Source organism: Pseudidiomarina donghaiensis, assembly GCF_900116895.1.
Classification (GTDB): domain Bacteria; phylum Pseudomonadota; class Gammaproteobacteria; order Enterobacterales; family Alteromonadaceae; genus Pseudidiomarina; species Pseudidiomarina donghaiensis.
Genome location: NZ_FPCF01000005.1, coordinates 115343 through 167076, shown reverse-complemented (window position 1 = coordinate 167076; position 51734 = coordinate 115343). Strand labels below are relative to the sequence as shown.

Annotated in this window: 52 protein-coding genes, 1 tRNA gene and 1 pseudogene (1 of these 54 cut by a window edge); 24 read left to right on the top strand and 30 right to left on the bottom strand. The window is 48.1% G+C overall.

Annotation, left to right across the window (positions count from 1 at the left end; all coding sequences use genetic code 11):
• The 5 genes and pseudogenes from BM334_RS12850 to BM334_RS09805 all read right to left on the bottom strand — a co-directional run.
• Positions 1-258, bottom strand: a pseudogene (locus BM334_RS12850) (hypothetical protein); the annotation flags it as partial.
• 152 nt (positions 259-410) lie between these two features.
• Complete coding sequence (locus BM334_RS09815) at positions 411-857, bottom strand: integrase core domain-containing protein (RefSeq protein WP_126801834.1); 447 nt, start codon at positions 855-857, stop codon at positions 411-413.
• 23 nt (positions 858-880) lie between these two features.
• Complete coding sequence (locus BM334_RS12640; protein ID WP_126801833.1) at positions 881-1210, bottom strand: hypothetical protein; 330 nt, start codon at positions 1208-1210, stop codon at positions 881-883.
• Between the two features lie 212 nt (positions 1211-1422).
• Positions 1423-3057 carry a chaperonin GroEL gene (gene groL / locus BM334_RS09810; protein ID WP_092841252.1) on the bottom strand — a complete coding sequence of 545 codons (1635 nt, stop codon included), beginning with the start codon at positions 3055-3057 and terminating at the stop codon, positions 1423-1425.
• A 12-nt stretch (positions 3058-3069) separates the two neighbouring features.
• Positions 3070-3363, bottom strand: a complete 294-nt coding sequence (locus BM334_RS09805) for a co-chaperone GroES (RefSeq protein WP_092841250.1) — start codon at positions 3361-3363, stop codon at positions 3070-3072.
• Between the two features lie 175 nt (positions 3364-3538).
• Between BM334_RS09805 and cutA the strand changes: the two genes are divergently transcribed.
• The 12 genes from cutA to BM334_RS09745 all read left to right on the top strand — a co-directional run bounded on the left by cutA (position 3539) and on the right by BM334_RS09745 (position 16088).
• Positions 3539-3862, top strand: a complete 324-nt coding sequence (cutA, locus tag BM334_RS09800; RefSeq protein ID WP_092841247.1) for a divalent-cation tolerance protein CutA — start codon at positions 3539-3541, stop codon at positions 3860-3862.
• The gene (locus tag BM334_RS09795) at positions 3859-5643 is read left to right on the top strand and encodes a protein-disulfide reductase DsbD (RefSeq protein ID WP_241970933.1); all 1785 of its coding nucleotides are present in this window, start codon (positions 3859-3861) and stop codon (positions 5641-5643) included. Before cutA ends, BM334_RS09795 begins: the two co-directional genes overlap by 4 nt.
• A 145-nt stretch (positions 5644-5788) precedes the next feature.
• A complete protein-coding gene (aroQ, locus tag BM334_RS09790; RefSeq protein ID WP_092841245.1) occupies positions 5789-6253 on the top strand; it encodes a type II 3-dehydroquinate dehydratase in 465 nt (154 codons plus the stop codon).
• A gap of 32 nt (positions 6254-6285) precedes the next feature.
• Positions 6286-6747: an acetyl-CoA carboxylase biotin carboxyl carrier protein gene (gene accB / locus BM334_RS09785; protein WP_092841244.1), complete on the top strand. Its 462-nt coding sequence runs from the start codon at positions 6286-6288 to the stop codon at positions 6745-6747.
• 23 nt (positions 6748-6770) lie between these two features.
• Positions 6771-8120, top strand: a complete 1350-nt coding sequence (accC, locus tag BM334_RS09780; RefSeq protein ID WP_092841242.1) for an acetyl-CoA carboxylase biotin carboxylase subunit — start codon at positions 6771-6773, stop codon at positions 8118-8120.
• A gap of 5 nt (positions 8121-8125) precedes the next feature.
• Positions 8126-9007, top strand: a complete 882-nt coding sequence (gene prmA / locus BM334_RS09775; RefSeq protein WP_092841240.1) for a 50S ribosomal protein L11 methyltransferase — start codon at positions 8126-8128, stop codon at positions 9005-9007.
• Positions 9008-9131: 124 nt separating this feature from the next.
• On the top strand, positions 9132-10097 hold the full coding sequence (gene dusB, locus BM334_RS09770) for a tRNA dihydrouridine synthase DusB (RefSeq protein WP_092841238.1): 966 nt from the start codon (positions 9132-9134) through the stop codon (positions 10095-10097).
• Between the two features lie 18 nt (positions 10098-10115).
• Complete coding sequence (fis, locus tag BM334_RS09765) at positions 10116-10409, top strand: DNA-binding transcriptional regulator Fis (protein ID WP_055438870.1); 294 nt, start codon at positions 10116-10118, stop codon at positions 10407-10409.
• Positions 10410-10476: 67 nt separating this feature from the next.
• Positions 10477-12045 carry a bifunctional phosphoribosylaminoimidazolecarboxamide formyltransferase/IMP cyclohydrolase gene (gene purH / locus BM334_RS09760; RefSeq protein ID WP_092841236.1) on the top strand — a complete coding sequence of 523 codons (1569 nt, stop codon included), beginning with the start codon at positions 10477-10479 and terminating at the stop codon, positions 12043-12045.
• 86 nt (positions 12046-12131) lie between these two features.
• The gene (locus tag BM334_RS09755; protein ID WP_092841234.1) at positions 12132-12983 is read left to right on the top strand and encodes a class I SAM-dependent methyltransferase; all 852 of its coding nucleotides are present in this window, start codon (positions 12132-12134) and stop codon (positions 12981-12983) included.
• An 11-nt stretch (positions 12984-12994) separates the two neighbouring features.
• The gene (gene purD, locus BM334_RS09750; protein WP_092841232.1) at positions 12995-14287 is read left to right on the top strand and encodes a phosphoribosylamine--glycine ligase; all 1293 of its coding nucleotides are present in this window, start codon (positions 12995-12997) and stop codon (positions 14285-14287) included.
• A gap of 79 nt (positions 14288-14366) precedes the next feature.
• Positions 14367-16088 (top strand): GGDEF domain-containing protein, encoded by a 1722-nt coding sequence (locus BM334_RS09745; protein ID WP_092841230.1) that lies wholly within the window; start codon positions 14367-14369, stop codon positions 16086-16088.
• Here the strand turns inward: BM334_RS09745 and BM334_RS09740 are convergent.
• The 4 genes from BM334_RS09740 to BM334_RS09725 form a co-directional block, all read right to left on the bottom strand.
• On the bottom strand, positions 16085-16453 hold the full coding sequence (locus tag BM334_RS09740) for a MaoP family protein (RefSeq protein WP_055438874.1): 369 nt from the start codon (positions 16451-16453) through the stop codon (positions 16085-16087). The two genes, BM334_RS09745 and BM334_RS09740, sit on opposite strands and share 4 nt — an antisense overlap.
• A 112-nt stretch (positions 16454-16565) precedes the next feature.
• On the bottom strand, positions 16566-18758 hold the full coding sequence (locus BM334_RS09735) for a TonB-dependent receptor (protein WP_092841228.1): 2193 nt from the start codon (positions 18756-18758) through the stop codon (positions 16566-16568).
• A gap of 2 nt (positions 18759-18760) precedes the next feature.
• A complete protein-coding gene (locus BM334_RS09730) occupies positions 18761-20845 on the bottom strand; it encodes a cytochrome D1 domain-containing protein (RefSeq protein WP_092841226.1) in 2085 nt (694 codons plus the stop codon).
• A gap of 140 nt (positions 20846-20985) precedes the next feature.
• Positions 20986-22272, bottom strand: coding sequence for an acetyl-CoA hydrolase/transferase family protein (locus BM334_RS09725; RefSeq protein WP_092841224.1), 1287 nt, complete (start codon positions 22270-22272; stop codon positions 20986-20988).
• Between the two features lie 60 nt (positions 22273-22332).
• Between BM334_RS09725 and BM334_RS09720 the strand changes: the two genes are divergently transcribed.
• Genes BM334_RS09720 through BM334_RS09710 form a run of 3 tightly spaced genes read left to right on the top strand, consistent with a single transcriptional unit; the run spans position 22333 to position 23755 of the window.
• Positions 22333-22704, top strand: a complete 372-nt coding sequence (locus BM334_RS09720; RefSeq protein ID WP_092841267.1) for a DUF423 domain-containing protein — start codon at positions 22333-22335, stop codon at positions 22702-22704.
• Positions 22704-23108, top strand: a complete 405-nt coding sequence (locus BM334_RS09715) for a hypothetical protein (protein ID WP_092841222.1) — start codon at positions 22704-22706, stop codon at positions 23106-23108. The genes BM334_RS09720 and BM334_RS09715 overlap by 1 nt, the downstream gene beginning before the upstream one ends.
• Positions 23102-23755, top strand: a complete 654-nt coding sequence (locus tag BM334_RS09710; protein WP_092841220.1) for a hypothetical protein — start codon at positions 23102-23104, stop codon at positions 23753-23755. The genes BM334_RS09715 and BM334_RS09710 overlap by 7 nt, the downstream gene beginning before the upstream one ends.
• Here BM334_RS09710 and arsJ read toward each other — a convergent pair.
• The 7 genes from arsJ to orn all read right to left on the bottom strand — a co-directional run bounded on the left by arsJ (position 23745) and on the right by orn (position 29156).
• Positions 23745-24956, bottom strand: a complete 1212-nt coding sequence (arsJ, locus tag BM334_RS09705; RefSeq protein WP_092841218.1) for an organoarsenical effux MFS transporter ArsJ — start codon at positions 24954-24956, stop codon at positions 23745-23747. The genes BM334_RS09710 and arsJ overlap by 11 nt on opposite strands.
• Positions 24950-25951 carry an ArsJ-associated glyceraldehyde-3-phosphate dehydrogenase gene (locus tag BM334_RS09700; protein WP_092841216.1) on the bottom strand — a complete coding sequence of 334 codons (1002 nt, stop codon included), beginning with the start codon at positions 25949-25951 and terminating at the stop codon, positions 24950-24952. Before BM334_RS09700 ends, arsJ begins: the two co-directional genes overlap by 7 nt.
• A complete protein-coding gene (locus BM334_RS09695; RefSeq protein ID WP_092841214.1) occupies positions 25941-26699 on the bottom strand; it encodes a metalloregulator ArsR/SmtB family transcription factor in 759 nt (252 codons plus the stop codon). The genes BM334_RS09700 and BM334_RS09695 overlap by 11 nt, the downstream gene beginning before the upstream one ends.
• A gap of 122 nt (positions 26700-26821) precedes the next feature.
• Positions 26822-26897, bottom strand: a tRNA-Gly gene (locus BM334_RS09690).
• A gap of 43 nt (positions 26898-26940) precedes the next feature.
• Positions 26941-27255 carry a hypothetical protein gene (locus BM334_RS09685; protein WP_092841212.1) on the bottom strand — a complete coding sequence of 105 codons (315 nt, stop codon included), beginning with the start codon at positions 27253-27255 and terminating at the stop codon, positions 26941-26943.
• Positions 27255-28571 carry a hypothetical protein gene (locus BM334_RS09680; RefSeq protein WP_092841210.1) on the bottom strand — a complete coding sequence of 439 codons (1317 nt, stop codon included), beginning with the start codon at positions 28569-28571 and terminating at the stop codon, positions 27255-27257. The genes BM334_RS09685 and BM334_RS09680 overlap by 1 nt, the downstream gene beginning before the upstream one ends.
• A 33-nt stretch (positions 28572-28604) precedes the next feature.
• Positions 28605-29156: an oligoribonuclease gene (gene orn, locus BM334_RS09675; RefSeq protein ID WP_092841208.1), complete on the bottom strand. Its 552-nt coding sequence runs from the start codon at positions 29154-29156 to the stop codon at positions 28605-28607.
• A 91-nt stretch (positions 29157-29247) separates the two neighbouring features.
• On the opposite strand from orn, the gene rsgA reads away from it, so the two are divergent.
• From rsgA to BM334_RS09660, 3 genes are read left to right on the top strand one after another with little or no spacing between them, the layout of a single operon-like run.
• Positions 29248-30306, top strand: coding sequence for a small ribosomal subunit biogenesis GTPase RsgA (gene rsgA / locus BM334_RS09670; RefSeq protein ID WP_092841206.1), 1059 nt, complete (start codon positions 29248-29250; stop codon positions 30304-30306).
• Positions 30303-31172 carry an archaetidylserine decarboxylase gene (gene asd / locus BM334_RS09665; RefSeq protein ID WP_092841204.1) on the top strand — a complete coding sequence of 290 codons (870 nt, stop codon included), beginning with the start codon at positions 30303-30305 and terminating at the stop codon, positions 31170-31172. Before rsgA ends, asd begins: the two co-directional genes overlap by 4 nt.
• Before the next feature lie 2 nt (positions 31173-31174).
• Complete coding sequence (locus tag BM334_RS09660) at positions 31175-31903, top strand: glycerophosphodiester phosphodiesterase (RefSeq protein ID WP_092841202.1); 729 nt, start codon at positions 31175-31177, stop codon at positions 31901-31903.
• Positions 31904-31916: 13 nt separating this feature from the next.
• On the opposite strand, the gene BM334_RS09655 is transcribed toward BM334_RS09660, so the two are convergent.
• The 4 genes from BM334_RS09655 to nudC form a co-directional block, all read right to left on the bottom strand.
• Positions 31917-35027, bottom strand: a complete 3111-nt coding sequence (locus tag BM334_RS09655; RefSeq protein WP_092841200.1) for an efflux RND transporter permease subunit — start codon at positions 35025-35027, stop codon at positions 31917-31919.
• Positions 35028-35030: 3 nt separating this feature from the next.
• A complete protein-coding gene (locus BM334_RS09650; RefSeq protein WP_092841198.1) occupies positions 35031-36089 on the bottom strand; it encodes an efflux RND transporter periplasmic adaptor subunit in 1059 nt (352 codons plus the stop codon).
• Between the two features lie 131 nt (positions 36090-36220).
• Complete coding sequence (hemE, locus tag BM334_RS09645; protein WP_092841196.1) at positions 36221-37285, bottom strand: uroporphyrinogen decarboxylase; 1065 nt, start codon at positions 37283-37285, stop codon at positions 36221-36223.
• A gap of 77 nt (positions 37286-37362) precedes the next feature.
• Complete coding sequence (gene nudC / locus BM334_RS09640; protein WP_092841194.1) at positions 37363-38190, bottom strand: NAD(+) diphosphatase; 828 nt, start codon at positions 38188-38190, stop codon at positions 37363-37365.
• Between the two features lie 88 nt (positions 38191-38278).
• On the opposite strand from nudC, the gene rsd reads away from it, so the two are divergent.
• Entirely contained in the window at positions 38279-38749 is a 471-nt protein-coding gene (gene rsd / locus BM334_RS09635; protein WP_092841192.1) for a sigma D regulator, read from the top strand.
• Between the two features lie 27 nt (positions 38750-38776).
• On the opposite strand, the gene BM334_RS09630 is transcribed toward rsd, so the two are convergent.
• A complete protein-coding gene (locus tag BM334_RS09630) occupies positions 38777-39556 on the bottom strand; it encodes an FKBP-type peptidyl-prolyl cis-trans isomerase (protein WP_092841190.1) in 780 nt (259 codons plus the stop codon).
• An 87-nt stretch (positions 39557-39643) separates the two neighbouring features.
• On the opposite strand from BM334_RS09630, the gene BM334_RS09625 reads away from it, so the two are divergent.
• Together BM334_RS09625 and BM334_RS09620 are read left to right on the top strand one after the other, a co-directional pair.
• Complete coding sequence (locus tag BM334_RS09625) at positions 39644-39877, top strand: SlyX family protein (protein WP_092841188.1); 234 nt, start codon at positions 39644-39646, stop codon at positions 39875-39877.
• A gap of 68 nt (positions 39878-39945) precedes the next feature.
• A complete protein-coding gene (locus tag BM334_RS09620) occupies positions 39946-40839 on the top strand; it encodes a phosphoribulokinase (protein ID WP_055438894.1) in 894 nt (297 codons plus the stop codon).
• On the opposite strand, the gene BM334_RS09615 is transcribed toward BM334_RS09620, so the two are convergent.
• From BM334_RS09615 to rpe, 8 genes are all read right to left on the bottom strand, one after another.
• Positions 40836-41678, bottom strand: coding sequence for a 23S rRNA (adenine(2030)-N(6))-methyltransferase RlmJ (locus tag BM334_RS09615; RefSeq protein ID WP_092841186.1), 843 nt, complete (start codon positions 41676-41678; stop codon positions 40836-40838). The two genes, BM334_RS09620 and BM334_RS09615, sit on opposite strands and share 4 nt — an antisense overlap.
• 11 nt (positions 41679-41689) lie before the next feature.
• Positions 41690-42091 (bottom strand): OsmC family protein, encoded by a 402-nt coding sequence (locus BM334_RS09610; RefSeq protein ID WP_092841265.1) that lies wholly within the window; start codon positions 42089-42091, stop codon positions 41690-41692.
• Between the two features lie 51 nt (positions 42092-42142).
• The gene (astD, locus tag BM334_RS09605; protein WP_092841184.1) at positions 42143-43612 is read right to left on the bottom strand and encodes a succinylglutamate-semialdehyde dehydrogenase; all 1470 of its coding nucleotides are present in this window, start codon (positions 43610-43612) and stop codon (positions 42143-42145) included.
• Positions 43612-44640, bottom strand: coding sequence for an arginine N-succinyltransferase (gene astA / locus BM334_RS09600; protein WP_092841182.1), 1029 nt, complete (start codon positions 44638-44640; stop codon positions 43612-43614). Before astA ends, astD begins: the two co-directional genes overlap by 1 nt.
• Before the next feature lie 44 nt (positions 44641-44684).
• On the bottom strand, positions 44685-45887 hold the full coding sequence (locus tag BM334_RS09595; RefSeq protein WP_092841264.1) for an aspartate aminotransferase family protein: 1203 nt from the start codon (positions 45885-45887) through the stop codon (positions 44685-44687).
• A gap of 190 nt (positions 45888-46077) precedes the next feature.
• Entirely contained in the window at positions 46078-46665 is a 588-nt protein-coding gene (locus BM334_RS09590) for an anthranilate synthase component II (RefSeq protein WP_092841180.1), read from the bottom strand.
• 3 nt (positions 46666-46668) lie between these two features.
• The gene (gene trpS / locus BM334_RS09585) at positions 46669-47673 is read right to left on the bottom strand and encodes a tryptophan--tRNA ligase (protein ID WP_092841177.1); all 1005 of its coding nucleotides are present in this window, start codon (positions 47671-47673) and stop codon (positions 46669-46671) included.
• A gap of 18 nt (positions 47674-47691) precedes the next feature.
• Positions 47692-48363 (bottom strand): ribulose-phosphate 3-epimerase, encoded by a 672-nt coding sequence (gene rpe, locus BM334_RS09580; protein ID WP_092841262.1) that lies wholly within the window; start codon positions 48361-48363, stop codon positions 47692-47694.
• Between the two features lie 160 nt (positions 48364-48523).
• Here rpe and BM334_RS09575 point away from each other — a divergent pair, with 160 nt between their 5' ends.
• The gene (locus BM334_RS09575; protein ID WP_092841175.1) at positions 48524-48826 is read left to right on the top strand and encodes a hypothetical protein; all 303 of its coding nucleotides are present in this window, start codon (positions 48524-48526) and stop codon (positions 48824-48826) included.
• 4 nt (positions 48827-48830) lie between these two features.
• Entirely contained in the window at positions 48831-49049 is a 219-nt protein-coding gene (locus BM334_RS09570; RefSeq protein ID WP_092841173.1) for a DUF2970 domain-containing protein, read from the top strand.
• Here BM334_RS09570 and prlC read toward each other — a convergent pair.
• The gene (gene prlC, locus BM334_RS09565) at positions 49027-51084 is read right to left on the bottom strand and encodes an oligopeptidase A (RefSeq protein WP_092841171.1); all 2058 of its coding nucleotides are present in this window, start codon (positions 51082-51084) and stop codon (positions 49027-49029) included. The genes BM334_RS09570 and prlC overlap by 23 nt on opposite strands.
• A gap of 177 nt (positions 51085-51261) precedes the next feature.
• Between prlC and BM334_RS09560 the strand changes: the two genes are divergently transcribed.
• Positions 51262-51734, top strand: partial view of a S9 family peptidase gene (locus BM334_RS09560; RefSeq protein ID WP_092841169.1) — the 5' portion only. Its footprint extends 1813 nt past the window's final position; only the first 473 of its 2286 coding nucleotides appear in the window; the start codon lies at positions 51262-51264; the stop codon falls past the right edge of the window.

Below are 51734 nucleotides of genomic sequence, written 5' to 3'. Positions count from 1 at the left end.
TGTTTTAGTGCCGCCAATAACCTTCTTATAGCGCTGCCCATTGGCAGCGTAAGCAAAGCTAACCGTGGTGCCACCAGCAACAATGTGGGTCGGCTTGTTCATAGCATTGTAGGCAATACTCTTGCCTGCGCCACTAATTAAGTTGCCGTTATTGTCGTAACTAAAATTTGCGCTGCCACCGCCAATAAGTGTCGCGCTAAGTAATGCGTTCGGCCCTGCATTACCGGTATTGCTCTTGCCGCTTACGCCGTAGCTCATACTACGCGCGTAATCACTTTTCTGCGTTAAGTTGCCAGTAGCATCGTAGCTGTACGAAATGGTTCCACCCGAGCTTAAACTACTGCTCGTTAAACGGTGTAAGTCATCGTATGTAAATACCCCATTTATAACACAGTCATCTCGTAGAGTATTTATGCCGCATTTCGGTACTCAAGTGGCGTCATGTCATTGAGTGAATCGTGCGGTCGTTCGTTGTTGTATAGCTCAATCCAGTCTTCGGTTATTTGCTTCACTTCGTTCAGGTTGTTGAAGATGTAGCAATCGAGTACATCATCACGATAAGTTCGGTTAAATCGTTCAATGTAGGCGTTTTGATATGGGCAACCGGGTTTAATGTAATCAATCATAATGTCATGTGCTTTTGCCCAATTTACAAACACTTCCGAGGTGAATTCGCTGCCATTATCAACCCGAATTTTCTCAGGGTAACCATGCCACTCAGCAAGTTGGTCAAGATAGCGTATGACGCGCAACGACGGCATGCTGGTCGCAATATCGATACCTAAAACTTCGCGATTAAAGTCATCAATGACATTAAATGTGCGAGACGAATAAGAAAACGCAACCGATGGTGTCATATTATTTCGTCCTGGCGGCAACGTTATTGGCAATTGATATGTTGCAGCACCACCAGATACACCGGGCTCACCCAACACCGCTCCCACCTCTGGATCAGCGACAAGCCATGCACTACACCATCGTATGCATCGGCAACAAGCCCACCTGATTGTGCCCAGGGCGCGATCAACTTTGGGGATATCTCAATTGGCTGAGTTGGTTCACAGTTTGAAGATGATTCTGATGTTCCCGACATGACAACCGGATCATTGCAATCCTCGGCTGTCTGCGCAAACGCTGAAAACGAAATAATGAACAGAAATACGAGTACGAACGCGCGCAAAAGCGGGGTACTTCCTTGTTGAGTTTGCATGAACGTCCGTGCTTTTATTGATTTGTTATAAAGCGTTTATAACAATTTGATAAATAAAAGCAACAAGATTTTTAGCCTTTGCTGTGTTCACAAATAAAAAGGGAGATGCCGAAACACCTCCCCTTTTCTGACTGTCTACATTGATGTCTACAATTGCGTCTACACCAATATCAACTAATTGTTTTTAAATGGATTTTATGATGCAACCGAAATTACATCATGCCGCCCATTCCGCCCATGCCACCCATATCTGGTGCAGCTGGTTCGTCTTTTGGAATTTCAGCAACCATAGCTTCAGTGGTAATCATCAATGCTGCCACTGATGCTGCAAATTGCAGTGCTGAACGCGTTACTTTGGTTGGATCCAAAATACCCATTTCTAGCATGTCGCCATAGGTATCGTTGCCTGCGTTGTAGCCATAGTTGCCTTCACCGTTTTTCACGTTGTTCGCGACTACTGATGCTTCGGCGCCAGCGTTCGTTGAGATTTGACGCAATGGTGCTTCCATAGCGCGCAATGCCAACTTGATACCGACGTTTTGGTCTTCGTTGTCGCCACGTAAGTCAGCTAATTTACTAGCTGCGCGAACCAAGGCAACACCACCACCAGGTACCACACCTTCTTCAACCGCCGCACGAGTTGCATGCAGGGCATCTTCAACGCGCGCTTTCTTCTCTTTCATTTCCATTTCAGTGGCTGCGCCCACTTTGATTACCGCAACACCGCCAGCTAATTTAGCTAAGCGCTCTTGCAGTTTTTCGCGGTCGTAGTCTGAAGTGGTTTCTTCAATTTGCTGGCGAATTTGGCTAACGCGACCTTCAATGGCTGCTGCATCGCCGCTACCATCAACAATGGTGGTGTTATCTTTGTTGATCACCACGCGTTTCGCAGTACCTAAGTCTTCTAGCTGCGCTTTTTCTAGCTCCATGCCAATCTCTTCTGAAATGACATTACCACCAGTTAATACAGCGATATCTTGCAACATGGCTTTACGACGGTCACCAAAACCAGGAGCTTTTACGGCTGCAACTTTTACGATACCGCGCATGTTGTTCACAACCAAAGTTGCTAAGGCTTCGCCTTCAACATCTTCCGCGATGATCAATAATGGCTTGCCTGATTTCGCAACACCTTCAAGTACCGGCAGTAATTCGCGAATGTTTGAGATTTTCTTATCAACCAACAAGATGAACGGGCTGTCTAATTCAACTGAGCCGTTTTCTTGATTGTTGATGAAGTATGGCGATAAGTAGCCGCGGTCAAACTGCATACCTTCAACCACTTCAAGCTCGTCTTGTAACGCTTGGCCTTCTTCAACGGTAATTACACCTTCTTGACCCACTTTGTCCATCGCTTGGGCAATGATTTCGCCAATAGTGGCGTCAGAGTTTGCTGAAATGGTACCAACTTGCGCAATCGCTTTTGAGTTGTTGCACGGCTGAGACAATTCTTTCAGCTCAGCAACAGCAGCGATAACTGCTTTATCAATACCACGTTTGAGGTCCATTGGGTTCATGCCCGCAGCAACTGCTTTTAGGCCTTCGTTAACGATAGCCTGCGCTAAAACGGTTGCAGTGGTGGTACCGTCACCCGCTTCATCGTTTGCTTTAGACGCGACTTCTTTTACCATTTGTGCGCCCATGTTCTCGAACTTGTCTTCAAGCTCGATTTCTTTGGCCACTGAAACACCGTCTTTGGTGATTAGTGGCGCGCCAAATGATTTTTCTAAAACAACGTTACGGCCTTTCGGGCCCAAAGTAACTTTCACTGCGTCAGCAAGAACGTTCACACCTTTAAGCATGCGCTGACGTGCATTGTTACCAAATTTTACTTCTTTAGCTGTCATGTTCGTTTCTCCTTAACCTTCGATGATCGCAAGAATGTCAGACTCACTCATGATCAGGTATTCTTCACCGTCGATCTTCTGAGTTTTCACACCGTAGCTTTCGTTGAATAGCACCGTGTCGCCCACTTTTACGTCTAACGCTTTCACGTCACCATTGTCCAAAATGCGACCATTGCCTACGGCAACAACCTCACCGCGAGTTGATTTTTCTGCTGCTGAACCAGTCAGCACAATACCACCGGCAGATTTGGTTTCTGCTTCCGAGCGCTTGATGATCACACGATCATGTAAAGGACGAAGTTTCATCGTTGATAACTCCTAAACCTAAGGTTGTGGTTAATAACACTGCCCCAGTGATGAGCCGGAGCTGTTAAAAAATGTATGTGCCCCTGTTTATGGGGGAGAAAAAATTGATATCAAGGTTTTCTGATAAATTTTTTTTGTTTTCGTATACTGAGCAAAACGTTACCAAGGTGAGCTTATGCAAACTGAATTTCGCTTAGTTCTTTGTAGCTGTCCGGACAAACACGTAGCAAAAGCAATTGCTGACAAAGTGTTGCGCGCACGACTGGCCGCTTGCGTGAATATCTCCGCTGCCAGTACGTCAATGTACTGGTGGGACGATCACATTCACGCTGAAGAAGAAGTGGTTATGCAAATAAAGACGACACAGCAAGCTGTCACCGCGTTATTTGATCTGATTCAAGCCGCGCATCCGTACGATGTGCCAGAATTAATTGCTTTGCCCATAACCGAAGGTTCGCGCGATTACCTAGCGTGGCTAGAACAGGTAACCAAACCATGATCAATAAGCTGTACCCTCTTCGTTATTTAATGGCGTATACCGTACTCTTTTTCGCGACATTGCTGTGTAGTACGCCGTCAGCACATGCTGTGCAAAGCCAATTTGAACTTCCCCAAAATGATGTGTTTGCGCAGCAGAACCAATTTCTGCCAGTGGACGAAGCGTTCAAATTTGAGTTTCAGCAAAAAGGCAATGAACTTACTTTGATGTGGGACATTGCTGACAGCTATTATATGTACCAGCATCGGTTTCAGGTTAAATCTGCGGTAAAGCTGGCCGAACAGCCAGAACTTCCGTCCGGCGAAGCGCACTTTGATGAATTTTTCGGCGAAACGACCGTCTATCGCGATTCGGTTCAAATTACCTACACGCTGCATTCAGCCACAACTGATCAAGAGTTTGTTATTTCGTATCAAGGCTGTGCCGATGCAGGCTTATGTTACCCGCCGACTGAAAAAACTGTCTATTTAACCGCTGTTCAGGGTGAAGGCGGTGAAGCAATTGACTTCGCCCAAGTGGCCGAAAATAGCCAGCAAAATACCTCCAGTTTTTTTGACACCATTAGTGAAAAGCCACTGTGGTTGGTGTTATTAATGTTTGTTGTACTTGGTATTGGTTTGGCCTTTACCCCGTGTGTGTTGCCTATGTATCCGATTATTTCGGCTATTATTATGGGTCAATCGAACAACGCCACCAAGCAACTGAGCACCCGCCGTGCCTTTACCCTCAGCCTAGCTTATGTACAAGGCATGGCCATAACCTATTCGCTACTGGGTATTGTGGTTGCTTTGGCGGGGCTACGCTATCAAGCCATGTTGCAACACCCGGTCATACTCATCACCTTAGCCGTTGTTTTTGTCGTGCTTTCATTAAGTATGTTTGGCGTATACACCCTGCAGCTGCCGCAGCGCTGGCAGAACTACTTTAACCAGTTAAGCCAATCACAGCGCGGTGGCGCGCATTCAAGCGTCTTTGTTATGGGTGCCGTTTCTGGGTTAATCGCTTCGCCTTGCACCACCGCACCATTATCAGGTGTTTTGTTATTCATTGCGCAGTCTGGCGACATTAGTATTGGCGGCGCCGTTTTATACGCGCTTAGTGTGGGCATGGGCCTACCTTTATTAGTGTTTGGCGTTACCGGTGGTAAATTGCTGCCAAAAGCCGGCGCGTGGATGAACACCATTAAGCGCCTTTTCGGCGTGGTATTGCTGGGCGTTGCGCTGGTGTTAGTGGAACGGCTTATTCCTTACGTTGTAGCCGACTGGTTGTGGGTGATATATATCGCTGCCAGCGTTGTCTATTTGGCCGCAAACGACTTGCGTGAATTATCAACCAAAGCGGCTGCGCGATTCACCGCCGCATGGATTGCCATCGGTGCTGTATTGATCGTCAGTTGGTGGCCGCAGCCACACCATAGTCTGCCATTTGAACAGGTTTCGAGTGTTGCAGAAATTGAGCAGGCGCTGCAACGTGCCGAACGCAATAACCAGCTGGTCATGCTTGACCTGTATGCCGATTGGTGTGTTGCCTGTAAAGACTTTGAGCGCAAAACCTTTGCCGACGAAACGGTACAGGCGGCAACCTCAGACATGCTGCTGCTACAAGCCGACGTGACGTTGAATTCACCTGAAAATAACGCAATTTTGCAGCGGTTTCAGGTTCTCGGCTTACCAAGTATTGTTTTCTTCGCGCAACAACAAGAGATAAGTCGCTCGCGTGTCACTGGGTTTATGCCGCCCGAAACTTTTACTGAACACATTAATGCGTTAAAAACACGTTAAAACTTGCTGCGATCGGCGGTGATAAGACCAGTATTTTGCTGCTTATCTGCATTTTTTCTCTATAATGCTGAAATAACGGTTGAACTAGAGGCCTATACTGGCCTCTAATATCAATACAATAACGTTCGCAGCAGATAGCAGCATTATGACGACAAATAACCAGAAAAAACACAGAGTTCTCTTGCTTAACGGGCCTAACCTGAATTTGCTAGGCACCCGTGAACCCGATGTGTATGGTCATGCCACGCTTGACCAAATTGAACATCACCTGCGTGAACAAGCCGAAGCCATAGGCATTACTTTGGATTGTCGTCAATCAAATGCCGAGCACCAACTTATTGATTGGGTGCACGAGGCACGTACAACTCACGTTGACTTCATTCTCATTAATCCGGGCGCATACACCCATACAAGTATTGCGTTACGCGACGCTTTGGCCGGTGTAGCTATTCCGTTTATTGAAATTCATCTTTCCAATATTCACGCTCGCGAAGCATTTCGCCAGCATTCCTATTTAGCAGATATCGCAACTGGTGTTATTTGTGGTTTTGGCGCGCAGGGCTACGACTTTGCGTTGCAAGCAGCCAAACAGCAACTTTCACAGTCATAACTTTCTAGACATTTATTGGGGTTAAAACAGGCATGGATATTCGTAAAATTAAAAAGCTTATTGAACTCGTCGAAGAGTCAGGCATTGCCGAATTAGAAATTACCGAAGGTGAAGAGTCAGTACGTATTCACCGCGGCGGCAGCCAAAGCGCGCCAATGCATTATCAATTACCGCCACAGCAGTATGCCCACGCACCAGCGCCGGCACCCGCAGCGCCAGCCGGTGCTCCAGCTGAAGCACCGGCGGCACCAGAATTTTCTGGTCACGTGGTTAAATCACCGATGGTGGGTACCTTCTATGCAGCTCCAGCTCCGGGCGCCGCTGATTTTGTGACCGTTGGCCAACAAGTTAAAGCAGGTGAAACCCTGTGTATTGTTGAAGCCATGAAGATGATGAACCAAATTGAAGCCGACAAAGGCGGCGTGGTGAAGCAAATTCTTGTTGAGAACGGCGAGCCGGTAGAGTTCGACCAGCCTCTGTTTGTCATCGAATAAGTATATCGATACAGGACATTGTCATGTTAGATAAGGTAGTGATAGCAAACCGAGGCGAGATTGCGTTGCGCGTACTGCGCGCATGTAAAGAACTCGGTATTAAAACTGTGGCGGTGCACTCAACCGTTGATCGTAACTTAAAGCACGTTTTACTAGCCGATGAGTCTATCTGTATTGGTAACGCGCCAGCCACTGACAGTTACTTAAACATTCCGCGCATAATTAGTGCTGCGGAAATCACTGACGCGGCCGCAATTCATCCAGGCTATGGCTTTTTAGCTGAGAACGCTGATTTTGCTGAGCAAGTTGAAAATTCCGGCTTTATTTTTGTCGGCCCTACGGCAGATGTTATTCGCTTAATGGGCGATAAAGTATCGGCCATTGAAGCCATGAAAAAAGCCGGTGTTCCTTGTGTGCCAGGTTCTGGCGGCCCATTAGGTGACGACGACGCAACCAACAAGAAAATCGCCAAGCGTATTGGTTACCCGGTTATTGTGAAAGCGGCCGGTGGCGGCGGTGGCCGTGGCATGCGCGTGGTGCGCAAAGAAGACGAATTAGTGCGCGCTATTAGCACCACGAAAGCTGAAGCCGGTGCTGCGTTCGGTAATGACATGGTTTATATGGAGAAATTCCTAGAAAACCCACGTCACATTGAAATTCAGGTACTCGCTGATGGCCAAGGTAACGCGGTTTACTTAGGTGAGCGTGATTGCTCCATGCAGCGTCGCCATCAAAAGGTGGTAGAAGAAGCGCCAGCACCTGGTATTACGCCTGAAATGCGTAAGTTTATCGGTGAACGCTGTGCGAAAGCATGTATTGAAATTGGTTATCGCGGCGCGGGTACTTTTGAGTTCTTGTACGAAAACGGTGAGTTTTATTTCATTGAAATGAACACCCGTATTCAGGTGGAGCACCCAGTGACCGAAATGGTAACCGGTATCGACCTAATTAAAGAGCAGCTGCGCATTGCTGCGGGTCGTCAGTTATCTATTTCACAAGAAGATATCGTGATTCGCGGGCATGCGGTTGAGTGCCGTATTAACGCGGAAGATCCGAACACGTTCGTCCCTTCACCGGGCTTAATTAGTCGCTTTCATCCACCAGGTGGCTTAGGCGTTCGTTGGGACTCACATGTGTATGCGGACTATAAAGTACCGCCTAACTATGACTCGATGATTGGTAAGCTCATTACTTACGGTGAAAACCGCGATGTGGCCATTGCCCGCATGCGCAATGCCCTGAGTGAGCTGATTATTGAAGGCATCAAAACCAATGTGCCGTTGCAGAAAGACATCATGGCTGATGAAAACTTCCAGCACGGCGGTACCAACATTCATTATCTTGAGAAGAAACTTGGCATGGGTGGTCACTAACCCCTATGCCTTGGATTCAACTAACTATTTCTGCGCCTGAAAAGCATGCCCCACTTATTGGGGACATGCTTGAAGGCAATGGTGCTATGGCCGTCACCTACCGTGACGCCCAAGATAATCCGATATTTGAACCCCCTATTGGCGAATTGGTGTATTGGCAAGAAACCTTAGTTACCGGTTTATTTCCAGCCCAAACCAATATGCAGCCCATTATTGCTAACTTGCAAAAGTCGAGTTACTTCAAAAACGGCCTACAGTACAAAACCGACCAACTTGAAGATAAAGACTGGGAACGCGAGTGGATGGATAACTTTCATCCAATTCAATTTGGCAAGCGGTTGTGGGTTTGCCCTAGTTGGCGCGATATTCCAGACCCAAGCGCCGTCAATATTATGCTAGACCCTGGCATGGCCTTTGGTACCGGCACTCACCCGACAACGGCGTTGTGTCTAGGCTGGCTTGACGGTCAAGACTTGTCCGCTAAAACAGTGGTCGACTTTGGTTGTGGTTCGGGCATTCTTGCTATTGGTGCTTTACTGCTGGGCGCCAAGCGCGCAGTAGGCGTTGATATTGATAAACAAGCCCTAATTGCCAGTAAAGAAAACGCCGAACGCAACGGTGTTGCCGAGCAACTCGAAGTTTATTTGCCAGCAAATCAGCCGTTACTCAAAGCCGATGTGGTGGTCGCAAATATTCTTGCTGGGCCGCTACAAGAGCTTGCGAGCGTGATTAGCGATTATGTCGCTGATGATGGCGAATTAGTGATGTCGGGCATTCTTGAGCGGCAAATTGAAGACGTACAAGCAGCCTATGCTGAACACTTTGATTTTAGCCCTGCGCAAATCAAAGAAGGCTGGGTGATGCTACACGCGAAGCGTAAACGGTAATATTCGCGCGATTTGTCAAGAGCAAAAAGTGCAAAAAAGGCGGCTTTTGTACAAATTACAGCCTTTTCTTTAGCCGCCAAATTCCCTAAAATTTCCCACCCTTGAGTTGCACAGTTTTTAACCGATGCGGATCGGCACTTATCAATTAGACAATCCGGTAATACTCGCGCCTATGGCTGGAGTCACCGACCTTCCCTTTCGACGCTTATGTCGTGAGTTGGGGGCTGGGCTTACCGTGTCCGAAATGCTTTCGAGCAATCCGCAGGTGTGGGACACCAAAAAGTCGCGGGACCGAATGGCCCACGCTGACGAACCTGGTATTCGAGCCGTGCAAATCGCTGGAGCAGAGCCTGAGTTAATGGCGGCAGCAGCTCGGCACAATGTCGAGAATGGCGCTCAGATCATTGACATCAACATGGGCTGCCCAGCTAAGAAGGTGAATAAGAAGCTTGCAGGTTCTGCATTACTGCAATACCCCGACCTTGTTGAAGAAATTATCAAGGCCGTGGTCAACGCAGTTGATGTACCTGTAACGCTAAAATTTCGCACAGGGTGGAACCCAGATAACCGCAACGGTGTTGATATTGCTAAGCTTGCCGAGCAACTTGGTATTCAGTCATTGGCGGTTCATGGCCGAACTCGCGCTTGTATGTACAAAGGTGACGCAGAATACGACACCATTCGTGCAATTAAAGCCGCTGTGCGAATTCCTGTGGTGGCCAATGGTGATATTACGTCGCCAGAAAAAGCCAAACAGGTTCTCGATTACACGGGTGCCGATGCCATTATGATTGGCCGAGGTGCCCAAGGTAATCCGTGGCTGTTTCGCGAAATTGCGCATTATTTGGCAACGGGCGAACAGCTTGCTCCACCGAGCATCGATGAAGTTCGTGAAGTGGTTTTGCGCCATGTCGCAAACCTGCATACGCATTACGGCGAATTCAGTGGAGTAAGGATTGCCAGAAAACATGTGGGTTGGTATTTGCAACAACAGCAACCTGCATCAGCATTTCGGAGAGAGTTTGTTGGTATAGAACATGCCGACGAGCAAATTGAAGCTCTCACGAAGTTTTTTGCAACAGTAAACTAGAAGAGATAGAGCGCACCTATGTTTGATCAAAACGCAAATCGTGACCCGATTTCTCCATTTACCACTTTAGGTAATAACGCCCAACCGAAGCCATTGCGTGACTCGGTGAAGCAAGCAATGAACTCGTTCTTAAAGCAACTTGACGGGCAAGACCCAGAAGAGCTTTACGAATTGGTTTTGGCAGAGCTTGAAGCTCCGTTGTTGGAAGAGGTCATGACCTACACGCGTGGTAATCAAACCCGCGCCGCGACGATGCTCGGCATCAACCGCGGTACCTTGCGTAAGAAGCTGAAAAAATACGGCATGAATTAATTGCCCCTAAAAAAGAGCGCCCTGTGTGCTCTTTTTTTCTTTGTAGACATCAAAAAGGTAGAGCACCATGCAACATCGTCCTATTCAACGCGCCCTTTTAAGTGTTTCTGACAAAACTGGAATTGTCGCCTTTGCACAAGCGCTCGTGCAGCGCGGCGTAACTATTCTTTCCACCGGCGGTACCGCCAAATTACTACGTGAACATCAACTGCCGGTTACCGATGTGTCAGAGCACACCGGGCAAAATGAGATCATGGACGGTCGGGTCAAAACACTACACCCGAAAATTCACGGCGGTATTTTAGGCCGTCGCGACCAAGACCAAGCGGTTATGAATGAGCAAGACATTGCACCGATTGATCTCGTCGCGGTGAATCTATACCCCTTTGCACAAACCGTAGCAGACCCTAACTGTAGCCACGAAGACGCGGTTGAAAATATCGACATTGGCGGCCCTACCATGGTGCGTGCGGCCGCAAAAAATCATCGCGATGTCACCATTGTGGTTAACGCGAGTGACTATGACGCGGTGATTGCTGAAATGGACGCTAACGAAAATAGCTTAACCTTTGCGTCTCGTTTTGACTTAGCAATTAAAGCCTTTGAGCACACGGCACAGTACGACGGCATGATTGCCAATTACTTCGGCGCTCGTTTACCGCAGCAAAACAGCAAGTTTCCGCGCACATTTAACGCGCAGTTTGTGAAGAAACAAGACTTACGCTACGGCGAAAATAGCCACCAAAGTGCCGCCTTCTATGTTGAAGCACAGCCAGCGGAAGCATCTGTAGCCACTGCCAAACAACTACAGGGCAAAGAACTGTCGTTCAATAATATTGCTGATACCGATGCAGCCCTTGAGTGTGTGAAGTCATTTGACCAACCGGCCTGTGTCATTGTTAAGCACGCAAACCCATGTGGTGTGGCTGTAGCTGATACTGCGCTCGAAGCCTACAACCGTGCATTTAAAACCGACCCGACTTCGGCCTTTGGCGGCATTATTGCCTTCAACCGCGAACTTGATGCCGCAACCGCAAAAGCCATTGTTGAACGTCAGTTCGTTGAGGTGATCATTGCCCCAGTAGTCAGTAGCGAAGCGCGTGACATTGTCGCTGGAAAAGCAAATGTGCGTTTGCTTGAGTGCGGAACTTGGGAAGCCAAGCGCCCAGCCGCCTATGACTTTAAGCGAGTTAACGGTGGGCTACTGGTGCAAGACAGCGACCATGGTGAAATTACGCTCGACGACTTAAAAATAGTTAGCGAAGTGCAGCCCACAGCTGAACAGCTGAATGATTTGATGTTCTGCTGGAAAGTCGCAAAATTCGTGAAATCAAACGCGATTGTGTATGCCAAAGACGGCATGACTATTGGTGTTGGCGCAGGGCAAATGAGCCGCGTGTACAGCGCCAAAATTGCTGGCATTAAAGCCGCCGACGAGAGCCTTGAAGTGGCCGGTTCAGTCATGGCTTCAGACGCGTTTTTCCCATTCCGCGATGGTATTGATGCGGCAGCGGCTGCCGGTATTAAGGCGATTATTCAGCCGGGTGGTTCCATTCGTGACGAAGAAATCATCGCTGCAGCTAATGAGCATGGCATTGCCATGGTCTTTACCGGCATGCGTCATTTCCGTCATTAATTGAACAGCGTAAACGACGGATTATTTGCCCAATAGCAAACCACGGTTTAGGATGAGTGAACTTTAACAACGTTAGGAGCACGGCAATGACCTTAAAAAGCGGTATGTTGACATCTCTAGTTGTATCCTTGACTGTGGTTGGCCTTTGGGGATGTTCAAATGATCAATCTCCCCAATCGGTTGAAGCGACAGACTCGTTAGCGACGGTAGTCGCCAGTACTGATCGTAGTGACGCGAATCGCGCGCGTGACGACTATCGTCATCCTTTGGAAACCCTGCAGTTTTTCGGCATTACCCCTGACATGACAGTGGTTGAAATTTCCCCAGGCGGTGGTTGGTACACTGAAATTTTAGCGCCGTACTTAAAGCAGCAAGGCACACTTTATGCGGCTCACTTTCCTAGCGAAACAAACAGCGAGTTTTATCAACGTTCGCGTGCTCGGTTTGTTGAGCGCGTGGCAACGGACGCTAACTTTTCTAAAGTCATTGTCACCGAATTTTCGCCTGCTGGTACAAAATTAATCGCTCCCGCAAACAGTACAGATTTAGTTTTAACCTTCCGTAACCTTCATAATTGGTACATGGGCGGTAGCGATGAAGCCGTGCAACAAGCGTTTCGACAGTTTTATGATGCCTTGAAGCCTGGTGGGGTGTTAGGTGTGGTTGATCATCGCTTACCGGAAACGCGCCCAGATGCGGACATGGAAAATACCGGTTACATGAAAGAAAGCTACGCCATTGCCATGGCTGAAGCTGTTGGTTTTGAGCTAGCAGAACGAAGCGAAATTAACGCAAACCCGAACGATAACGCAGACCACCCACGCGGCGTTTGGACATTACCACCAACTCTGCGGCTTGGTGACGAAAATCGCGATGACTACTTAGCCATTGGTGAGAGTGATCGGTTTACCCTTAAATTTGTGAAACCTAAAAATTAACGAGAGAGTTCATGAACGTATTGGTGATTGGCGGCGGCGGCCGTGAGCATGCCTTGGCATGGAAAGCGGCACAAGCCGAGAATGTAAATACCGTATTTGTTGCACCTGGTAATGCCGGCACTGCACTTGAACCGAATATAAAAAATGTGCCCATAGCCGCTGACGACGTCAACGGCTTATTGGCATTTGCGCAGCAAAACCATATTGACCTAACTATCGTGGGCCCTGAAGCGCCATTGGTATTGGGCGTGGTTGATGTATTTCGCGCAGCTGACTTAGCGATTTTTGGTCCAACACAAGGCGCAGCGCAATTGGAAGGGTCAAAAGCCTTTAGCAAAGACTTCTTGGCTCGTCATAACATTCCTACAGCTGCCTACGGTACCTTCACTGACGTTCAGCAAGCGAAAGCTTACGTTGAGCAGCATGGCACGCCTATTGTGATCAAAGCTGACGGATTAGCTGCGGGCAAAGGCGTCATTATTGCGCAAAATCAAGACGAAGCTTTTGCCGCCATTGACGACATGCTTGCCGGTAATCGCTTTGGTGAGGCCGGTAGCCGCGTTGTTATTGAAGAGTTTTTAGTGGGTGAAGAAGCCAGTTTTATAGTTATGGTTGATGGCAAGACTGCATTGCCGTTTGCATCGAGCCAAGATCATAAAGCCCGCGATAACGGCGACAAAGGTCCAAATACCGGTGGCATGGGTGCGTATTCGCCCGCCCCTGTGGTAACCCCAGACGTTCATGACTGGGTTATGCAAAACGTTATTCAGCCAACCGTTGAAGGCATGGCTGCAGAGGGGCATCCGTATACTGGCTTTTTATATGCGGGCTTAATGATAGCGCCTGACGGTACCGCCAAGGTACTGGAATACAACTGCCGCTTTGGTGACCCAGAAACACAACCTATCATGCTGCGCTTACAGTCAAATTTGGTGGAATTGTGTCAAGCAGCGTGTGCTGGTCAACTGTCTGGTCGTGATATTGCCTTTGATCCGCGTGCTAGCGTGGGTGTAGTGATGGCCGCCGGCGGCTACCCAGATAACTACGGCAAAGGCGCGGTCATTGAGGGCATTACTGAAGCCGAGGCAGAAGGTACCAAAGTGTTCCACGCGGGCACCGCATTAAACGATAATAATCAATTGGTAACCGCTGGTGGCCGCGTACTTTGCGTGACCGCATTAGGTGATACCGTGACCCAAGCACAGCAAACCGCTTACGCAGGCGTGAGCAAAGTGTCATGGGATAATGTCTACTATCGCACTGATATTGCCCATCGTGCTATTCGCCGCGAGCAAGCAAGTTAACTGGGCACTATCTGTCACAGTAATTTAATAAAACCTAACTAGAATCTGTAGTTCAAATTCGCTTCTAGTTAGGTTTTTTATGCAGTGCGCTCAAGCTGTAGAGGTTGGTCTTCAATTTTCCGACTTACAAGCTCATTTCCAGCCAATTGTTAATCTTCATCAAAGCGCCATTATTGGCTATGAATCACTCATTCGTGGACCAAGCGAACATCCCCTTGCCATGCCCCGCGAATTATTCGCCTATGCCGAGCGCATTGGGCAATCAAACGAACTTGAAATAGCTTGTCGCCGCGCTGCGTTACAAAGCTATGCTCGCTTTACCCACGAAGGGCTACTGTTTATAAATGCTAACCCCAATACACTTTATGACCCTAGTTTCCCGCGGGGAATGACGATAAGAGAAGCCGAGCTCGCCGGATTTCCGCCATCACAAATTGTTATCGAGCTGTCTGAACAGTTTCCGTTAAATAATATCAATAAACTGAAAAACGTAATCACGCAGTATCGTAAACAAGGCTTTAAAATTGCCCTAGATGACTTGGGCTCAGCCTATGCTGGACTCACAATTTGGGCTGAACTGATGCCTGACTTTGTGAAAATTGATCGGTACTTTATTCAAGAAATACACTTGTCGCCAATTAAGCGCGAGTTTGTCCGTAGTATTATTACAACGGCGCGTGCCCTTGGCGCGGAAGTTATTGCCGAGGGCATTGAAACAGAGTTTGAATTACGCGAACTGCAGCGATTAGGCGTGACCTTAGCTCAAGGATATTTTATTGGCTACCCTGCACCTACGCTGCAACTGCAAGTGAGCCAACGTGTACACCAAGTGATTGATAGTTTTCGGCAGGCGCGCAAAGATATTATTGCTGCATTGGTTGAACAAGTACCGACCGTAAGCCCCGATATGCCAAGCCTGAAAGTGCTGGATTACTTTATCAATAACAAAGAAATTATGTCGTTACCTGTTATTGAACATGGCAATGTATTGGGTGGTGTACGCCGCGAGCAACTGCTGGAAACGTTTAGCAGTTCATTTGGGCGGTCGTTGTATGGCAATAAGCCCATTGGCAAACTGATGGAAACCAACCCACTGGTGGTTGATTGCCATACGCCTTTGGAGCTGGTGAGCGAACTAGTTACTGAAGACTCTGCAGTAGAAGTGCATCGACAAATCTTGGTCACCGAAAACGGTATTTACCAAGGCATTGTGTCCGTTAGAAGTATACTTAAAACGATTACTGATTTGCGTTTACAAAGTGCTCGCCATGCAAATCCGTTAACCTTACTGCCTGGTAACGTACCTATTCATCAAGAAATTGAAAGCTACTTACAAAGCTACCCAAGCTTTTATGTTGCCTACTTTGATTTAAATAACTTCAAGCCCTACAACGACTATTATGGTTACGGTAATGGCGACCGGGTTTTACAGTGGTTAGGTCAAATTCTAAGCCAACTTGCGCAAGTAGATAACATTTTTGTTGGCCACGTTGGTGGTGATGACTTTGTCGCGTTATTTACCGAAAAACACCCGTGGCGTGAGTTCTGTGAACAAGTTATTCATCTTTTCGACAACGGTGTGGCCGACTTTTATCATGACAACGATAGGCTTGCTGGGGGGATTCAAGCGCAAGACCGCAACGGTGATATGCAGTTTTTTTGCTTGCTCGGGTTAGCTATAGGAGTGGTAAACATTGATTCGGCAACTTGTGTGTCTCACCAAGATGTCGCTGCACTGGCGTCAGCAGCAAAAGCGCTGGCGAAAACGAAGTCCACCAGCACTGTGCATTTGCTTAGCTAGTCTTCAACCACCAAGTCGTCATCATCGCCACCACCGCTAATTTCGAAAGCGTCGTCAGTGTAGCGGCTACGGCCGTACATGCTGCCTACTTTCGGGCGATTAATACGTGCTTGATATTTTGACCATGCTTTTTCAATTGGCGACTCTGCGGCTTTTTCACCTCGAGCAACAGAGAGCAATGATTGCTCTTCGGCTGACTCTGGCTCTAACTCGCCGCTCATCAAAGCTGCAATCAAGCTGCCATGTTTCGCAATTAAGTCACTTTCGCGAATAGAAAAATCACCCGAACGAGCGAACCCGTATGGATAGTTTTTGAAGTCGTTAAACGGCTTCTTGATAATTTGATCACGGTTCATTGTTGCCATTGTGTGCCCATCCTCCAGACCAACAACTACAGGTAAACGGTAACGCCTCTATGCGTCACTGACGATATAGAGGCGAAACTAAAGTTTGTCAACAAATATTCGCGTTTTGGCTTCAAAAAGTATAATAAAGTGCCGCGCCAACACTTAAGCCCGACTCGGCAAGCACAGCCAGTTGAGGGTCGTTTTCGGCGATACCGCTAACGCGCGAGTTACGCCAATACTGTCTATCGGTTAAGTTAAACACGCCTACACTAATGTTGGTATCGGTATTCACATACCAACGCGTTAGCCAGTCTAGCGTCGCATAGCCTGGCGCCGAGAACAACTCCGCCCCGCCTTCGTCAACCAAATCGCGCTGCCCGCGTACGGCAGTGAGTATAAGTCGAGAGTCCCAAGCGTCAGCACTGTATTGTATTTCAGCGATAGCCCGCGGTGGAGCAACATCAGCAATGGCACGACCGCTTTGACGGTCCTCACCACGGCTGTATTCAGCGCTAAGTGCGGTAGACCAAGAATCACTCAGTTGTTGTGAAAAAGTCGCTTCTAGGCCCTCTATGACCACTTTATCGCGGTTTATTGATTGGAACACGAGTAGACCTCGTACAGGATCGAAGCCAAGCGATGCCCGGCTTTGAATAAAGTCACTATAGCGATTATGGTAAGCGGTTAATGACCACTCTCTTTCGGCAGAACGCCCGCGAACGCCAGTTTCAAATGCGTAGCCACGTTCGGCTTTTAAATCGGGGTTTGCAATTGCGAGCACGTTAAACTGTGGATAATACAAGCCAATATTAACGTCCGAGAATGGCGGCGCACGGTAACCACGTGCATATTGCGCAAACCACTCCGTGTTTCCAGCAAGCGGCCACACAATGCCCAACTTCGGCAACCATGCATCATGGGTTAAATCGGTCACTTCGGTATTTGGGTAGCGTAATTCAAATAATGCATCGTCTCGGGTTCGCAAGCGATAGTGCTCATAACGCAGTCCAGGACTAATCACCGGACCGTCAGGCCACAGTTGAAACTCATCGTGTACGTAAACACCAAGCTCAGTAACTCGCGAGCGCGGAAAATCGCGCAATGGAAAAGTTTCCCCGAGTAACACGTTGGTTGACACGCCGGTGGTTAAATTTGTTTGCAACGCGTCACGCTGATCTTCTAAGACAGAGCTAGATATTTCAAATCCGTAGCCCAGACGATGACGCATTTTAGCAAGCCGTAGATCGGTCTCTAAGTCAGCACCAATACCAGAGGTTTCTTGAGAAAAGTCAAATAACCGTTGTATGTCCAGCGGTTCTGGCAGCAGCATGCGCTGTTCATAAGAGTCTTGCTCAATGTCGCTGTGCTGTTGATAAACACGCCATTGCCCTCGGTCAACCCAAGCTGTTGGGGCCATATCTAAATCAGCCACTATACGATATTGATCGCGGCTGTCATCTCCAATAAGGCTGGTCGTTGCCACTAGCCGCCCGCTGCCTATTACCGAGTTAATATCGGTATCTCGCGATTCGCGTTGCAAATCTAGGGTAACGCGCCATTCGCCAAGCCCTGAGTCAGTTGCTGCGCGCAATAATACGGCTTGTTGACGGCGATGTTGATGGTCTCGCTTATCACTGGCGAGCCCTTCTGACTGCATATCTTGCCCATACTGAACTGCGGCTGCGACCATAAAGCTTGTGTCATTATCAGCGAACGCAGTCGCCGCCATCACCTTGGCTCGGTTACTATCGCTATTCACACCGAATTGTATTCGTGAGCCGTAGTTGGCCGTGGTGAGCACATCTTCAGTATCTAATAAGTTTACCGCAACAACACCACCCAGGGCTTTGCTGCCATAAAGCGTTGACGCTGGACCACGTAGAATTTCTACGCGACTGGCCAAACCCAGCTCTAGTAAGCCTCGGCCGGTGTTTGAATAGGTTCCCACCGCAAAATAATCTGCGACGGGTATTTGATCAATTACGACTGCGGTACGGTTACCGCCAATGCCACGAATACGAAAACCGCTGTGACCAAACCGGCTAGTAGTGTCATCGAGTTCGACTCCAGGTTGATAACGCACCATATCAGATGCGTTAAGTACCACATTACGCTGTAGGTCTTCTTCACTAATAATTGAGACCGTTCCAGCAACCTCTGAAAGTTGCCGTGGTTGCCGGTGAGCAACCACGGTAATTGTTTCCATTATCTGCTCTTGCTGAGCTGCTTCTGCTTTGTTCACATCTTGTGGTAAAGCCAGTGTTAACGAGGGCAGTACACCGACTGCCCCCGCCACAACACCAGCAAGTGCTGATGATCTCACGCTTAGTACACCTCGTTCCGTGTGTTGTAGTTGTTGAACTTGCCAGTTGGGGTGACCATTTTTTCACCCTTGATGACATGTTTCAGTTTGCGTGTTTTATCGTCCACAACGACAATTGCCGATTCTTCTTCTTGGCCGCTCCAAACCGAGAACCAAACTTCGTCACCCGCCATGTTGTACTCTGGCTGAACGATACGTTTAGGGCCTGGGCCTAGGTCAGCCCATTCACCAATTGGCAGCACTTCGTATCCGGCGTCAAGATTATCGATGTTAAACACCGCAACAGATTGCGATATTTTGGCATCAGGGTTAAACGGAGTATCAACCCAAAGGTTATTCGACTTCGGATGGGTTTTAATAAACAGCGAACCACCGCCTTGGCCTTCTAGCACACGAACCACTTTAAAGGCGTTATCTTTGTGGTTATCTGGGTCGGTACCAATGAGCGTGATATCGGCATTACCCAAAGCACTAGTTGCCCACACTGGACCATACTCAGGGTCAACAAAGTTGGCACCTCGGCCGGGGTGTGGAATCCGTTTTACCGGAATCAACGCTTCAAGTTCGCGGTCTTGTGCGTCAACCACGGCAATGGTGTCGTTCTCGTTTGCGGCAGTCATGAAGTAACGGCCAGAACGATCCCAACCACCATCGTGCAAGAACGGTGCGGCATCAATGGTAGTCACCTGCAAGTTATCTATGTCGGAATAGTTCACCAGCTTAATTTGCCCAGTTTCTTTCACGTTTACGATAAACTCAGGGTGTTTGTGCGAGCCAACAATCGCAGCCACGCGCGGCTCTGGGTGATACTCTTGGGTATCCACAGTCATGCCACGAGTAGAAACTATTTTGTTCGGCTCAAGGGTTTGACCATCCATAAGCACATAGTGCGGTGGCCAGTAAGCGCCAGCAATGGCGATTTTATCTTCATAGCCCTTAAAGCGTGAGTTCTCAACCGAACGCGCTTCTAAACCAATTTTAATTTCAGCAACCACTTGTGGTGGGTTCATGTACAAATCGATTAAGTCGATTTTGCCATCACGGCCAATGGTAGTGAAATAACGGCCTGAGCTTGAAGCACGCGAAATATGCACGGCATAACCGGTTTTCACGTAGTTTAGAATTTTTTTGCTGGCCCCATCAATAATAGCTACTTCACCAGCGTCACGCAGAGTTACAGCAAACATATTGTCAACGTCATAGTTATGCTGTGGCTTTTTCGGACGATCTTCCGGCTTCACGTGTACAACCCATGAGTCTTTCATTTCTTTCATGCCCCACTCTGGAGGCGTTGGCGGCTCATGCTGTAAGAAACGTGCCATCATATCAATTTGTTCGGCGGTCAATTCACCTGAGGTTCCCCAGTTCGGCATACCACCTGGCGAGCCAAAATTAATTAGGGCTTTGAGGTAATCGGTGCCTTTTTGCTGAGTAATATCGGTGGTGAGTGGCAAACCCGTTGCGCCTTTACGGAGCACGCCATGACACCCCGCGCAGCGTTGGAAGTAAATTTCCTGCGCTTTGGCGAACTCTTCTTCACTAATGTCTGGAGCGCCAGGTGTTTTCATCATTTTGCCGCCTTTCACAGCCGACGGCGCGCCTTTGTAGGAAACTTCGGCGGCGGTTGAGCCTTGATGCGGCTGACCTTCAGCTCGGTCTTTCAACCCCAGCTCAACCCGCACACCTTCCACTTCGTCTTCCGTAACTTTGCCACCTGTGTTGCCCCAACTCGACAACACATAACTGGCGATATCAGCAATGTCTTCGTCACTAATGTGCTGCATAGGTGGCATCACTGCGTTAAATTTTTGGCCGTTTACCTCGAGTGGGCCAGACATACCTTTTAAGATAGTACGTACTACATGTAGTTTGTCGCCAGTAACGTTCGGATTACCCGCTAATGGAGGGAATGCACCAGCTAACCCTTTACCGTTCGGTTGGTGGCAGGCTTGGCAATTCGCCTCATAGGCTTTCTTGCCGTCATCAGAAGCTGAAGCAACTGGGCTTACTGCAGTCAACAACAACCCTGTTGCTGCTGCCAGTATCGATAGTTTCGGATACAACTTTGTTACCACTTTAGTTTTCATTAGACGTCCTCCTTGTGGACACTCTTGAAATAAGACATTCATGTCTGGTAAAGCTGATCTGATACTAAGCCTAGTACATGTTTGTTTTTTGATCTATATCACTAATGTAAGTAGGGTTTTTGGGCCATGGTGGGTATCTCTTATGAGGTACGCACCTTTAATCCCCAGTCTTGCCATGCCTGTTTTGCTAACTCTTCGCGAAACTGTGGGGCGGATATGTTAATTAATGCTTCAGCACGCTCGGTTAGGCTTTTTGCACGTAAATTCGCGACACCATACTCTGTCACCACATAATGCACGTGCGCCCGGGTGGTCACCACACCCGCACCTGGGTTTAGCATGCTGCTAATACGCGATACGGTTCCACCGCACGCGGTTGCTGGTAGCGCAATAACTGAACGGCCGCCTTCTGACAAACTTGCACCACGTACAAAGTCCATCTGCCCGCCAACGCCTGAATAAATTTTGGTACCCATGGAATCCGCACAAACTTGGCCACTCAAATCAATTTGCAAAGCACTGTTAATGGCCATCACTTGCTTGTTTTGCCGTATTACTGACGTGTCATTGGTGTATTCCACATCTAAAAACGCCACCATGGGGTTATCATCGACAAAGTCATAGAGTGCTTGGCTTCCCATTGCAAATGTGGTGACAATACGGCCACGGTGCTTGCGTTTGCGTGAGTTATTTATGACGCCACTTTCAACCAGCGGCAATACGCCGTCAGAAAACATCTCAGTATGAATACCGAGGTCTTGGTGATTACCTAAGCAGCGCAAGGTTGCGTCAGGAATAGCACCTATGCCCATTTGTAAACAGTCGCCGTCGTTAATTAAGCTAGCAACCCGCTCACCGATTTGCGTGGTAATAGCCGACTGTTCCGGCTGCAAATGCAACGGCATTGGCGCCGAAAATTCAAAATAGCGGTCAATTTGCTTTAAAGAAATAAAGGAGTCGCCATGGGTGCGTGGCATTTGTGGATTGACCCAAGCAATGACTTTACGTGCTACTTGCAAGGCTGCTCGAGTAGCCTCAACGGAAATACCTAGGCTACAGTTACCATGCTGGTCTGGTGGAGAGACTTGAATTAATACGGCATCTAGATGCTGCTCACCAGAACGGAAGAGCTTTGGAATTTCAGACAAGAATATAGGTACATAATCAGCCAAGCCTTGATTAACCGCAGCTCGGGTAGACTTACCCACAAAGTAGGCCCGCTGGCGTAAATGTCCTTCTAGCTGTGGGTCACTGAGTATTTCGCTGTGCTCGGTATGCAACTGCAGCAAGGTTAAATTTCTACGTTGCAAAGCCACTTCTGCAAGACCTTCCAACAACTTGTATGGCGTTGCAGCCATAGACTGGCACCAAATAACATCATTATTTTCTAGAATTTCGAGGGCTTCTACCGCATTTTGCACGAGCATAGTGGCTCCTTTTCAGGTACATTTTTGCCATATCAATTGGCAACAGTGAGTTTAGATACTATGAAAGTATTCGTTATGCTCGGCGCGATCAATATGGCTATTGGGGTAATTCTTGGCGCATTTGGGGCACATGGCCTTGAGCGCATTATTTCAGCAGACATGATCAAAGTGTTTCAAACCGGTGTGCAGTATCACATTTATCATGCTTTAGGGTTACTCATGGTTGCCGTATTGCTTATTCCTTATCCACACGCTTCAGGCTTACGCACCGGCGGTTGGATTATGTTCGCCGGCATCATTTTATTCTCCGGTAGTCTATATTTACTGGCATTAACTGGTCTGAAGTTTTTTGGCCCCATTACACCGCTTGGTGGCGTTTGTTTTATTGTGGCTTGGATCTGGATCTTCTGGGCGATGCTTAAGGAGTTTTGATGAAAAAATTCATTTTAATCACGCTATTATTCGTGTGGACGAGCCCAACACTTGCGTGCAACAGCCCGTGGGAAAAATGCTGGGCTGGGCAAGAATTTAAAGACAACAAATGCAGTGCAGAAGTGCAACGAATGAGCGCCTATGAAGCCAAACAATGGCTACAAGAAAACCCCCAGTGGCGGTTGCCAAGCGCAGAGGAACTAAAACAGTATTTTTTAAGTAGCAATGCCGATCACCTCCGACAACTTGCTGCTGAGCAAGGTGTCAGCGCAGTGTTAAGTGGCGATGTTATGCAACACGGCAACGAACTACTTGCGGTATCCGTGAATATTCAAAATGGCGAAGTTGAATTGCAGCCATGGCGGCAGCCACTGTTAGTTCTTTGGAGAAAAACATCATGGTAAACCTTAAAAAGGTCATGACATGGTTGCCAATTTTTGCTGTTGCAAGCCTGTTATTTTTCTTCAGTACGAATGCCAATGCCTGCTCGTGTATTGCCCCAAATACCGTGCGCGATTTCAATGAGGCGCAACACGTATTTTTGGCGCAAATAAAAGAAGTTATTGTGGTTCGCGCTGGGCATGAGGCGACCTACGACCCTGGTGAAGTTAATGGGTTATTTGACGTAGTGAAAACCTTTAAAGGCGAACCTGCTTATGTAACCCATTTAGTGGCGCAGCATAAGCCTAACGGCGGAATGTGTGGCGAAACACTCGCGCAGCAACTCTATCTTGTTTTTGCTCAAAGTGACGGCACGGTTGGTGTCAGTCTGTGCTCACCGACAAAAGTTGCGACGCGCTTAAGCCCGAATAAAATTGATCTCATTGAGCGCCTTGCCAACTCAGAGCAAGCCAAATATATGAACGGTGTGTTTGATGCCGAAACGGGGCTTTTAACGCTAGAAGGCAGTGCACAAGGTCAACCTATATTTGAAGGACGTTTAGGAGTTTATGAAGGCCGCCATAGTGTCGAATTTGAAGGTTATCAGTTAACCAGCGGCGACTTGGTTATCAGCCAGGTTATAACCATCAACGAACAGGCTATTGAATAGCCTGTTCACGCTCAGGAAGTAATGACACAGCCAGCGCAGCTAGCACCAGCATAACGGTGGAAACCAACAAACAGGCCATAATCCCCCATTGCTGATACACCCAACCAGAAAGAATAGTACCGAGCAGGCGCCCTCCGGCATTCGCCATGTAGTAAAAACCGACATCGAGCGACACCCCGTCGTGCCGTGAATAAGCCACAATCAAGTAACTATGTAGTGACGAGTTAAGCGCAAACAAAATACCAAAAATAGCTAGGCCAATCATGACAGTTTCAGCAATCGGCCATTGTTGCCACAGCGCGATAGCAAGCCCCAGTGGCGCAGCACATAGCAAGCCAGCCCAAATAACAATCTGCTGCCTTGCTGCAGCCAAGTTTGCACCGGTAAAACGTGGCGCCACAGCCTGCACCACACCATAGCCAATAACCCATAAAGCCAAAAAGCTTCCTACTTGCCAATGGCTCCAATTTAGCTGTGCAGCTAAGAAAACCGGAAGCGCAACCACAAACCAAACATCGCGCGCTCCAAACAGCATAAACCGGGCTGCCGACAAAACATTAATCGGGCGGCTTTTTGACAGTAGCTGGCGAAACTTGGGTTTAAACGAAGCCTTCCCAACGTCTTTGGTTAACACCACCAAGCTTATTAACCAAACCAATGTCAGCATAATCGCCATACTGGCAATGGCCCACGTGAAGCCCACCAGCGTAAGTAGCAAGCCACCTAAGAAGAAGCCAATGCCTTTTAAGGTATTTTTAGAGCCTGTTAACAACGCCACCCATTTGTACAATTGGCCTTGCTGGCTGTCGTCGACCAAAAGCTTGATGGTGCTTTTAGCACTCATTTTATTCAAATCTTTGGCAATACCGGAAAGCGCCTGCGCTAGCATCACCCACACTACCGTAAGCATGGTAGGCGGCACCAGTAACATAGCAAGCGCTGCAATTTGCAGCCCTAACCCAATATTCATGGTGCGGTTAAGCCCCCAATGAGCGCCTAACCAGCCGCCAAACAAATTCGTTACCACCCCAAAAAATTCATAAAAAACAAAGAGCATGGCAACTTCAAGCGCGCTGTAACCAAGCTGGTGAAAGTGCAATACCACCAGCATTCGTAACGCACCGTCGGTAAGGGTAAATGCCCAGTAGTTGCCGGTAACAATAAGGTATTGCCTAACCGCCGGGGCAAGCTGACCTAACATGTGCCAACCTTTTCAATTAGCTCAACGGTGCGATTTGCGTAACCCCACTCATTGTCATACCACGCATAAATTTTGACATGGGTGCCGTTGATGACTTTGGTTGATAGCGCATCAATAATGCTTGAGCGTGGGTCGGTTTTATAATCAATGGACACCAACGGGCGCTCTTCGTAGCCAAGAATACCCTTGAGCTCGTTTTGCGCGGCAGACTTTAGCCAGCCGTTAATTTCAGCAACTGAAGTAGGCTTTTTCACCTCAAATACGCAGTCGGTTAACGACGCATTAGCCAAGGGTACACGTACTGCATGGCCATCAATTTTGCCTTTAAGCTCAGGAAATATTTCCACAATAGCGGTGGCCGACCCCGTTGACGTTGGAATGAGGCTCATACCGCAAGCACGAGCGCGGCGTAGATCCTTATGCGGAGCATCCAGAATACTTTGGGTGTTGGTGAGGTCATGTATTGTGGTAATTGAGGCGTGCTTAATGCCAATTTTATCTTGTAGTACTTTCACGACCGGCGCCAAACAATTCGTGGTACATGAGGCCGCGGTAATAATTTGGTGTTGTGCGGGGTCAAATAAGTGATCGTTAACACCCATCACAATATTCAGCGCACCGGGCTCTTTTACTGGCGCTGAAACAACCACACGTTTTACCCCTTGCTCAAGGTAGTCATTCAGTACGCTGACGGTTTTCATTTTGCCCGAGGCTTCGAGCACGACATCACAGTTGCGCCAGTTATTATCGCTAATGGTTTTGTGGCGACTAAAGGCAATACGGCGCTCGCCAATAACCAAAGTGTCACCATCGGCTGTCGCTTCATGCTGCCAGCGCCCATGTACCGAGTCAAAATTGAGCAAATGCGCAAAGGTTTCGGCATCGGCACCGGGGTCATTCACTTGCACAATGTCAAAAGCTGGATTATTCCACGCAATACGAAATGCTAAACGGCCAATGCGGCCTAAACCGTTAATTCCCAATTTAACTGTCATGCTGTGTCTCCAAATATTCTGTGCTTGCCGAACAATGTATCGGTGTCGGGTAAAGCTGTGGATTATGGTTCGCTGTGATGTCGATAACTTGGCGCATCCAATCGGGCATACTTTCATTTAACCGGTAGTAAACCCAGCGCCCCTGCTTACGATCAACGAGTAACCCAAAGTCACGTAATTGGGCTAAGTGTCGCGATACTTTCGGCTGTGACATACCGGTCGACTCGACAAAATCGCACACACATAGCTGAGCGTGTTGCGCCAACATTAAGATCATAGACAGCCGTAATGGGTCCGCCATTATTTTGAAAAAATCTTCGGGGCTATTGAATAATTGCTTGTGCTTGCTACCTTTGCGCAAAATCAGTAAGAACATACGTATGCGCTCGCTTAATTCATGCACAGTACGTGTGTAGGCTTGCGGATCGGAGCTACTCACTGGGTCCGGAAAGTCCCAAGCAATGAATTTGCTATCACCAAATTCCGTTTGGCATTCATGGCGAGCGCGATCACACAAACTTATTACGTAATCAAATTCATGAGTAGGCAAGTCAGCGAGACTTTTGGCGCGCAGCCCCGTGGTATCCACCTTGAATTTCCGAAGTGTTTCCAGTGCTTTCGGTTCCACCGCTGTTGGTGCTGAACCAGCGCTATATACCTGAATGCCTTGGCCAACAAACTGCCGCAAAATGGCTTCGCCCATAATCGAGCGTGCGGAATTTGCAGTACACAAGAAAAGTATCTTCATGGGGCACCATACATATGAATAATCATATATATGGTAGATCGAATATGTTTTACCAGCAAGAAAATTCTGGAAATCTGAAAGCAAAAAGCCCGAAGGCGTAAACCTTCGGGCTTTTTTAAATTTGGAGCGAGAAACGAGATTCGAACTCGCGACCCCAACCTTGGCAAGGTTGTGCTCTACCAGCTGAGCTATTCTCGCAATGTGTTAACGAGGGCGTATTTTACGGATCAGGGCATTCTCGTCAACCACTTTTTTCGGTTTTTTCGCTTTTTTCGTTCGTTCGCTCGTTAATTAAACATTCTGGTGTTTTTTTCCACGCAACCACAACTGGGCTAGCAGTTTGCACGCCTTGATTATTAACAAATACGATAGAATTCTTTTTTACCCGATCGAGCCACGACTGCACTAGGCCGGCCTCATCAATAAAATCCTGCGCCTTGCAGTACCATTGTTGCAGGTCAGAAACGGAGTGTGGACTCTCTTGGGTAGCCATCACGGGCGAACTGAATATGCTTATGAGACCGAGTAACGTCATTGCTTGTAAAACTTTGCGCATTATTCAGCCTCCTTTGCTTTGGTATTTAGTTTCGCTTCTAATTCTAGCAGTCTTTGTGGTGGTTCTCCCGGCAACACTAAATACAGAGAATTACTCAACACTGGCATGCCATCAGGCATGACTTTGTTCTCAAAGACCAACTCAATATTCAACTTGGCAACATGACTGTCGTTACGAAATGACGGATTGAGGAATAGATCGGGCTTCACACCATTGGTTGATATTTCTTGCGGAAATAAGGACGACATTGCGCGCGCGATGCGTTTACCTATTAACCGCTTAAATTCTTGCTCATAGTCATTCAAGCGTGCGTCAACCGGCATGTAGCGATACACCGAATAGGTCAGGTAGGCCTCAGCATGACGCACTAAGTCATCGCGCTGGTGTTGCGATTGCGCACGCCCTAAGGTTCTAAAAAGTGTATCGCTGACATAAGTTTTAAACCCTTCGCGAAGGTCGGTTAATGGCCGCCATTGACGCGCAGTGAGAATGGCTTTGGCGCAACTTCGGGCACGGCCATCCCAATTCTCGTAAAGCTCTGACATACTTGGCACGCCGCTACCATGCAGCTCTAATAGCCACTGTTTGGCCGCCTGACTCATACGTTCTTCAAAATACCCTTCAAACTTCATGAATTTTTTATATTCGCCTCGGGTTAGCGCGAGCACTCCAGGCTCCATCTGTAACTTTAACGGCAGAAAACGTTGTTGATGATCTCGGTTAAACGCCAACATTTTAGCAACGGCGCCATTAAACACGCGCTCTTCGTCATTGAGCGACGAACGTGATAACGACTGAATATAGTTCTCATACAGCTGCTCACGTGCCTGCTTTGCTTTGCGACGCAAACGGAATGGCTTATAGGGAACGTCTTTAGTGAGCTTGAGGAAATTTTCGTACGCAATAATGGTATTGCGTCGCTCCGCCAAATAGAAATTTCTTTTGTGAGACTGTACCTGGCGAAGCGCAAAAAAACCGATACTCAGCAGCTTTTGCAACCCCAAAAAGAAAGGCGGCAACAACCACCACAAATAGGTTTTGACAAAACCGCCAGGAATCGCAAATGGCACGCTTGTTTCGCGCAACTGCTGCGGCGTTAGTGCCACTTCACTATCTACTTCAGGCGCATACCAAACCAGTTCAGCGAGTGCCTGAATAGGTAGCCAGCGGTTAATATGCCACGCCAAATAAGCAGTTTGCTGCCCATATGGCGTTTCAATGAGTGTTTGCTGTTCAGCAAAAACCACATATTTGGGCGGCCCGAAAGTAAAGCCAAGAAGTACAACTAAACCTCCGACAATAAGGAGCTTTAACATGTGCTTCGTATTCCTTGTTGTTGTTATTATTATCTAATATCCGGATTTAAATAAATGAGTGCGATAATATTTGAGTTCTTCTATCGACTCACGAATGTCGGCTAAAGCCGTGTGCGCGCCCTGTTTAGTGAGCCCATTGGCCACTTCCGGCGCCCAGTATTTTGCTAATTGCTTCAGTGTACTGACATCTAAATTGCGGTAATGAAAATAAGCTTCTAGCTGTGGCATATGCTGGGCTAAGAACCGGCGGTCTTGGCAAATGCTGTTCCCACACATAGGCGAGCTTCCTGCCGTAACCCACTGTTCTAAAAACGCAATCGTTTCATCACTTGCTTGTTGCTCATCATAGCGGCTCTCTTGCACGCGCGCTACTAAGCCAGATGTCGTATGGGTGCGAACGTTCCAGTCGTCCATTTTATCGAGGTTCGCTTGCGGTTGATGCACCGCAATCACTGGCCCTTCAGCAAGTACGTTCAAGTCATAATCCGTCACAATGGTGGCAATCTCTATAATGTGGTCATATTCAGGGCTCAAACCTGTCATTTCGAGATCAATCCAAATAAGACGTTCTGCACTTGCGCTCATATTTTGTCCTTGCTGTTGGTTACAATTAAGTTCAGGCACTATTGTGCGTAATAATGTATGATCAAATCCAGTATGAACTGGAAATTATTACATGGCAAAACAACGACGACTGAATAAAGGACAACTGCGCCGTATTCGTTCGAACCAAGAAAAACGTATACAGCAAGCAGAGCTGGAAACCGACATTCAAGATGCCGTGCTAGGTAGTTCTGAAGCCGGCATTGTGGTTAGCCGATTTGGTCATCAAGCAGTCATCTGTACCGACACTGAAGCTTCTCTGCGGTGTCATATTCGTCGCACCGTAGACTCCTTAGTTTGTGGTGACGTGGTGGTATGGCGACGCTTTCAGCAAGTCTCCGGCGATGTGGTTGGGGTCATTGAGGCGGTCCAGCCGCGCCAGTCACTGTTGTGTCGTCCCGACTATTACGACGGTTTAAAGCCCGTAGCGGCTAATGTCGACCAAATTCTCATTGTTTCAAGTGTGGTTCCTGCGTTTTCAAGTCAAATTATTGACCGCTATTTAGTGGCCTGCGAAGACATTGAAGTGACTCCGGTTATTGTGCTTAACAAAGCAGACTTAATCGCGGGTTTAGATGAAACCGAACAGCAAGAAATTTACAATGCGCTCGATGTTTATCGCGATATTGGCTACCAAGTATTAGAGGTCAGCGCGAAACACCCGCAATCGCTGGTTGATCTGCATCGATTATTAGATGAGCATGTGTCGATTGTGGTGGGTCAATCTGGGGTCGGAAAGTCCTCGTTGGTCAATGCGTTATTGCCAGACATTGATGCCGATGTTGGCGCCGTATCAGACAACTCAGGGCTTGGGCAGCACACAACCACTGTAGCCACTCGCTATGTTGTGCCCACGGGCGGTATTTTAATTGACTCTCCAGGAATACGCGAGTTTGCCTTGTGGCACTTAGAGCCAGAGCGCGTTGCTTGGTGTTATCGCGATTTTCGGCCATACCTTGGCCAATGTAAATTTCGCGACTGCAAGCACATCGATGACCCTGGTTGTGCCTTACAAGAAGCGCTCGAAGCAGGTGACCTGCACGCACTTCGGCTGTACAATTTCCATAGAATCATTGAATCCATGTCGGCCAACAAGCCGACCAGAGCAAATACTCGAGGTAAAAAGTCGTGAATTGGGATCGCGTAAAAATTCAATTGCAGCATTGGTTACCGAAGCATGCAGTGTCACGTTTAGTCGGTAAATTTGCTGCAGCGCAAGCCGGCTGGTTTACGCAGGCATTTATTCGGTGGTTTATTCGCCACTATAAAATTGACATGAGTGAAGCGATTCACGAGAACCCGCGTGCCTACAAAACCTTTAATGCATTTTTTACCCGCTATTTAAAACCTGAGCTGCGCCCATTAAAAGCCGACCAGCCTGAATTATTTGCTCACCCGGTTGACGGCGCTATCAGTCAATTAGGTGACATTGAAGAAGGGCGTATTTTTCAAGCGAAAGGCCATGACTACAGTTTGACTGAACTCGTAGGTGGTGACCCGCGCGATGCACACGCTTTTCGCGACGGCGATTTTGCGACTATTTATTTAGCCCCGAAAGATTATCATCGCATTCATATGCCGTGCGATGGCGTGCTGCGTAAAATGATTTATGTTCCTGGTGATCTCTATTCCGTGAACCCGTTGACCGTTGCCAACGTGCCAAACTTATTTGCCCGAAATGAGCGCGTCGTCGCTATTTTTGAAGGCGAGTTTGGTAAGTTCGCCATGGTTTTGGTTGGGGCAACAATTGTCGCTAGCATTGGTACGGTATGGTCTGAGACCGTCACTCCACCACGCGGGACCGATGTTCACACGTGGGAATATCCGGCCAGCGGTGATCAAGCAATTAGCCTTAAAAAGGGTGCAGAAATGGGTCACTTCAAATTAGGATCAACGGTGATTTTGTTGTTCCCCGATGACGTGATTGATTTCGCCGACGACCTTAAAGCAGGCACAACGACCCGTATGGGTGATGTGCTCGGCAAACGCGACGACTAAACATGCTTATTTTTGCGCATCGTGGCGCTAGCTTTGAAGCCCCAGAGAATACGATTGCGGCTTTTGGGCGGGCGTTAGATGCGCAAGCCGATGGTATTGAAATTGACGTCTATCCGCTTGAAGACGAATGGATTGTATTCCACGACCGTTACCTCGCCCGATTAACCGCACAAGAAGGTCGACTTCAAGATTTTAACCTTACACAACTGCGCAGTTTAAAAGTATTTGGTCAACACCCTATTCCAACCTTGGACGAAGTGCTCGACTTTATTGGCGGGCGCTGTATGGTGAATATCGAACTAAAAGGGGCCGATATCACCCGCGGTTTAACGCGCCATTTGCGCCGTGCAGTTGAGCAATCGGGTTTCCAGCCAGAACAACTTTTAGTATCAAGCTTTAATCATCACTGGTTAAAACAACTCAAAGAAGACCATCCAGAACAATCTATCGGCGCACTAACGACTAGCTGCCCACTTAGCTATGCACGTTTCGCCAGTGAGTTACAGGCATGGTCAGTACATATTGATGTCGACTTTATAACGCCGGAATTTGTCGCCGATGCACACCTGCGAGGGCTGAAAGTTTTAGTGTTTACGGTAGATGAACCACAAGATATGCTTGAGCTTAAGCGCATGGGGGTAGATGGTATTTTTACCAACCACCCCACGCTAGCTAAAAATGTACTCAACGGCCTGTACGTTGACGCCAAAGAGGCGAACCGTTGGGTTTGAGTGGCAAGCGCCGCTATAGCGACGCCTCCGTTTTATTATCAGGGTGTTGCTGCTCAAGCTGCGCCAACTCATGCGCTAACTGCTCAGGCGAAGAGGTGTTACGAGCCAACAGCGAATAAAGTGCTGGAATGATAAATATCGTCAAGAACGCCGATAACGCTACCCCAGAGAAGATAACAATACCAATCACCATACGACTTTCTGCACCAGGCCCTGAGCCAAGTATAAGCGGCAGCGAACTCATCAGTGTGGTAAACGCCGTCATCACAATAGGACGTAAACGCTGCTGTGAGCCTTTTACAATGGCGTCGTCGAACTTCATACCCGCATCGCGTAGCTGGTTAGCAAACTCAACAATAAGTATGCCGTTCTTCGCCGCAAGGCCGATCAACATCACGATACCAATTTGGCTATAAATATTAATGGTCATGTCTGTGGTATATAAGCCGATAATTGCACCTAAGAACGCAATTGGCACCATAAGCATAATAACCAGTGGATGAATAAAGCTCTCAAATTGGGCCGCCAGCACCAAATAGGCAACCAACAAAGCCAACACAAAAACAAAGACAACTGAGCTTCCGCTCTCTTTGTACATTTGTGATTCGCCTTTGTAATCAATACTAACGTCTTCCGGTAATTCAGTCCGGACAATCTCTTCGAGGTAAGCTAACGCTTCACCGAGCGAGTAACCTTCCGCGAGATTTGCTTCGATAGTAATGCTGCGCATACGGTTGTAACGATTCAGTGAGCCGGAAGTGGCCTGTTCTTCCACAGTTACTAGATTCGACAACGGAATTAATGAACCTGAGCTGGCTGAGCGCACATAAATATTATCGATAGCCGTGGGGCTGCGATAATCTGAACGCTCGCCTTCAAGAATAACGTCGTACTCTTCGCCGCGATCAAGATAAGTCGTTGCGCGTCGCTGGCCAAGCATGGTTTCAAGAGTCCGCCCTATATCACCCACCGATACCCCAAGATCGGACGCGCGTTCTTGGTCAATTCGAATGAGCAGCTGTGGCAAGGTCGCTTTATAGTCGCTATCTAGGTCTAACAAGTTCGGATTTTGGCTGGCCTTCTCAACCACAATATCGCGATATGCAGCCAGTTGCTCGTACGTGTTTCCTTGCAGGACGAACTGTACGGGTCGACCGCCACCACCACTAATACCGCTACGCATAAATGCAAATGCACGCACCCCAGTCACTTGGTTCAGTTGTTTTGATACCTCGTCCATCAGCTCAAAGGTCGACCAATCGCGCTCCTCAAAAGGCACCGCACCGACAATCGCCACACCTGCCGAATTGCCCCAACCCGGTGAGCGAATAATCAAGCGGTCAACTTTGCCTTGATCAATATACGGCATCAAAATACTTTCAATTTCACGCATATTGGCTGAATTCGATTCAAAGCTCGCGCCTTCTTCACTGCGAACCATGACATAAAAAGTCCCCCGGTCTTCAGGCGGCACAAATTCTTGCTCAATAAATTGCATCATGCCGTATGACAAAACACCGGCTAGAATGACCAACAAAGCCGCCATCCAAGGGTACGCTAAGGTGCGTTTGAGTACGCGTACATAGCCCGCTTCGACCCAATTAAAACCTTTATCTATAACTTGGCCGAATTTGCTCGAGCGCTCCTTTTTGTGAAGAATTTTAGAGCTCAACATTGGCGATAAGGTTAGGGCAGCAATACTGGAAAACGCTACCGCGGCGGCAATTGCTAGCGCGAACTCAGTAAATAGTTGGCCTATATTGCCATCCAAAAAGGCCAGTGGCACAAACACAGATATCAATACAAGGGTGGTTGCAACTACCGCAAAACCGACTTCTCGGGCACCTCGATAGGCAGCTAATAATGGCGGCTCCCCTGCTTCTACTCGGCGGTAAATGTTCTCAAGTACGACAATAGAGTCATCAACGACCAGTCCAATGGCCAGCACTAAAGCAAGTAACGTTAGCAGGTTAATAGAGAAACCCATCGCAAAGAGCGCAATGTAAGATGCAATGATTGCCACCGGCACGGTCAATGCGGGAATTAGAGTGGCTCGAATGTTTCCTAAAAACATATAGATAACAACAACCACAAGGGCCATTGCGATACCCAGCGTATTGTATACCTCGTCAATTGACCCCTTAATGAAAATAGAGGAATCGTAACTTGGTACTATAAACATGGTTTCCGGCAAGGTTTCAGCGATTTGGTTGATTTCACGCTTAACGTTTTCAACTACCTCTAAGGTATTGGCTTTAGATTGCTTTACAATACCAATACCAACCATGTTGATGCCGTTACCACGGAAATCAGTTTTGTCATTTTCAGCGCCCATTTCAATGCGCGCCACTTCCGCTAATCTGACTAACTGCCCGTTGTCACCACGTTTAATCGTAAGCCGTTTGAAATGTTCAGGGGTGAGATAGGTTCGAGCTACGCGTACGGTAAACTCACGATCGATTGACTCAACTTCACCGGCAGGTAATTCAACGTTTTCCGAACGCAAGCGGCTTTCAATATCTGTTACGGTGATATTTCGTGCGGCCATGGCATCACGATCAAGCCATACGCGCATAGCATAACGGCGCTCACCGCCCAATTGCACCCGTGCCACGCCATCGACCACTGACAGTCGATCGGCTATGTAACGGTCTGCATAGTCCGTTAACTCAAGCACCGACATGGTTTCACTACGCAAGTTATACCAAACAATGGTGCTTTCGTCGGAGTTCGCCTTGGACACCTCAGGTGGATCTACTTGTTCCGGCAAGTTATCCAGCACTCGTGATACTCGGTCTCGAACGTCATTTGCAGCGGCATCAATATCGCGGTTTAACGTAAACTCAATACTGATTCGCGAGCGGCCATTGCGACTGCTCGAGTTAATATTTTTGATTCCTTCAATGCCACTAATACGATCTTCAATAACTTGTGTTATTTGCGTTTCAACAATATCTGCTGAAGCGCCTGTATAATTGGTATCAATAGAAACAACCGGCGGATCAATATCTGGATACTCACGCAACGGCAACATGGTGAAAGCCACAATACCGAAAACAATCAGCAGTATATTGACCACCGAGGCAAAAACGGGGCGTTTTACCGACACATCTGAGAGTAACATGGATTAGTCCTCCCGAACGGTTACAGCAACACCATCGCGCAAGCGTACCATGCCTTCGGTGACGATGTTGTCGCCTGGCTTAACGCCGTCAATAACTTCGACTATACCGGGCTTACGACGGCCTAACGTAACCGGCGTTTGCTGCGCGACATTGTTTTCGTCAATCACGTAAACAAAGCTTTGATCGTTAATCGGAACAATCGCTTTTTCGGGCAAGATCATGGTTTTATCGACACTACGCAATAAGTTCACGCGCAGCAACATACCTGGACGCAATTTGTTGTCATCATTCGGAATAATTGCGCGAACGAGAATAGAACGAGTCAACGGGTCAACGCGAGAGTCAATACTGCGAATTTCACCGCGAAATTCTTCGCCGGGATATGCGCCGCTGCGCGCAGCAACAGCCTGCCCTAAACTTAAACTGGCAAAATAGAGCTCTGGAACATTGAAGTCGAGCTTAATTGGAGTCACATCGTCTAGTGTCGTTATTTGCTCACCTGGCGAGACTAAAGAGCCTACGCTGACATGGCGAATACCTAAGCGCCCACCAAATGGCGCGACAATACGTTTCTGCGCCAACAATGTTTCCGCGACTTCAAGTTCTGCAATAATGTTTTTAACCGCGACGTCTTGCGTCTCTAACTGCTGCTGCGAAGCAGCATTTTGACGACGTAGATCGACTAATCGTTGGTACTGACGATTCGCTTCCGCCAAGCGAAACTTGAGCTCTTGAACACGTGCTTTTTCCTCGCGAGAGTCCAGCTCAACCAAAAGCTCACCCGCTTTAACAACGTCGCCATCATCAAAATGCACAGCCATGACCACGTCTTGGGCCTGTGCTGTGACAACAATCGATTCATTGGCTTGCGCGGTACCTAAGGCTTCAATGACATCACGAAACTCGCTAATTTGAGCGGTTTGAATTCGCACCGGCACCGGGTTTTGAGGCCGCTCTTCTTTACCGGCATTGGGGTCGGCAAAACCGAAGAAATAGACTGCAGCGCCAATCAGTAGCACTACAAAAATGAAAATTGGATTGAAAAGATTTCGTGCGGCCATAAATCCCTCAGGTTACAACGTAGGCATAATGTCATTCTTGACTCTATTGTAACCTAGGGATTTTATCGGACATCCCCACTTATCGGACATTAAGCGGGGTTTACCGCAAATATACCAAGCAGCGGGCTTGATTACTTGTGATAAGCAGGGCTAAGCTTGTGAACCGCCTCAATAAATGCCCCTGCGTGCTCAGGATCCACTTCAGGGTGAATTCCGTGACCTAGGTTAAATACGTGACCATGCCCATGACCATAACTAGCAAGAATGGTTGCAACTTCTTCTTCTATACGCGCTGGTGGCGCATAAAGCACACTTGGGTCCATATTGCCTTGCAAAGCAACTTGCCCATTGACTGCTTGGCGAGCAAAGCCAAGGTCTGTTGTCCAATCAACACCTAAAGCGTCACAGCCAGTGGCTGCCATATCTGCTAACCAAGCGCCGCCATTTTTAGTGAACAGGGTTACAGGTACTTGGCGGCCGTCTGCATGACGCGTTAAACCATCAACAATTTGCTGCATATAACGCAGTGAAAATTCGCGATAATCGCGTGGGCTCAATACCCCACCCCAAGTATCAAAAATCATCACAGCTTGAGCGCCTGCGGCAATTTGTGCATTCAAATAACTAGTTACTGACTGCGCCAGCTTATCAAGCAACAGGTGCATGGCCTGTGGCTCACTAAACATTAGTTTTTTAACTTCACTGAAGTTCTTGGTACTGCCGCCTTCTACCATATAGGTCGCGAGTGTCCATGGGCTGCCTGAGAAGCCTATTAATGGCACTTGACCGTCAAGCTCACGGCGAATGGTGCGCACCGCATCCATCACATAACGAAGCTCTTGTTCAGGGTCAGGCACACCAAGTCTGCTAATACTCGTTAAATCACGAACGGGGTGTTTGAACTTTGGACCTTCGCCAGCTTCAAAGTACAAGCCTAGGCCCATGGCATCTGGAATAGTTAATATATCTGAGAACAAAATGGCGGCGTCTAACGCAAAACGACGTAACGGTTGTAATGTCACTTCACAGGCCAACTCCGGATTCTTACAAAGTGACATGAAGTCACCAGCCTGCTTACGTACTTCACGATATTCAGGCAAATAACGTCCAGCCTGACGCATCATCCAAATTGGTGTGCGCTCGGTGGGTTGACGCAACAGCGCGCGTAAGTACAAATCGTTTTTCAACTCAGCCATGTTTGTGTGTATCCCGTGTGTATTCCATGCGCTTATTTCGCATGCTAGGTAGCCTTGAATTAAGTTGGCGTATTTTATCAGGATTCACTATTTCTTTCCTGATCAATTTCAGCTTTTACGCGCATAATCAGCTTGTGGGCGATGGTTCCCTCGCCAGGTATACGTGGTAGCTTATTGATATCAAACCAACCGCCTTCTTCTAGCTCAAATGGATCAATCCTTACCTCGCCACCGGCCCAATCTGCAACAAATCCAACCATCAACGAATTCGGAAATGGCCAAGATTGACTGCCGACATAGCGTGGGTTTTTGATATTTACGCCAGCTTCTTCCATAACTTCGCGAGCCAAGGTTTGCTCCAGCGCTTCACCGGCTTCAGCAAAACCGGCAAGTACCGAATAAAGGCCTTCAGGATGGCGTTTGCCGCGCGCCAGCAAAATTTGGTTATTGCGGCGAATTGCAACAATAATACATGGTGAAATACGCGGGTAGCAGCGATGCTGGCAGCTATGGCAGTGCATTGCTAGCTCCCAATCGACTGCTTGCATCCGCGCACCGCAACGACCGCAAAAACGATGGGTTGCCAAAAAGTCGGCCACTTGCTTCGCCCGCGCAGCCATCGCAAATAGCGCATCATCGTCTTTGGTAATCAACTCACGAACACTTATAAAGTCACCAACCGCACTAAAATTTGTATCACCGAAGTCGGCGATAACTAAATAACAATGCCGCTCACGCAGTTCGCCAATAAATACAGTTTTGTATTCGCGTAAATCAGGCATTGGCAATTCGCTTAAATAGCCGTGTGGTATTTGCTTGTCGTCTGTAACTAAAATGTCGCCAGCCGAAATTACAAACCACCATACTGGTTCGTCTTGCGCGGGTTTCTGGTAAGGTTTATTCATTCAGTATTCACCTGATTATGTGAAAAACAGTTGACGCTAGCTTAGCATCATCAGTAGATTGGAAGCTATTCAGCAAACGGAGACAACCATGTTACGACGTAACGAGCAAGCCAAGCAACGCTGGGGAGGCGCCCACGCCGCTGTGGATACTTGGTTACATGAACGCCAAGCCATGCTCATAGAGTATTTTAAATTAGCCGGCTTGCCACCCTACGAACGCGATGCACACGCATTGCCTGCCGCACAAGATGTCAGCAATTTTTGCGGACTATTGATGGACTACGTTTCTGCCGGTCATTTTGAAATTTATGACCAGATAATTAGTAATAGCCGCTCTGCTCCTGAGTCGACCCGCGAGCTTGCCGAAGAGTTATTCCCACTAATTAGCGACACCACCGATATTGCGTTGGACTTTAATGACAAATACAGCGAAGTGACGCCTGAATCTGAATTAAAAGGTTTTGATCGCGATTTATCAAATTTAGGTGAAGCGATTGAATTAAGAATGGAATTTGAAGATAGGTTATTAAATACCTTAGAGCAGCACCAGCTGCTCTAAGGCTCTAACTAGCGTAAGCCGAGCAAATTATTGCTTGGCTTCAACCTCTACATCTGGTTGCTCAGGGTCTTCTGGCTGAACCACTTCAAGTAACTCAACTTCAAAGATTAACGTTGCGTTTGGTGGAATTTGACCATTGCCTGCACCGCGCTCACCATAAGCGATATCGCCAGGAATAACGAAGCGATATTTGTCACCTTCGCTCATTAATTGCACGCCTTCAGTCCAGCCAGGAATAACCCGGTTTAGTGGAATAATCAAAGGCTCGCCGCGGTCATGAGAACTATCAAATTTGTCACCGTTAACCAAGGTGCCAGTATAATGAACTTTGACTAAATCCGTTGCTACTGGTGAGGCACCGCCTTCTGGACCTTCCGCTAATATTTCGTATTGCAGACCGGATTCAGTAACTTGAACACCTTCTTTTTTAGCATTCTCTGCTTGATAAGCTTGGCCTTCTTCAAGTGCTTTACCGCCAATGGCAGCGCTGCGTTGCTCAGCAATTTTTGCTTGCATGGCCATGATTAGTTCTTCTGCTTCTGCTTGAGGAATTTTAGCCTCGCCTTTAATCGCATCAACAAAACCAGTAATCACAAGTTCACGGTCTAAAACAAACTCAGCTTCGTCTTGGCGATCTAGAGTTTGCCCTACAAATTCACCTAAGCTTGAACCGAATGCGTAAGCCATTTTTTCTTGTTCAGCTTCTGGCGCAGCTTCGCTCACTGGGTATTTCTCTTCTTGCTGCATACATCCAGATACTGCAAGCGCGATTACTGCCAGCGCTAATGGCTTTTTAAATTGCTTCATTTATTGTCTCCAGGATTGAATTCTCTGTCAGAGTAAGTTGTAATTCGTCGCGCTGAATATACTACACATAATTAGGGGTGTTTGCCTATGGCTGCGCACAATCAAGATGACTTAATGCAACGAATAGCTGATCTCGAAAGCCAGCTTACTTTTCAGGAAGACACCATTGAAACATTGAATCAACTGGTAACTCAACAAGCACATGAATTACAAATACTGCAGCGTAAGATGCAGGTTTTAGGCGAAAAGTTCCAACAAATTAACGATCGCCAGGGCGACATGCCCAATAACCCAGCTGATGATGTTCCGCCACATTACTGAGTTGCACAAAACTTGACCCGCCGCGAGCGACCCCGTATAACATTCTTTCTACTTTTTACGGAGGTCTCATGTCCATTCAACATCCTATTATTGCCGTAACGGGCTCATCTGGTGCAGGCACTACCACCACCAGCCAAGCTTTACGTCATATATTTCGTTCGTTGGATGTTGAGGCCGCTTGTGTCGAGGGCGACAGCTTTCACCGTTACTCACGGCCGGAAATGGAACTAGCGATTCGTAAGGCCCAAGAGCAAGGTCGCCATATTAGTTATTTCGGCCCCGAAGCCAATGACTTTGCGCGTTTAGAGGCATTGTTTAGGCAGTATGGCGCAACCGGTAATGGCGAGATTCGCCGTTACTTACATAGTTTCGATGATGCAGTGCCTTATAACCAAGTGCCCGGCACATTTACTCCCTGGGAGCCACTGCCGGCCGATACCGACTTGTTGTTCTATGAAGGCTTGCATGGCGGTGTTGCAGGTGAAGGCTATGACGTTGCGCAACACGTCGATTTACTTATCGGCATGGTGCCTATTGTTAACCTAGAATGGATTCAGAAGCTTCTGCGAGACACTTCTGAGCGCGGCCATTCGCGCGAAGCGGTTACGCAAAGTATTGTGCGCAGCATGGAAGACTATATTCACCATATAGTGCCGCAGTTCTCGCGAACCCATATTAACTTTCAACGCGTACCGACCGTCGATACCTCAAACCCGTTTAGCGCTAAAGATATTCCATCGCTAGATGAGAGCTTTGTGGTGATTCGTTTTCGCGGCATGAAAAACGTCGATTTCCCGTATTATTTGCGCATGATAGACGGCGCATTCATGTCACGCATGAACACCTTAGTGGTGCCTGGCGGAAAAATGGTATTTGCTATGGAATTAATACTAGCGCCGCTTATTGAAGAAATTCTTGATAAGCAGCGCAATGGTGGGCATATCGACTGGCTCAGCCGTTAAAGCCAAATTGCCTGGTACTCAGCGCCGCGGTCTTGTGCCAGTATGGGCGTTAAGTACGCCATAATGGCGTCGGCTTGCTGGGTTAAACCAAACGGTGGGTTGATGAATAGCATGCCGCAGCCGTTGAGTTTCGAGGTGTCTTGCGCTTGACGAATCAAAATATCTACAGCGAATAGCTTATCAACACCAGCAATAGCCTTCACTTTTTGATGAAAATCACCCACCGTTAGCGGATCTTTTATTGGGTACCAAACCGCATAAATGCCGTTAGCCCAACGTTTAACACCTTCGCGCAATGCGCGTACCACTTGCTCAAACTCATCCCGCTGCTCAAACGGTGGGTCAATGAGCACCATGCCACGTTTCTGCGGCGGCGGCAGTAGCGCTTTAATCGCGCCGTAACCATTGCTCGCTTGCACCTTAATTTGTCGCGCTGCAGGAAATTCACGAACATTTTCGCCGAGCTCTTGGGCATCTTGAGGGTGCAGCTCGCACAGGGTCAGTTGATCATTTGCACGTAGGTGCGACGCACTGAACCAAGGCGAGCCGGGATACCAGCGCAGCTCGTTAGCAGGGTTGTGGCTACGCACCATGTTGACATAACGCTGTACCGCTGCTGGTAGGTCATCGCGCCCTAACAAGCGCGCAACGCCATGTTCAGCCTCAAGCGTTTTCTGCGCTTGCTCACCAAGCAAGTCATACATGCCCACACCGGCGTGGGTATCGAGCAGAAAGAACGGCTTATCTTTTTGTTGCAGGTAATCTAACGCAACACATTGAAGGACGTGTTTGACAACATCGGCAAAGTTGCCGGCATGGTAACTATGCCGATAGTTCATTTGGGTACCTTCTATTCTTCTTCAATGCTGTAGCTGTGAGTTATTGTGACCGATGCTTCAAGCATTTTCGCAACTGAGCAATATTTATCAGCAGACAATGCAACAGCGCGTTCCACATGCTTTTCAGCAACATTGTGGCCGCTTACCACAAAATGTAAATGTACTTTGGTAAAAACAGCCGGCACCGCATCGGCACGCTCGCCATTCACTTCACAGCGGACACCAGACACCTGTTGTCGCGCTTTTTCCAAAATGCTGACCACGTCAACCGATGAACAGCCACCAGCAGCCATTAACACCAGCTCCATAGGGCTTGCTGCATCTACTTTGTTGCCGTCCATGGTGACGCCATGGCCAGAACCCGAGGTGGCGTCAAACACCAAGCCTTCACGCCAGTTTACTGTTGCTTTCATTGCTGCAGCCATTGCCAACTACTCCTCGCTTTGCTATGCCAAAATCAGGGCTTAAAACTTAAGCCCTGGTGCTAATTTATCTGGCATGGCAACATGCTCTGCCTCAACCGATGCCACCGGGTAAGCACAGTAATCAGCCGCATAATAGGCACTTGCACGGTGGTTACCACTGGCACCAATACCACCAAACGGCGCCGCACTGCTGGCTCCAGTAATTGGTTTGTTCCAGTTCACAATACCGGCGCGAATGCGCTTGAAGAAGTATCGATAGGTTTCTTCACTGTCACACAAAATACCGGCAGATAAACCATACTTAGTATTGTTCGCTTCGGTAATTGCCGCGTCAAAATCGCTATAGCGATACACTTTCAACAAAGGCCCAAAGTGCTCAATATCAGGCATTTCTTCCACGTTAGTTACATCAATAATGCCTGGCGTCACAAAGCCTAAGTTGTGGTCTTTCTGCAGCATTTTCAGCAAAACTTTAGCGCCTGCATCAACCAAGTCATTTTGCGCTTTCACCATGTCAGAAGCTGCTTTAGCAGAGATCATAGCCCCCATAAACGGCTGCGGATCTGCCTCGTAGTCACCCACCTGAATGTTCTCGGTCACTTCGATTAAACGCTTCAACAGAGCGTCGCCTTTTGCACCTTGTTCAATAAACAAACGGCGTGCACAGGTACAGCGCTGGCCTGAGGTAATAAATGCTGATTGCACAATGTCATGCACTGCAGCGTCAATGTCAGCCACGTCTTTGACGACCAATGGGTTGTTTCCGCCCATTTCCAGCGCCAAAATTTTATCTGGACGCCCAGCAAATAACTTATGCAGCACATGGCCGGTGCCCGACGAGCCAGTAAAAAATAAACCATCAATTTGGGGGTGAGCAGATAAGGCTTTACCGGTATCAACCAAGCCTTGTACTAGGTTAATCACACCTTTTGGCAAACCGGCTTGTTGCCATAGTTTTATGGTAAACTCTGCCACTTTCGGGGTCATTTCGCTGGGCTTGAACACCACGGTATTCCCTGCCAACAACGACGGCACGATGTGTCCATTCGGGAGGTGCCCAGGAAAGTTGTATGGCCCATACACCGCAACCACGCCATGAGGCTTGTGACGAATAAAAGCTTTGCCGCCTGGCATTGGGTTTTCAACAGTTCCGGTACGCTCTTGATAAGCGCGCTCAGAAATAGCGACCTTACCAATCATAGCGCCAACTTCGGTGAGTGTTTCCCAAATTGGTTTGCCCGTTTCTTCCGCAATAATATGGGCAAATTTTTGTTTGTTTTCTTCCAATAATGCAGCGAAGCGCTTACAAATGGCTAATCGCTCTTCAAACTCAAGGTCTGCCCACGGCACAAAAGCTTCACGAGCGGCGCTCACAGCTTCGTCCACTTGTGCTTCGGTCGCTGCTTTGCCTTCCCAAACCACTTCGTTACGAGCGGGATCGATTGACTTAAATAAGTCACCTTCTCCGGCAATCCACGTGCCGTTAATAAATAAATTCTGGTCTGCCATTAGTTTGCTCCTGTCAATGTGACAAATCGAACGTAGTCGCCTTCTTGCACCTGCAGTGCTTGCGCGGCTTCGGCATCAATAACTACATGATCTGAATAGACGTTTAACGTGCGTTGAATAGCGCGGAAGTTAGCCACTTGGGTGTTGCATACAATGTAACGCGCCTTGGTGTTATCGGTGCTGCCAATTTTTACTGGCAGCTTTTGACTGTCGCGAACACTTTTAATGTTGGCCACTTCAACTTCAACCGTGGGCCCGGCATCAAAAATATCCACATAACCGCGGCAGCGGAAACCTTCACTTTCTAACATTTTCAACGCTGGCCGGGTATTCTCGTGCACCTTGCCAATCACCGCCTGCGCTTCTGGCGGTAATAATTTAACGTAAATAGGCAACTGCGGCATCAGCTCAGCAACAAAGGTTTTTTCGCCAATACCGGTTAAATAATCTGCTTGGGTAAAATCCATTGAGAAAAAGTGTTGCTGCAACCAGCCCCAAAATGGCGACTCGCCGTTCTCGTCTGAAACACCACGCATTTCGGCAATCGCTATTTTACTAAAGCGATGACGAAATTCGGCCATAAAGAGCATGCGAAAGCGCGACAATACGCGGCCGTTCATGTTTTTGCGGAATGGCTCACGTAAGAATAATGTGCACAGTTCGCTGACACCGGTGTAGTCGTTACACAAAGTGAGTGTTTCTAGCGCGTTATAGATATCGAGCTCTTTTGAGTGGTGTATTATTTTACCCAAACGGTAGTGGTAAAAGGCGTCGGTTAGCCCGACAGCGGCTTCGATGCCGCTGCAGCCTACAACTTCACCGGTGTCCGTATCTTCCATGACAAACAAGTAACCTTCTTCGCCAGGTTCACTCACCTGTTCGCGCGCGAAGGCTTCTTGCGCGCGCGCAATTCGACGACGCAACAAGGTTTCATCCACCGGCAATGAGGTAAAACCATGGCCTGACTCTACTGCACAAGTGTAAAGCGCCGCATAGTCCTGCGGCGTAATCGGACGTACCACTAGCATATAAGGTCTCCGCGTTCCTTTTTCTTAGCCCAAGTTAGCTAGAATTAACCAACTAATTTAGCTACGGCACGCTCAAATCGCTCTAAACCTTCCGCAATGTCTTGCTCAGGAATAATCAACGACGGCGTAAAGCGAATCACACTTGGGCCTGCAACAAGAACCATGGTGCCTTCTTCCGCAGCGGCATTGAGAAAGTCGCGCGCTTTACCGTCGAATTTATCGTTTAATTCCGCGCCGATAAGCAGACCTTTGCCGCGAATATCTTTGAAAATGTCATACTTTTCGTTAATTTCGGCTAGCTTCGCCTTAAATAACTGCTCACGTTTTTGCACGCCGGTTAGCACGTCATCAGTGTTCACCACATCAAAAACTGCTTCGGCAACGGCACAAGCTAGCGGGTTACCGCCATAGGTGCTGCCGTGTGTACCAGGTTTGAGGTGCTGAGCGATTTCTGTCGTGGTTAGCATAGCGCCGATTGGGAAACCGCCACCTAAAGCTTTTGCCGTTGACAAGATGTCTGGGTTCACACCAAGCTGCTGGTACGCATATAAACTGCCCGTACGACCAAAACCAGTTTGCACTTCGTCAAAAATTAATAGCGCGTTGTATTTATCACACAATGCACGTACGCCCTTCACGAACTCCGCATCGGGGCTAATCACGCCGCCTTCGCCTTGCAATGGCTCCATCATTACGGCACAAGTTTGCTCAGACATTAACTTCTCAAGTGCGGCTAAGTCGTTGTAGTCAACGTGCTGCACGGCGCCTGGCTTAGGGCCAAAACCGTCTGAGTAAGCCGGCTGCCCACCCACAGTCACGGTAAAGAAAGTACGACCGTGGAAGCCTTTGTTAAACGCGATAATTTGGTTTTTCTCGGCACCGAATTTATCCAACGCCCAGCGGCGCGCTAATTTCAATGCGGCCTCGTTTGCTTCAGCGCCTGAGTTGGCAAAATACACCCGTTCGGCAAAGGTCGCGTCGGTCAATTTTTTTGCCAACCGAATGGCTGGCTCGTTGGTGAATACGTTGCTTAAATGCCAAAGCTTATTGCCTTGCTCAGTTAAGGCTTTCACCATAGCTGGGTGACAATGGCCCAAGCAGTTCACGGCAATACCGCCAGCGAAGTCTACATATTCTTTGCCTTCTTGATCCCACACACGCGAGCCTTCGCCTTTCACCGGAATCATTTTTGCAGGGTTATAGTTAGGCACCATAACGTCGTCGAATAAGGCGCGATTCACGTTAATTTCTGTAGTCATAAGATTCCCTCGTTGTATAAACGTGGATGACTCATGGAGTCATCGGTGAACTATTTTGTGTACATATTATCGCAGAAAAAAGCATCGCTGTCGTGCTCGCGACGTAGAAAAAACGGGGGATTACGGTAACTTAACTGGATTTGCACAAGGCGTGCATAAGTATTCAATTCTGGTGGTTTTATGCTGAATAGGTAAGCGTTAAAAATTTTTCAAAAACGTCATGCCCATACTCACTTTCAATCGCTTCTGGGTGGTATTGCACCCCCCAAATAGGCAAATCGCGATGATGCACCGCCATAATTTCCCGTTCACCCTCAGCATTAGTCACCCACGCATCAACAATCAATGTTTCCGGAATGGAGTCGGCAGCTAACAGCAGAGAATGATAGCGGGCCACCCGAAAGCTTTGCGGTAGGTTTGCAAATAGCCCCTGACGACTCGTTTCTAACAGAGAGGTTTTACCGTGCATAACCTGCTTGGCCCGCACCACATGGGCGCCGAACACTTGGCCTATGGCCTGGTGCCCCAAGCACACACCAAGAATCGGTACCTTACCAGCAAAGGTGCGAATTGCTTCTAAGGTAATACCCGCTTCATTCGGCGTGCAAGGCCCAGGCGATATGACAATGCCTGTTAACGGCAGGGCACGCATTTGATCAATCGTTATTTGATCGTTGCGCACCACGTCTATTTCCGCACCAAGCTCGCGAAAATAGCGAGCTACATTGTGGGTAAAGGAGTCATAGTTGTCGATGAGTAACAACATAAATTATGGGCGCGGTACAAACCCAATCACGTCGTACACCTTGCGCAACGTTTGTGCAGCATGCTCACTGGCAGCGTCCGCACCTTTGGCCATCACTTGGTTTAAGTAATCACGATTGTTTCGCAATTCGTGATAGCGCTGTTGCACAGGTTCTAACATGGCAACCACTGCCGCGGCCGTATCACCCTTTAAATGGCCGTACATTTTGTCTTCATAGTCTGGCACTAAGTCGGCAATAGTACGCCCGGTGGCCGCAGACAGAATAGACAATAGATTCGATACGCCGGGTTTTTCTTCGGTATCAAAATAAATTCGCGCTTGCTCGTCTGAGTCGGTCACTGCGCGTTTTAACTTTTTGGTGATCACTTTCGGGTCTTCTAACAACCCAATAAAGTTATTGACGTTATCGTCCGATTTCGACATTTTTTTGGTCGGGTCTTGCAGACTCATCACGCGTGCACCCACTTCCGGAATAAACGGGTCTGGAATAGTGAATACATCGCCATAAATATTGTTGAATCGAGTTGCCACGTCGCGCGCCAGTTCAAGATGCTGCTTCTGGTCGTTGCCTACCGGGACTTCGTTCGCTTGATACAACAAAATATCGGCAGCCATGAGTGCTGGGTAGGTAAACAAACCGGCATTAATATTGTTGGCATGACGGTCAGACTTATCTTTGAACTGGGTCATGCGGTTCAACTCGCCCATTTGAGTGTAGCAATTCAAAATCCAAGCGAGTTGCGCGTGCTCTGGCACATGAGACTGCACAAAAATAACGCTTTTTTCTGGGTCTAAACCACAGGCCATATAAAGTGCTAAACCGTCGAGGGTTGCCTCTCGCAATGCTACTGGGTCTTGGCGTACTGTAATCGCGTGCAAATCAACCAGCATAAACCGACAGTCGTGAGTGTCTTGCATGTTTACCCATTGGCGCAAAGCACCAATGTAGTTGCCAATAGAAAGTTGTCCTGATGGCTGACAGCCACTTAATACAATGGGTTTACTCATGGTTGTTGGGTCCGTTTTTTACGACACAGACGCAAGCTGTTCGCGCATATCGCGAATCACTTTTGCGTAATCAGGTTGGTTAAAAATCGCAGATCCTGCGACAAACATATCGGCGCCAGCTGCGGCAATTTCCGCAATATTATCGACTTTGACACCGCCGTCAATTTCTAAACGAATATCACGACCACTGGCATCGACAAGCTGTCGTGCTTGGCGCAGTTTATCCAGCGTGGCTGGAATAAATGACTGGCCGCCAAAGCCAGGGTTCACCGACATCAACAAAATGACATCGACTTTATCCAGCACATAATCTAAGTAATGCAGTGGCGTTGCTGGGTTAAACACCAAGCCAGCTTGGCAGCCAGCGTCTTTAATTTGTTGTAGTGACCGGTCGATATGAGTCGAAGCTTCTGGATGAAAGGTAATGATGGACGCGCCAGCTTTGGCGAAGTCATCAATCATACGGTCCACCGGCTGAACCATTAAATGCACATCAATTGGCGCGGCAATGCCGTAATCCCGTAAAGCTTTGCACACCATTGGGCCGATGGTTAGGTTCGGCACAAAATGGTTGTCCATCACATCAAAGTGAACGACATCGGCGCCCGCTTCTAACACATTTTCGACTTCTTCGCCTAATCGCGCAAAGTCGGCTGAAAGTATCGATGGAGCAATAAGAAAATCGCGCATAATGTCCTCGCCGGTCACAAAGTTGCCATAGTGTACCAAAGGTGGCGCAACCCTTGCCACGCTTATGCTGAATTAAGCTTCAAAAAATAAACGAATAGAGTTGGCAGATTGGTCTATTTCTTGCTATTTTAGTAGCTCAATTATTAGGCGGAGGTTATCCATGAAACTGTCACTCATGTCAGTAATGGTTGCAACAGGCTTTGTGCTCATCAGCGCAACGTCCGCTTATGCATGGCAAAATGACCAAGCAAAAACCGTCAGTGAGTGCGAAGCGCTCATGAAAAACAGTGAACACGTTGAGGCGCAATCTATCTGCCAAGCTCCTGAGCAAAGTGTGACATGGGGCGGTTGGTTCAGTGGTAAGAGCCGCTCAACCCAATTTCACTTCCTCGACTTATTTGAACTGCTCTTTGCTAGCGGTGAGTCAAACCAACGCGACTATAACCGCCCAATAAGCGGTTAAGGCCATGTCCGAACACAAGCCCGAACAACAACCGCAAAAGCCTCGTTTCTGGGATATCGTTGTTAGTGTTCTAGCAGCACTTTTTGGCGTGCAATCGGATAAAAATCGCCAACGCGACTTCAACCACGGTAATCCCGCGGTTTATGTCGCCATTGGCGCTGTGTTTGTCATTCTTTTCGTACTTACGCTAGTGCTCGTGGTTAACTGGGTTGTTCCAGGCTAACAATACCACTGTGGCGCAGCAGCGCATCCACACTTGGCTCACGCCCCCGAAACTCTTTAAATAGCTCCATCGCATCACGCGAACCACCACGCTCTAATATGGCTCGAAGAAAGTCCTGCCCGGTATCACGATTGAAAATGCCCTCTTCTTCAAAGCGCGAATAGGCGTCTGCCGACAATACTTCGGCCCACTTGTAACTGTAGTAACCTGCCGCATAACCGCCAGCAAAAATATGCCCAAAGCCATGTTGAAAACGGTTATACGCTGGTGGCATACGTACCGCAACCCGCTCACGAACCGCATCAAGCGTTTGCTGAATAGTGTCGCCATCCACTGGGTTGTAGTCACGGTGTATGCGCAAATCGAACAGGCTAAACTCCAACTGCCGAACCATTTGCATGGCCGACTGAAAGTTGCGCGCAGCAAGCATGTTATCAAGCAGCTCTTGTGGCAAGGGTTCACCGGTTTCATAGTGACCAGAAATCATCGCTAATGCTTCCGGTTCCCAGCACCAGTTTTCTAGAAACTGCGACGGCAGTTCAACCGCATCCCAAGCCACGCCGTTAATACCTGACACGCCAGCCACATCTACTTTGGTGAGCATATGGTGCAACCCATGACCAAATTCATGGAACAAGGTCAGCACTTCATCATGGGTAAACAGCGCCGGCTTACCGCCGACAGGCTTATTAAAATTACAGGTCAAATAGGCCACCGGTAACTGCAATTGGTGTTGTGCGGTAATTCGACGCACCGCGCATTCAGCCATCCATGCGCCGCCGCGTTTACCCGTGCGTGCATACAAATCAAGGAAGAAACTACCACGTACATCGCCGTTGTTATCAGTAATGACAAAGTAACGTACCTGAGGATGCCAGGTCTCCACATTTTCGTGCTCTTCAATGCGCAAGCCAAACAACGTCTGCACCACGTTAAATAAGCCACTAACAACCTGCTGCTCAGGAAAATATGGACGTAGTTGTTCATCAGAAATCGCATAACGCTGTTGTTTTAGCTTTTCGCTGTAATAGGCAACGTCCCAGGCTTCTAGGTGTGTGACACCAAAGTTTTGCTGCGCAAAATCAAGCACTTCTTGGTAGTCTTGGCGAGCTTGTGGTAGCGAGCGCTGCGCTAAGTCCAGCAAAAACTGCTCCACCTGTGCCGGCGATTCCGCCATTTTGGTCGCCAAGCTAAGTTCGGCATAATTGTCAAACTCAAGCAGCTGCGCTAGTTCATGGCGCAGCGCCAAGGTTTCCGCCATGATGGCACTGTTGTCATATTGGCCAGCCTGAGGCCCTTGATCAGACGCCCGAGTGCAGAAGGCGTCATACATCACTCGGCGTAACTCTTGATTATCGGCGTAAGTCATAACCGGCAAATAACTCGGAAAATCTAAGCCAAAACGCCAGCCTTGTTGCTGATGTTCTTCGGCAGCAGCTTTGGCTGCGGCAAGCGCACTCTCAGGCAAGCCCGCTAACTCGGCTTCTTCGGTCACTAAATAGTGCCAGCCGTCAGTTGCATCCAATAAGTGATTACTAAACTGCGAAGACAACTCAGATAGTTTGGTCTGAATTTCAGCGTACCGCTGTTTCTTCTCAGGAGGCAGAGCAATACCCGACAATTCAAAGTCACGTAGCGTGTCGGTAACCACCTTACGCTGTGCTTCCGTTAAATTGGCAAAGTTGTCACTGCCGTGTAACGCTTTAAACCCTTGATACAAGCCTTCATGCTGGCCAACAAAGGTGCCGTAATCTGACAATAGCGGCAAACACTGGTCATGGGCAGCGCGTAAGTCGGCTGAGCTAACCACCGCGTTTAAATGCGATACTGGCGACCAGCTGCGCTCCAAGAGGTCGTCAACCTGCTCCAACGGCTCAACCAACCCTTCCCAACTAAAATCGCCCGCAGCAACCACCTGCTCGATGGTTTGTTTACAATCGGCAATTCGTTGCGTTATCGCTTCGACTATGTGCTCAGGTTGTATGGCAGAAAATGGCGGTAAATGGTAATCACTGAGCAAAGGGTTTTGACTCATACAACTTCCTCTTGAATAATGCGCATATACACGAAGTAAGCGCGAAGTAAGCGCGATGTAAGCGCGAACTGAACAATGACTTAATTGACGCTCAATTCGCACTCTCAATTCTGCTTTAATTATGGGTCTTGTTCGCTTTTTTCAAGGCACAACACGACCTAACAACAGGGAACTATTATGACAACACACACCGCAAGTTGGTTGCGTCATACGGCACTAGGCATAGCAACCGCTGTATTGATATCAGGTTGTAGCACACTTCCTGGCGCCAGTGAACCAGCGCCAGTAACATCTGCAGACGAATCGCATATTAATCTCGACGCGTTGTATGCTGAAGGCAAATATAACGCTCGTGGCGTAGGCCCAACCCGCTGGTTAGCTGATGGTAGTGGCTATACGGTGTTAGAAAGTGCGGCAAATGGTGGTCACGACTTAGTGCGTTATCATCCAGAAACCCAACAACGCACCGTGTTAGTCAAGGCCGATGAGGTTCGCCCTTCAGCCAATGAAGAGCCCCTGCATATTGCCGATTACAGCTGGTCTGAAGACGGGGATAAGTTACTCATATTCACCAACACCAAGCGCTCGTGGCGTACCCACACCCTAGGTGACTATTGGGTATTTGATCTCAACAGCAAGCGCCTACAAAA

Excerpts from the sequence above, each read along its gene's own strand:
- prlC (WP_092841171.1), bottom strand. The coding sequence starts at position 51,084 with ATGAGTCAAAACCCTTTGCTCAGTGATTACCATTTACCGCCATTTTCT.
- fis (WP_055438870.1), top strand. The coding sequence starts at position 10,116 with ATGTTTGATCAAAACGCAAATCGTGACCCGATTTCTCCATTTACCACT.
- BM334_RS09715 (WP_092841222.1), top strand. The coding sequence starts at position 22,704 with ATGAAAAAATTCATTTTAATCACGCTATTATTCGTGTGGACGAGCCCA.
- rsd (WP_092841192.1), top strand. The coding sequence starts at position 38,279 with ATGTTACGACGTAACGAGCAAGCCAAGCAACGCTGGGGAGGCGCCCAC.
- hemE (WP_092841196.1), bottom strand. The coding sequence starts at position 37,285 with ATGGCTGAGTTGAAAAACGATTTGTACTTACGCGCGCTGTTGCGTCAA.
- dusB (WP_092841238.1), top strand. The coding sequence starts at position 9,132 with ATGCGGATCGGCACTTATCAATTAGACAATCCGGTAATACTCGCGCCT.
- BM334_RS09655 (WP_092841200.1), bottom strand. The coding sequence starts at position 35,027 with ATGTTACTCTCAGATGTGTCGGTAAAACGCCCCGTTTTTGCCTCGGTG.
- BM334_RS09795 (WP_241970933.1), top strand. The coding sequence starts at position 3,859 with ATGATCAATAAGCTGTACCCTCTTCGTTATTTAATGGCGTATACCGTA.
- purH (WP_092841236.1), top strand. The coding sequence starts at position 10,477 with ATGCAACATCGTCCTATTCAACGCGCCCTTTTAAGTGTTTCTGACAAA.
- BM334_RS09650 (WP_092841198.1), bottom strand. The coding sequence starts at position 36,089 with ATGGCCGCACGAAATCTTTTCAATCCAATTTTCATTTTTGTAGTGCTA.
- arsJ (WP_092841218.1), bottom strand. The coding sequence starts at position 24,956 with ATGTTAGGTCAGCTTGCCCCGGCGGTTAGGCAATACCTTATTGTTACC.
- trpS (WP_092841177.1), bottom strand. The coding sequence starts at position 47,673 with ATGAGTAAACCCATTGTATTAAGTGGCTGTCAGCCATCAGGACAACTT.
- BM334_RS09570 (WP_092841173.1), top strand. The coding sequence starts at position 48,831 with ATGTCCGAACACAAGCCCGAACAACAACCGCAAAAGCCTCGTTTCTGG.
- BM334_RS09575 (WP_092841175.1), top strand. The coding sequence starts at position 48,524 with ATGAAACTGTCACTCATGTCAGTAATGGTTGCAACAGGCTTTGTGCTC.
- BM334_RS09710 (WP_092841220.1), top strand. The coding sequence starts at position 23,102 with ATGGTAAACCTTAAAAAGGTCATGACATGGTTGCCAATTTTTGCTGTT.
- BM334_RS09680 (WP_092841210.1), bottom strand. The coding sequence starts at position 28,571 with ATGTTAAAGCTCCTTATTGTCGGAGGTTTAGTTGTACTTCTTGGCTTT.
- prmA (WP_092841240.1), top strand. The coding sequence starts at position 8,126 with ATGCCTTGGATTCAACTAACTATTTCTGCGCCTGAAAAGCATGCCCCA.
- cutA (WP_092841247.1), top strand. The coding sequence starts at position 3,539 with ATGCAAACTGAATTTCGCTTAGTTCTTTGTAGCTGTCCGGACAAACAC.
- BM334_RS09620 (WP_055438894.1), top strand. The coding sequence starts at position 39,946 with ATGTCCATTCAACATCCTATTATTGCCGTAACGGGCTCATCTGGTGCA.
- BM334_RS09815 (WP_126801834.1), bottom strand. The coding sequence starts at position 857 with ATGACACCATCGGTTGCGTTTTCTTATTCGTCTCGCACATTTAATGTC.
- accB (WP_092841244.1), top strand. The coding sequence starts at position 6,286 with ATGGATATTCGTAAAATTAAAAAGCTTATTGAACTCGTCGAAGAGTCA.
- BM334_RS09695 (WP_092841214.1), bottom strand. The coding sequence starts at position 26,699 with ATGAAGATACTTTTCTTGTGTACTGCAAATTCCGCACGCTCGATTATG.
- rpe (WP_092841262.1), bottom strand. The coding sequence starts at position 48,363 with ATGCGCGATTTTCTTATTGCTCCATCGATACTTTCAGCCGACTTTGCG.
- purD (WP_092841232.1), top strand. The coding sequence starts at position 12,995 with ATGAACGTATTGGTGATTGGCGGCGGCGGCCGTGAGCATGCCTTGGCA.
- BM334_RS09630 (WP_092841190.1), bottom strand. The coding sequence starts at position 39,556 with ATGAAGCAATTTAAAAAGCCATTAGCGCTGGCAGTAATCGCGCTTGCA.
- BM334_RS09610 (WP_092841265.1), bottom strand. The coding sequence starts at position 42,091 with ATGAAAGCAACAGTAAACTGGCGTGAAGGCTTGGTGTTTGACGCCACC.
- BM334_RS09755 (WP_092841234.1), top strand. The coding sequence starts at position 12,132 with ATGACCTTAAAAAGCGGTATGTTGACATCTCTAGTTGTATCCTTGACT.
- BM334_RS09700 (WP_092841216.1), bottom strand. The coding sequence starts at position 25,951 with ATGACAGTTAAATTGGGAATTAACGGTTTAGGCCGCATTGGCCGTTTA.
- BM334_RS09625 (WP_092841188.1), top strand. The coding sequence starts at position 39,644 with ATGGCTGCGCACAATCAAGATGACTTAATGCAACGAATAGCTGATCTC.
- BM334_RS09615 (WP_092841186.1), bottom strand. The coding sequence starts at position 41,678 with ATGAACTATCGGCATAGTTACCATGCCGGCAACTTTGCCGATGTTGTC.
- BM334_RS09590 (WP_092841180.1), bottom strand. The coding sequence starts at position 46,665 with ATGTTGTTACTCATCGACAACTATGACTCCTTTACCCACAATGTAGCT.
- BM334_RS09740 (WP_055438874.1), bottom strand. The coding sequence starts at position 16,453 with ATGGCAACAATGAACCGTGATCAAATTATCAAGAAGCCGTTTAACGAC.
- aroQ (WP_092841245.1), top strand. The coding sequence starts at position 5,789 with ATGACGACAAATAACCAGAAAAAACACAGAGTTCTCTTGCTTAACGGG.
- BM334_RS12640 (WP_126801833.1), bottom strand. The coding sequence starts at position 1,210 with ATGCAAACTCAACAAGGAAGTACCCCGCTTTTGCGCGCGTTCGTACTC.
- astD (WP_092841184.1), bottom strand. The coding sequence starts at position 43,612 with ATGGCAGACCAGAATTTATTTATTAACGGCACGTGGATTGCCGGAGAA.
- BM334_RS09805 (WP_092841250.1), bottom strand. The coding sequence starts at position 3,363 with ATGAAACTTCGTCCTTTACATGATCGTGTGATCATCAAGCGCTCGGAA.
- groL (WP_092841252.1), bottom strand. The coding sequence starts at position 3,057 with ATGACAGCTAAAGAAGTAAAATTTGGTAACAATGCACGTCAGCGCATG.
- BM334_RS09720 (WP_092841267.1), top strand. The coding sequence starts at position 22,333 with ATGAAAGTATTCGTTATGCTCGGCGCGATCAATATGGCTATTGGGGTA.
- BM334_RS09685 (WP_092841212.1), bottom strand. The coding sequence starts at position 27,255 with ATGCGCAAAGTTTTACAAGCAATGACGTTACTCGGTCTCATAAGCATA.
- BM334_RS09660 (WP_092841202.1), top strand. The coding sequence starts at position 31,175 with ATGCTTATTTTTGCGCATCGTGGCGCTAGCTTTGAAGCCCCAGAGAAT.
- rsgA (WP_092841206.1), top strand. The coding sequence starts at position 29,248 with ATGGCAAAACAACGACGACTGAATAAAGGACAACTGCGCCGTATTCGT.
- orn (WP_092841208.1), bottom strand. The coding sequence starts at position 29,156 with ATGAGCGCAAGTGCAGAACGTCTTATTTGGATTGATCTCGAAATGACA.
- accC (WP_092841242.1), top strand. The coding sequence starts at position 6,771 with ATGTTAGATAAGGTAGTGATAGCAAACCGAGGCGAGATTGCGTTGCGC.
- BM334_RS09725 (WP_092841224.1), bottom strand. The coding sequence starts at position 22,272 with ATGCTCGTGCAAAATGCGGTAGAAGCCCTCGAAATTCTAGAAAATAAT.
- BM334_RS09745 (WP_092841230.1), top strand. The coding sequence starts at position 14,367 with ATGCAGTGCGCTCAAGCTGTAGAGGTTGGTCTTCAATTTTCCGACTTA.
- BM334_RS09730 (WP_092841226.1), bottom strand. The coding sequence starts at position 20,845 with ATGAAAACTAAAGTGGTAACAAAGTTGTATCCGAAACTATCGATACTG.
- nudC (WP_092841194.1), bottom strand. The coding sequence starts at position 38,190 with ATGAATAAACCTTACCAGAAACCCGCGCAAGACGAACCAGTATGGTGG.
- astA (WP_092841182.1), bottom strand. The coding sequence starts at position 44,640 with ATGCTAGTGGTACGTCCGATTACGCCGCAGGACTATGCGGCGCTTTAC.